The sequence below is a fragment of the Micromonospora sp. NPDC049048 genome, from assembly GCF_043197615.1.
In the GTDB taxonomy this organism is placed as follows: Bacteria; Actinomycetota; Actinomycetes; order Mycobacteriales; family Micromonosporaceae; genus Micromonospora.
Genome location: NZ_JBICTM010000003.1, coordinates 572375 through 628391, shown reverse-complemented (window position 1 = coordinate 628391; position 56017 = coordinate 572375). Strand labels below are relative to the sequence as shown.

At 72.8% G+C, this 56017-nt stretch carries 53 protein-coding genes and 1 tRNA gene (1 of these 54 only partly in view); 22 read left to right on the top strand and 32 right to left on the bottom strand.

What is annotated here, in order from left to right:
* Nucleotides 1-495 carry the 3' portion of an NlpC/P60 family protein gene (locus ACGFIG_RS13480; protein ID WP_393002418.1) on the top strand. It extends 417 nt beyond the left edge of the window, so 495 of the gene's 912 nt are visible here — the last part of the coding sequence; its start codon lies off the left edge, out of view; it ends in the stop codon at nt 493-495.
* Between the two features lie 73 nt (nt 496-568).
* Here the strand turns inward: ACGFIG_RS13480 and ACGFIG_RS13475 are convergent, their stop codons facing one another.
* From ACGFIG_RS13475 to pnuC, 3 genes are all read right to left on the bottom strand, one after another.
* A complete protein-coding gene (locus tag ACGFIG_RS13475; RefSeq protein ID WP_393002416.1) occupies nt 569-1570 on the bottom strand; it encodes a TerC family protein in 1002 nt (333 codons plus the stop codon).
* Between the two features lie 331 nt (nt 1571-1901).
* Complete coding sequence (locus tag ACGFIG_RS13470; protein ID WP_393002414.1) at nt 1902-2951, bottom strand: AAA family ATPase; 1050 nt, start codon at nt 2949-2951, stop codon at nt 1902-1904.
* Between the two features lie 161 nt (nt 2952-3112).
* Nucleotides 3113-3766, bottom strand: coding sequence for a nicotinamide riboside transporter PnuC (gene pnuC / locus ACGFIG_RS13465; RefSeq protein ID WP_393002412.1), 654 nt, complete (start codon nt 3764-3766; stop codon nt 3113-3115).
* A 100-nt stretch (nt 3767-3866) separates the two neighbouring features.
* Here pnuC and ACGFIG_RS13460 point away from each other — a divergent pair, with 100 nt between their 5' ends.
* Both ACGFIG_RS13460 and ACGFIG_RS13455 read left to right on the top strand, forming a co-directional pair.
* A complete protein-coding gene (locus ACGFIG_RS13460) occupies nt 3867-4160 on the top strand; it encodes an antibiotic biosynthesis monooxygenase family protein (RefSeq protein WP_393002410.1) in 294 nt (97 codons plus the stop codon).
* A gap of 135 nt (nt 4161-4295) precedes the next feature.
* Entirely contained in the window at nt 4296-5054 is a 759-nt protein-coding gene (locus ACGFIG_RS13455) for an SDR family oxidoreductase (RefSeq protein WP_393002408.1), read from the top strand.
* Nucleotides 5055-5060: 6 nt separating this feature from the next.
* On the opposite strand, the gene ACGFIG_RS13450 is transcribed toward ACGFIG_RS13455, so the two are convergent.
* On the bottom strand, nt 5061-5924 hold the full coding sequence (locus tag ACGFIG_RS13450) for a helix-turn-helix domain-containing protein (RefSeq protein ID WP_393002406.1): 864 nt from the start codon (nt 5922-5924) through the stop codon (nt 5061-5063).
* Between the two features lie 87 nt (nt 5925-6011).
* Nucleotides 6012-8120, bottom strand: coding sequence for an excinuclease ABC subunit UvrB (gene uvrB / locus ACGFIG_RS13445; RefSeq protein WP_393002404.1), 2109 nt, complete (start codon nt 8118-8120; stop codon nt 6012-6014).
* A gap of 398 nt (nt 8121-8518) precedes the next feature.
* Here uvrB and ACGFIG_RS13440 point away from each other — a divergent pair, with 398 nt between their 5' ends.
* Nucleotides 8519-9862, top strand: coding sequence for a hypothetical protein (locus ACGFIG_RS13440; RefSeq protein ID WP_393002402.1), 1344 nt, complete (start codon nt 8519-8521; stop codon nt 9860-9862).
* Nucleotides 9863-9866: 4 nt separating this feature from the next.
* Here the strand turns inward: ACGFIG_RS13440 and coaE are convergent, their stop codons facing one another.
* Nucleotides 9867-11048: a dephospho-CoA kinase gene (coaE, locus tag ACGFIG_RS13435; RefSeq protein WP_393002400.1), complete on the bottom strand. Its 1182-nt coding sequence runs from the start codon at nt 11046-11048 to the stop codon at nt 9867-9869.
* A 94-nt stretch (nt 11049-11142) separates the two neighbouring features.
* On the opposite strand from coaE, the gene ACGFIG_RS13430 reads away from it, so the two are divergent.
* Both ACGFIG_RS13430 and ACGFIG_RS13425 read left to right on the top strand, forming a co-directional pair.
* Nucleotides 11143-11676 (top strand): PadR family transcriptional regulator, encoded by a 534-nt coding sequence (locus ACGFIG_RS13430; RefSeq protein ID WP_393002398.1) that lies wholly within the window; start codon nt 11143-11145, stop codon nt 11674-11676.
* Nucleotides 11660-12289, top strand: coding sequence for a GyrI-like domain-containing protein (locus ACGFIG_RS13425; RefSeq protein WP_393002396.1), 630 nt, complete (start codon nt 11660-11662; stop codon nt 12287-12289). Before ACGFIG_RS13430 ends, ACGFIG_RS13425 begins: the two co-directional genes overlap by 17 nt.
* Before the next feature lie 159 nt (nt 12290-12448).
* On the opposite strand, the gene rpsA is transcribed toward ACGFIG_RS13425, so the two are convergent.
* Nucleotides 12449-13942, bottom strand: coding sequence for a 30S ribosomal protein S1 (gene rpsA / locus ACGFIG_RS13420; RefSeq protein ID WP_334561457.1), 1494 nt, complete (start codon nt 13940-13942; stop codon nt 12449-12451).
* A gap of 399 nt (nt 13943-14341) precedes the next feature.
* On the opposite strand from rpsA, the gene ACGFIG_RS13415 reads away from it, so the two are divergent.
* The 3 genes from ACGFIG_RS13415 to ACGFIG_RS13405 all read left to right on the top strand — a co-directional run bounded on the left by ACGFIG_RS13415 (nt 14342) and on the right by ACGFIG_RS13405 (nt 15868).
* The gene (locus ACGFIG_RS13415; protein WP_393002394.1) at nt 14342-15145 is read left to right on the top strand and encodes a class I SAM-dependent methyltransferase; all 804 of its coding nucleotides are present in this window, start codon (nt 14342-14344) and stop codon (nt 15143-15145) included.
* 83 nt (nt 15146-15228) lie between these two features.
* Complete coding sequence (locus ACGFIG_RS13410) at nt 15229-15450, top strand: DUF2945 domain-containing protein (protein ID WP_393002392.1); 222 nt, start codon at nt 15229-15231, stop codon at nt 15448-15450.
* Nucleotides 15437-15868, top strand: a complete 432-nt coding sequence (locus ACGFIG_RS13405; protein WP_393002390.1) for a DUF3140 domain-containing protein — start codon at nt 15437-15439, stop codon at nt 15866-15868. The genes ACGFIG_RS13410 and ACGFIG_RS13405 overlap by 14 nt, the downstream gene beginning before the upstream one ends.
* Nucleotides 15869-15917: 49 nt before the next feature.
* Here ACGFIG_RS13405 and polA read toward each other — a convergent pair whose 3' ends face one another.
* From polA to ACGFIG_RS13350, 11 genes are all read right to left on the bottom strand, one after another.
* Nucleotides 15918-18617: a DNA polymerase I gene (gene polA, locus ACGFIG_RS13400; protein ID WP_393002388.1), complete on the bottom strand. Its 2700-nt coding sequence runs from the start codon at nt 18615-18617 to the stop codon at nt 15918-15920.
* Nucleotides 18618-18826: 209 nt separating this feature from the next.
* Nucleotides 18827-19579: an amino acid ABC transporter ATP-binding protein gene (locus tag ACGFIG_RS13395; RefSeq protein WP_393002927.1), complete on the bottom strand. Its 753-nt coding sequence runs from the start codon at nt 19577-19579 to the stop codon at nt 18827-18829.
* A gap of 50 nt (nt 19580-19629) precedes the next feature.
* Entirely contained in the window at nt 19630-20610 is a 981-nt protein-coding gene (locus ACGFIG_RS13390; RefSeq protein ID WP_393002386.1) for an amino acid ABC transporter permease, read from the bottom strand.
* 2 nt (nt 20611-20612) lie between these two features.
* Complete coding sequence (locus tag ACGFIG_RS13385) at nt 20613-21524, bottom strand: ABC transporter substrate-binding protein (protein ID WP_393002384.1); 912 nt, start codon at nt 21522-21524, stop codon at nt 20613-20615.
* Between the two features lie 33 nt (nt 21525-21557).
* Nucleotides 21558-22268 (bottom strand): ABC transporter ATP-binding protein, encoded by a 711-nt coding sequence (locus tag ACGFIG_RS13380; RefSeq protein ID WP_393002382.1) that lies wholly within the window; start codon nt 22266-22268, stop codon nt 21558-21560.
* The gene (locus tag ACGFIG_RS13375) at nt 22258-23103 is read right to left on the bottom strand and encodes an ABC transporter ATP-binding protein (RefSeq protein WP_393002380.1); all 846 of its coding nucleotides are present in this window, start codon (nt 23101-23103) and stop codon (nt 22258-22260) included. The genes ACGFIG_RS13380 and ACGFIG_RS13375 overlap by 11 nt, the downstream gene beginning before the upstream one ends.
* Nucleotides 23096-24205: a branched-chain amino acid ABC transporter permease gene (locus ACGFIG_RS13370; protein ID WP_357563217.1), complete on the bottom strand. Its 1110-nt coding sequence runs from the start codon at nt 24203-24205 to the stop codon at nt 23096-23098. The genes ACGFIG_RS13375 and ACGFIG_RS13370 overlap by 8 nt, the downstream gene beginning before the upstream one ends.
* The gene (locus ACGFIG_RS13365) at nt 24202-25152 is read right to left on the bottom strand and encodes a branched-chain amino acid ABC transporter permease (protein WP_393002378.1); all 951 of its coding nucleotides are present in this window, start codon (nt 25150-25152) and stop codon (nt 24202-24204) included. Before ACGFIG_RS13365 ends, ACGFIG_RS13370 begins: the two co-directional genes overlap by 4 nt.
* 107 nt (nt 25153-25259) lie before the next feature.
* Nucleotides 25260-26414, bottom strand: a complete 1155-nt coding sequence (locus ACGFIG_RS13360) for a branched-chain amino acid ABC transporter substrate-binding protein (RefSeq protein ID WP_393002376.1) — start codon at nt 26412-26414, stop codon at nt 25260-25262.
* A gap of 259 nt (nt 26415-26673) precedes the next feature.
* Nucleotides 26674-27840: a hypothetical protein gene (locus tag ACGFIG_RS13355; RefSeq protein ID WP_393002374.1), complete on the bottom strand. Its 1167-nt coding sequence runs from the start codon at nt 27838-27840 to the stop codon at nt 26674-26676.
* Nucleotides 27841-27921: 81 nt separating this feature from the next.
* Entirely contained in the window at nt 27922-28542 is a 621-nt protein-coding gene (locus ACGFIG_RS13350) for an ANTAR domain-containing response regulator (RefSeq protein WP_393002372.1), read from the bottom strand.
* A gap of 104 nt (nt 28543-28646) precedes the next feature.
* Between ACGFIG_RS13350 and ACGFIG_RS13345 the strand changes: the two genes are divergently transcribed.
* Together ACGFIG_RS13345 and ACGFIG_RS13340 are read left to right on the top strand one after the other, a co-directional pair.
* Nucleotides 28647-28719: transfer RNA gene (locus ACGFIG_RS13345), tRNA-Leu, on the top strand.
* Between the two features lie 35 nt (nt 28720-28754).
* Nucleotides 28755-29504: a helix-turn-helix domain-containing protein gene (locus ACGFIG_RS13340; RefSeq protein ID WP_393002370.1), complete on the top strand. Its 750-nt coding sequence runs from the start codon at nt 28755-28757 to the stop codon at nt 29502-29504.
* Nucleotides 29505-29715: 211 nt separating this feature from the next.
* On the opposite strand, the gene ACGFIG_RS13335 is transcribed toward ACGFIG_RS13340, so the two are convergent.
* On the bottom strand, nt 29716-30894 hold the full coding sequence (locus ACGFIG_RS13335) for a trans-sulfuration enzyme family protein (protein WP_393002368.1): 1179 nt from the start codon (nt 30892-30894) through the stop codon (nt 29716-29718).
* 83 nt (nt 30895-30977) lie between these two features.
* Between ACGFIG_RS13335 and ACGFIG_RS13330 the strand changes: the two genes are divergently transcribed.
* Both ACGFIG_RS13330 and ACGFIG_RS13325 read left to right on the top strand, forming a co-directional pair.
* Nucleotides 30978-31457 (top strand): Lrp/AsnC family transcriptional regulator, encoded by a 480-nt coding sequence (locus ACGFIG_RS13330; RefSeq protein ID WP_393002366.1) that lies wholly within the window; start codon nt 30978-30980, stop codon nt 31455-31457.
* A gap of 67 nt (nt 31458-31524) precedes the next feature.
* Complete coding sequence (locus tag ACGFIG_RS13325; protein WP_393002925.1) at nt 31525-32535, top strand: LLM class flavin-dependent oxidoreductase; 1011 nt, start codon at nt 31525-31527, stop codon at nt 32533-32535.
* A gap of 224 nt (nt 32536-32759) precedes the next feature.
* Here ACGFIG_RS13325 and ACGFIG_RS13320 read toward each other — a convergent pair whose 3' ends face one another.
* Complete coding sequence (locus ACGFIG_RS13320; RefSeq protein ID WP_393002364.1) at nt 32760-35030, bottom strand: cellulose binding domain-containing protein; 2271 nt, start codon at nt 35028-35030, stop codon at nt 32760-32762.
* 361 nt (nt 35031-35391) lie between these two features.
* On the opposite strand from ACGFIG_RS13320, the gene ACGFIG_RS13315 reads away from it, so the two are divergent.
* Complete coding sequence (locus tag ACGFIG_RS13315) at nt 35392-36825, top strand: pyridoxal-dependent decarboxylase (RefSeq protein WP_393002362.1); 1434 nt, start codon at nt 35392-35394, stop codon at nt 36823-36825.
* A gap of 22 nt (nt 36826-36847) precedes the next feature.
* Here the strand turns inward: ACGFIG_RS13315 and ACGFIG_RS13310 are convergent, their stop codons facing one another.
* From ACGFIG_RS13310 to ACGFIG_RS13290, 5 genes are all read right to left on the bottom strand, one after another.
* Nucleotides 36848-37930 (bottom strand): sulfite exporter TauE/SafE family protein, encoded by a 1083-nt coding sequence (locus ACGFIG_RS13310; RefSeq protein ID WP_393002923.1) that lies wholly within the window; start codon nt 37928-37930, stop codon nt 36848-36850.
* 229 nt (nt 37931-38159) lie between these two features.
* Nucleotides 38160-38630: an RrF2 family transcriptional regulator gene (locus ACGFIG_RS13305; RefSeq protein ID WP_393002360.1), complete on the bottom strand. Its 471-nt coding sequence runs from the start codon at nt 38628-38630 to the stop codon at nt 38160-38162.
* A gap of 164 nt (nt 38631-38794) precedes the next feature.
* A complete protein-coding gene (locus tag ACGFIG_RS13300) occupies nt 38795-39679 on the bottom strand; it encodes an acyl-CoA thioesterase (RefSeq protein ID WP_393002358.1) in 885 nt (294 codons plus the stop codon).
* Nucleotides 39676-41124: a pyruvate kinase gene (gene pyk / locus ACGFIG_RS13295; protein ID WP_393002356.1), complete on the bottom strand. Its 1449-nt coding sequence runs from the start codon at nt 41122-41124 to the stop codon at nt 39676-39678. Before pyk ends, ACGFIG_RS13300 begins: the two co-directional genes overlap by 4 nt.
* Nucleotides 41125-41669: 545 nt before the next feature.
* Nucleotides 41670-42035 (bottom strand): YciI family protein, encoded by a 366-nt coding sequence (locus tag ACGFIG_RS13290; RefSeq protein ID WP_393002354.1) that lies wholly within the window; start codon nt 42033-42035, stop codon nt 41670-41672.
* A gap of 373 nt (nt 42036-42408) precedes the next feature.
* Here ACGFIG_RS13290 and ACGFIG_RS13285 point away from each other — a divergent pair, with 373 nt between their 5' ends.
* Both ACGFIG_RS13285 and ACGFIG_RS13280 read left to right on the top strand, forming a co-directional pair.
* Nucleotides 42409-43053, top strand: coding sequence for a hypothetical protein (locus tag ACGFIG_RS13285; protein WP_393002347.1), 645 nt, complete (start codon nt 42409-42411; stop codon nt 43051-43053).
* Nucleotides 43054-43249: 196 nt separating this feature from the next.
* Nucleotides 43250-44122, top strand: coding sequence for an aldo/keto reductase (locus ACGFIG_RS13280; RefSeq protein ID WP_393002345.1), 873 nt, complete (start codon nt 43250-43252; stop codon nt 44120-44122).
* A gap of 48 nt (nt 44123-44170) precedes the next feature.
* Here ACGFIG_RS13280 and ACGFIG_RS13275 read toward each other — a convergent pair whose 3' ends face one another.
* Nucleotides 44171-44959, bottom strand: a complete 789-nt coding sequence (locus ACGFIG_RS13275; RefSeq protein ID WP_393002343.1) for a lipase family alpha/beta hydrolase — start codon at nt 44957-44959, stop codon at nt 44171-44173.
* Between the two features lie 222 nt (nt 44960-45181).
* On the opposite strand from ACGFIG_RS13275, the gene ACGFIG_RS13270 reads away from it, so the two are divergent.
* Entirely contained in the window at nt 45182-46534 is a 1353-nt protein-coding gene (locus tag ACGFIG_RS13270; protein WP_393002341.1) for a pentapeptide repeat-containing protein, read from the top strand.
* 19 nt (nt 46535-46553) lie between these two features.
* Here ACGFIG_RS13270 and ACGFIG_RS13265 read toward each other — a convergent pair whose 3' ends face one another.
* The gene (locus ACGFIG_RS13265) at nt 46554-47003 is read right to left on the bottom strand and encodes an SgcJ/EcaC family oxidoreductase (protein ID WP_393002339.1); all 450 of its coding nucleotides are present in this window, start codon (nt 47001-47003) and stop codon (nt 46554-46556) included.
* Between the two features lie 70 nt (nt 47004-47073).
* On the opposite strand from ACGFIG_RS13265, the gene ACGFIG_RS13260 reads away from it, so the two are divergent.
* The 3 genes from ACGFIG_RS13260 to ACGFIG_RS13250 all read left to right on the top strand — a co-directional run bounded on the left by ACGFIG_RS13260 (nt 47074) and on the right by ACGFIG_RS13250 (nt 48848).
* Nucleotides 47074-47532, top strand: a complete 459-nt coding sequence (locus ACGFIG_RS13260) for a MarR family winged helix-turn-helix transcriptional regulator (protein WP_393002337.1) — start codon at nt 47074-47076, stop codon at nt 47530-47532.
* A gap of 47 nt (nt 47533-47579) precedes the next feature.
* Nucleotides 47580-48008: a nitroreductase family deazaflavin-dependent oxidoreductase gene (locus tag ACGFIG_RS13255; protein ID WP_393002335.1), complete on the top strand. Its 429-nt coding sequence runs from the start codon at nt 47580-47582 to the stop codon at nt 48006-48008.
* A gap of 123 nt (nt 48009-48131) precedes the next feature.
* A complete protein-coding gene (locus ACGFIG_RS13250; RefSeq protein WP_393002333.1) occupies nt 48132-48848 on the top strand; it encodes a class I SAM-dependent methyltransferase in 717 nt (238 codons plus the stop codon).
* A 121-nt stretch (nt 48849-48969) separates the two neighbouring features.
* On the opposite strand, the gene ACGFIG_RS13245 is transcribed toward ACGFIG_RS13250, so the two are convergent.
* Both ACGFIG_RS13245 and ACGFIG_RS13240 read right to left on the bottom strand, forming a co-directional pair.
* The gene (locus ACGFIG_RS13245) at nt 48970-49164 is read right to left on the bottom strand and encodes a DUF397 domain-containing protein (protein ID WP_393002331.1); all 195 of its coding nucleotides are present in this window, start codon (nt 49162-49164) and stop codon (nt 48970-48972) included.
* Nucleotides 49152-49898 carry a Scr1 family TA system antitoxin-like transcriptional regulator gene (locus tag ACGFIG_RS13240; protein WP_393002329.1) on the bottom strand — a complete coding sequence of 249 codons (747 nt, stop codon included), beginning with the start codon at nt 49896-49898 and terminating at the stop codon, nt 49152-49154. Before ACGFIG_RS13240 ends, ACGFIG_RS13245 begins: the two co-directional genes overlap by 13 nt.
* A gap of 262 nt (nt 49899-50160) precedes the next feature.
* Between ACGFIG_RS13240 and ACGFIG_RS13235 the strand changes: the two genes are divergently transcribed.
* Nucleotides 50161-50409: a hypothetical protein gene (locus tag ACGFIG_RS13235; protein ID WP_393002327.1), complete on the top strand. Its 249-nt coding sequence runs from the start codon at nt 50161-50163 to the stop codon at nt 50407-50409.
* Complete coding sequence (locus tag ACGFIG_RS13230; protein ID WP_393002325.1) at nt 50406-50660, top strand: flavin reductase; 255 nt, start codon at nt 50406-50408, stop codon at nt 50658-50660. Before ACGFIG_RS13235 ends, ACGFIG_RS13230 begins: the two co-directional genes overlap by 4 nt.
* Nucleotides 50661-51103: 443 nt before the next feature.
* Here ACGFIG_RS13230 and ACGFIG_RS13225 read toward each other — a convergent pair whose 3' ends face one another.
* The 3 genes from ACGFIG_RS13225 to ACGFIG_RS13215 form a co-directional block, all read right to left on the bottom strand.
* Nucleotides 51104-52117 carry a hypothetical protein gene (locus tag ACGFIG_RS13225; RefSeq protein ID WP_393002323.1) on the bottom strand — a complete coding sequence of 338 codons (1014 nt, stop codon included), beginning with the start codon at nt 52115-52117 and terminating at the stop codon, nt 51104-51106.
* 4 nt (nt 52118-52121) lie between these two features.
* The gene (locus ACGFIG_RS13220) at nt 52122-54674 is read right to left on the bottom strand and encodes an FtsK/SpoIIIE domain-containing protein (RefSeq protein ID WP_393002322.1); all 2553 of its coding nucleotides are present in this window, start codon (nt 54672-54674) and stop codon (nt 52122-52124) included.
* A 184-nt stretch (nt 54675-54858) separates the two neighbouring features.
* Entirely contained in the window at nt 54859-55656 is a 798-nt protein-coding gene (locus ACGFIG_RS13215; RefSeq protein WP_393002320.1) for an SGNH/GDSL hydrolase family protein, read from the bottom strand.
* Between the last annotated feature and the right edge of the window lie 361 nt (nt 55657-56017).

Genomic DNA, 56017 nt, shown 5'->3' with positions numbered 1-56017 from the left:
CGGCTGATCCCGGCCGGTCCGGCGGTCGACGGCTGGCAGCCGGTGCACGCGCCGGGCCACGCCGCGCCGCTCTGGCTGCCCGACGGCGACGCGGTGCCGGTGCCCGCCACACCCCCGTCGGCCGACGAGGTGCTGGCCGTCGCCCAGCGGCTGCTCGACGTCGTCTACATCTGGGGCGGGGTGTCGGCGTACGGCATCGACTGCTCCGGCCTGGTCCACCTGGCCTGGCGGCGGCTCGGCGTGCTGCTGCCCCGCGACGCCAGCGACCAGGCGACGGCGACCAGGCCGGTGCCGCTGGGCGCGGAACGCCCCGGCGACCTCTACTTCTTCGCCCGCCCCGGGCGCCGGATCCACCACATCGGCATCGTCACCGCCGACCCGCGCCCCGGCGACGACCGGCGGATGCTGCACGCCTGCTACCTGCAGCGCCGCGTGCTGGAGGAGCGGCTGCCCGACGAGCGCACCGCCACCCTGGTCGGGGTGCACCGGGTCTGACCCGACGAGCGGCCCCCGTACGACACGCGGAAGGGGCGCTCCCGGCGGGAGCGCCCCTTCCGTCGCGTACGCCTCAGCGGCGGGCGTCGGCCAGCAAGCGCCGCCGGTCGTGGGAGGACTTGACCAGGCTGGCCACGGTCGCCACCCCGAGGGTGCCGACGATGATCGTCAGGGAGAGCCAGATCGGGATGTGCGGGGCCCACGCGACGTTCTCGCCGTCGTTGATGAACGGCAGGGTGTTGCCGGCGAGGGCCTCCAGCACCAGCTTGACGCCGATGAAACCGAGCACCACGGCCAGGCCGTAGCTGAGGTAGATCAGTCGGTTGAGCAGGCCACCGAGCAGGAAGTAGAGCTGCCGCAGGCCCATCAGCGCGAAGACGTTGGCGGTGAAGACCAGGTACGGCTCCTGGGTGATGCCGAAGATCGCCGGAATCGAGTCGAGCGCGAAGATCAAATCGGTGGTGCCGATGGCGATCATGACGATCAGCATCGGCGTGAAGATCCGCTTGCCCTTCACCGTGTGGGTGGTCAGCCTGGCGCCGTCGTAGTCATGGGAGATCGGCAGCGCCTTGCGGCTCCACCGGATCAGCACGTTCTCGGAGAACTCGTCCTCGTCGGGCTCGCCCTGCCGGGCGAGGTTGATCGCCGTGTAGATCAGGAACGCGCCGAAGATGTAGAACACGAAGGAGAACTGGGAGAGCAGCGCCGCGCCGGCCGCGATGAAACCGCCCCGCATCACCAGCGCCAGCACGATGCCGATGAGCAGCACCTTCTGCTGGTACTGCCGGGGCACACCGAAGCGGGCCATGATGATCACGAAGACGAACAGGTTGTCGACCGAGAGGCTGTACTCGGTCAGCCAGCCGGTGTAGAACTGCCCGGCGGCGCTCGCCCCCGAGGCCAGCCAGACGCCGGCGCCGAAGAGCAGAGCCAGCCCGACGTAGAAGCCGACCCAGAGGCTCGACTCACGCACGCTCGGCTCGTGTGGTCGCCGACCGATGATCAGCAGATCCACGAGCAGGATCCCGGTCAGGGCGACGAGGGTCCCAGCCCAGACCAGTCCGGACACGTCCAAGGTTCATTCCTCCGGCAGACACACAGCGACGGGCACACCGTACGCCCTTGGTGGGCGCGGTGTGCCGACGGCGCTGACAGTGGTGACTGTCGGAGGTCTCTTCCGTCACCGCCTCGCAGGCGGTGACCGACGGGGCCGGGTCGCTCGTCCAGGATCGGCGCTCGACCGTGCTGACGACTCCGTCGCGGGGGAATACTCCCCTCCTTGCCCGTCATTGTTGCCCATCGCGGTAAGTGGCCGCAGCCCGGGCGACGGGTGTCCTATCCCACTCGCGGGCATCGATCGAGAAGTCCCGTGACGGGGTACACACCCCGTAGGGCATCCTAGGAGGCTAGGTGCTCTCTGCGGGCGGGAGCATCGGCTCGGCCAACGACCAGCCCGCCGCGAGCATCGCGTCGCAGGCCGCCACCGCCCGGTCCAGCCGCCGCCGGTGCGGGCCCGACAGTTCGACCACCGGCACCCCGCAGCCGGCCAGCTCCGCCCGGAACCGCCCGGTCATCCACGCCCGCAGGTGCTCGCCGTCGCGTAGCCCGTCGTCGTCGAAGGGCACGCCGACGTGGTCGGTCAGCAGGTACAGCGCGGGCCGCCGGGCCGCCGCGCGCACCCGGTCCGAGGTCGAACCCAGGTACCGCTCCTCCCAGACGGCGGTGGCCCGCGCGTCGGTGTCGCAGAACAGCAGCGGGCCGCAGGCGCGCGCCGCGGCGTCCTCCGCCGCCTGCTGCTCCCGGACCACCTCGGCGAAGTCGTCGCGGTCCCAGGCCACGTCGAAGACCGTGGCAGCCGGGTCCCGCTCGCGCAGCCGGGCCAGCTTCCGCGCGGTCAACTCCCGGCCGTACTCCGGGACCCAGCGGGTGCCGTAGTGCGCGGCGAGGGCGGCGGCCATCGTGGTCGTGCCGGTCGACTCCGCGCCGAGCACCACCACCCGCCGGACGAACCACGCCCGCACCGGCGCGCTGAGCAGGTGCCAGTGGCCCCCCGGGTCCGCCCGCACCGCCGTGCCCGACACGGGCACGCCACGCCGCGCCGGGTCCACGCAGACGGACACCGCGCCGAACCGCCGGGCCAGTTCCGCGCCGTACGCCTCCGAGGAGAAGACGGCGTCCACCGGCGCCCCGCCCAGCGCCTCCCGGAACACCGCACAGTGCAGGTCCCACACCGCCGGATCGGCGTAGTCCACGGGGTGGTCGTCGTGGCGGCCGACGAAGCGGACCCACGGGGTGCCCGCGTGCACCTCGCGCAGCCAGTCAAGCCGCAGGGCGAGCGGTATCGACTCCCGGCGCGACGGCGCCACCACCACGGTGACGGCCGCGCAGCGGGCCGCGGCGGCCTCGATCAGCGCGTGGTGACCCGCGTGCGGCGGATAGAACTTACCCACCACCATCGCGTGCCGGAACTCCGGCCGGAGCGGCCCACCGGCCCCCGCCGGCGTACTGTCACCGGCCGGCGCACCGGCCGGCGGGCACCCGTCAGTCGGCGGGCACCCCACGGTCGGCGGGCACCCGCCTGCTCGCGGGCACCCGTCGGTCGGCGCCGGCCCGGCGCTCACGGCGCGGCCGGGACCGGGCCGGGCGGCACCGGGGTCGGGACGGCGCCGCGCCGCAGGTCCGCCCGCCATTCGCGCAGCCCGAGCACGCACAGCCCCAGGAAGATCACGTAGAGGGCGGCGGTGAGGTACAGGCCCTTGTAGGCGTACAGCGGGATGTAGATCAGGTCGGCGGTGATCCACAGCCACCAGCTTTCCACCCGCTTGCGGGTCTGCCCGTACGTGGCCAGCAGCGACAGCGCGGTGGTCAGCGCGTCCGGCAGCGGCACGGTGGAGTCGGTGGCTGCGTCCAGCAGCGCCCAGAGCCCGCCCGTCAGCGCCACGCCCGCCGCCGCCAGCGCCCACCACTCCCGGCGGCCCGTGGGTGTGACGGTGAGCCGGGTACGCCGCTCGCCGCCGTACAGCCACGCCCACCACCCGTACAGGCCCAGGCCGACGTAGACGATCTGGAGGCCGGCGTCGGCGTAGAGCCCGGCCGTCCAGAACAGCACCATCAGCAGCAGCACGTTGGCGATGCCGACCGGCCAGTTGGCGATCCGCTGCCGGGCCACCAGCCAGACGTTGAGCACCCCCGTGCCGAAACCCAGCAGCTCCGCCCAGGTGGTGCCGGTGCCCGCCACGGTGAACGCCGTGCCGGTGAGCCAGTCGATCATGCGCCTCCCCCATCCCGCGCGCCCACCCTAGATCCGCCCGGTCGGCGGGAACAGCCCCCGCGGCGTCCGGCCCCCGAGGGCGACGTGAAAGGCTTCGGGCATGGTGCTTGAGGTCGCGCTCATCGACGTACTGCCGGGCCACGAGGACGAGTTCGCCGCCGCGTACGCCGAGGGGCATCCGGTGCTCGCCGGCACGCCCGGCTGCCGGTCGGTGCGGATGACCCGGGGCGTCGAGTCCCCGAGCCGATTCGTGCTGCTGGTCGAGTGGGACTCGGTCGAGGCGCACAACGACAACTTCCGCGCCACGGAGCGCTTCGCGCAGTGGCGCGCGCTGATCGGCCCGCACTTCGCCAACCCGCCGCTGGTCGAGCACTTCGTGGACGTGCCGGCCTGAACTGTCGTACCCCTGCCCTAGGGTGCGCCGTGCACGCGTCGGCCGCCGGTCCCGACGGGCTCGGGGGCGCCGGGCCCGGCTGCCGCGCGGCGATAACCGCTGGCCCCCGGACACCGGGCCCGGTTGACTGGCCCCATGACGCAACGGGTGGCCCTCGTGACGGGCGTGAGTCGGCGCATCGGCATCGGCGCGGCGGTCGCCCGCACCCTCGCCTCGGACGGCTGGCAGCTGCTGCTCACCGGCCTGCCGGAGTTCGACGACGCCCAGCCCTACGGCGGTGACCCCGAGGGCGTGCCGGCGCTGCTGAGCGAGCTGGGCGGCGCCGCTCACGTCCGCGCCGACCTGCTCGACCCGGCGGCACCCGCCGACCTGGTCGGCGAGGCGCTGCGCCGGCACGGCCGGCTCGACGCGGTGGTCGCCGTGCACGCCTACTGCACCGACACCCCGTTCGGCGCGCTGGACGCGGCCGAGATCGACCGGCATCTGCTGGTCAACGTGCGGGCCACGCTGCTGCTCGCCGAGGCGTTCGCCGAGGCCTTCACCGCCGGCGAGGGCGGCCGGTTGGTGCTCTTCTCCACCGGCCAGCGTCTCGGCCCGATGCCGCAGACCCTCGCCTACGCGGTCAGCAAGGCGGCGGTGGAGAACGCGACCTTCCAGCTCTCGCCGCTGCTGATGCCTCGGGGCATCACCGTGAACTGCGTCCACCCCGGCCCGACGGACACCGGATACGCCTCCCCCGAGGCGTACGCCGAGGTCGCGAAGCTCTTCCCGAGCGGACGCTGGGGCACCCCGCAGGACGCCGCCCGGCTGGTGCGGTTCCTCTGTTCCTCCGACGCCGACTGGATCACGGGCCAGGTGATCGACTCGGAGGGCGGCTTCCGCCGCCACCGGTGATCCGGCTCAGCCGGCGGCGAGGCGGTTCAGCCGCTCGATCGTCTCCTCCGGACCGAGGGCCGCGTCCAACAGCCAGCCCGTCAGCTGCTCGTAGCGGTCGACGTCGGCTGCCGTGACCAGACGCACGTCGGTGGTCAGCGCCTCCAGCATCACGGTGCGCGGATCGGCCGGGTCGGGGAACGAATAGCAGGAGTACGGCGTGAGCGGCTGCGCCCCACCCCGCGCGGCGGTGCCCCGGGGCAGCAGCCGGATCGTCACGTGCGGCAGGGCGGCCAGGTCGACCAGATGCCGCAACTGCTCCCGCCAGACCTGCGGCGGGATGTCGTCGCCGGGTTCGCAGGCCGCCTCGGCGAGCAGCGCCGTGTAGCGGGGCGGGTCCGTCCGCCGCAGCACCTCGTGCCGCACTGCCCGGGCGCGCACGTCGGCGTCCACGTCGAGGGCCTGGTCGAGCAGCCGGCCGGCGGCGATCCGCAGCCGGGCGTACGCCGGGGTCTGGAGCAGCCCCGGCACGACGGCGGGCTGCCAGTCCACGATGCTCGCCGCGCCGGCCTCCAGCTCGGCGTAGGTGCGCTGCCGCTCGCCCATCTCCCCCAGCGCCTTCCACCAGCCCCTGCTGGTGGCGGCGTCGCGGGCGATGACGATGAGCGCGTCGCGCTGCGGCGGCGACACCTCATAGACGTCGAGCAGGTCGAGCACGTCGGCCAGGTCCGGCCGGCTCTGCCCCAGCTCGATACGGGACAGCTTCGAGGTGGAGGCCCAACCCAGCCGGTCACAGACCTGCTCCAGGGTCAGGGTCTCCCGCCGTCGTAGCTGACGCAGCTCGGCGCCCAGCCGGGCGCGACGAATGACCGGACTCGTTGGCAACGGCATCCCCAGCCTCCCCACCGAGGGAGACTACGCAGGACGATCACTGAGCGCAATAGCCCGCTCGCAGAACGCAACTGGGCTGCTCGGCGATCACTTCACCCCGGCCGCGTCCATGCCGCGCAGCTCCTTCTTGAGGTCGGCGACCTCGTCGCGGATCCGGGCGGCCAGCTCGAACTGGAGCTCCCGGGCCGCGGCCAGCATCTGGTCGTTGAGCTCCTGGATGAGCTGGGCCAGCTCGGCGCGGGCCATCCCCTCCCGCGCGGGCGCGGCCCCGCCGGCCCGGCTGCGGCTGCGGGTCTCCTTGACCGGCGACTTCCCCCGGGAGAGCTGCCGCACCGCACCGCCGACCCGGCTGTTCTCGGTGTCCTCCGCCTCGCGGTAGATGTCGTCGAGGATGTCGTGGATCTTCTTGCGCAGCGGCTCGGGGCTGATGCCGTGCGCCTCGTTGTGCGCGATCTGCTTGTCGCGCCGCCGGTTGGTCTCCTCGATCGCCTCGGCCATCGAAGGAGTGATCTTGTCGGCGTACATGTGCACCTGACCGGAGACGTTGCGCGCCGCCCGGCCGATCGTCTGGATCAGCGACCGGCCGCTGCGCAGGAAGCCCTCCTTGTCGGCGTCGAGGATGGCGACCAGCGACACCTCCGGCAGGTCGAGACCCTCCCGCAGCAGGTTGATGCCGACCAGCACGTCGTAGTCGCCCTTGCGCAGCTCCCGCAGCAGCTCCACCCGGCGCAGCGTGTCGACCTCGGAGTGCAGGTAGCGCACCCGGATGCCGTTCTCCAGCAGATAGTCGGACAGGTCCTCGGCCATCTTCTTGGTCAGCGTCGTCACCAGCACCCGCTCGTCGCGCTCGGTGCGCAGCTTGATCTCGTGCATCAGGTCGTCGATCTGGCCCTTGGTGGGCTTGACGACGACCTCCGGGTCGACCAGGCCCGTGGGACGGATCACCTGCTCGACGAACTCGCCCTGGGCCTGCTCCAGCTCCCACGGGCCCGGCGTCGCGGAGAGGAAGACCATCTGCCCGACCCGCTCCAGGAACTCGTCGAAGCGCAGCGGCCGGTTGTCGGCGGCGCTGGGCAGCCGGAAGCCGTGGTCGATCAGCATCCGCTTGCGGGACGCGTCGCCCTCGTACATGCCGCCGATCTGCGGGATGGTCACGTGCGACTCGTCGACGACCGTCAGGAAGTCGTCGGGGAAGTAGTCGAGCAGGCAGTGCGGCGGACTGCCCGGCAGCCGGCCGTCCATGTGCATCGAGTAGTTCTCGATGCCGGAGCAGAACCCGACCTGGCGCATCATCTCGATGTCGTAGGTGGTGCGCATCCGCAGCCGCTGCGCCTCCAGCAGCTTGCCCTGCCGCTCCAGCTCGGCCAGCCGCTCGGCCAGCTCGGCCTCGATGTCGCGGATCGCCCGCTCCATCCGCTCCGGCCCGGCCGCGTAGTGGGTGGCCGGGAAGATCACCAGCCCGTCGACCTCCTTGACCACGTCGCCGGTCAGGGGGTTGAGGTAGTAGAGCTTCTCCACCTCGTCGCCGAAGAGCTCGATCCGCACGGCCAGCTCCTCGTAGGCCGGAATGATCTCCAGCGTGTCGCCGCGGACCCGGAAGGTGCCCCGGTTGAAGGCCATGTCGTTGCGCGTGTACTGGATGTCGACCAGCCGGCGCAGCAGCTGGTCGCGGTCCAGCTCCTGCCCGACCGCGACCCGCACCGCGCGGTCGAGGTATTCCTCCGGGGTGCCCAGCCCGTAGATCGCCGAGACGGTGGCCACCACGATCACGTCGCGTCGGGTGAGCAGCGACATGGTCGCCGAGTGCCGCAGCCGCTCGACCTCCTCGTTGATCGAGGAGTCCTTCTCGATGTAGGTGTCGGTCTGCGGGATGTAGGCCTCGGGCTGGTAGTAGTCGTAGTAGGAGACGAAGTATTCGACGGCGTTGTGCGGCAGCAGCTCGCTGAACTCCTTGGCCAGCTGCGCGCAGAGCGTCTTGTTGGGCGCGAGCACCAGCGTCGGCCGCTGCAACCGCTCGATCAGCCACGCGGTGGTAGCGCTCTTGCCGGTGCCGGTCGCGCCGAGCAGCACCGTGTTGCGGTCACCGCGGCGGACCCGACGCTCCAGGTCGTCGATGGCCGCCGGCTGGTCGCCGGCCGGCTGAAACTCGCTGATGACCTGGAAGCGGCCGTCGAGCCGGGGAATGTCGAGCGCCATGACCACCACGGTACGCCGGAGGTCCGACAGCCCGACGCGACTACGCCCGGTCCGTGATCGGCTTCAATATTCGCATTGTGTGGCGCATCTCACCGGACTACCCTCTCCGTGTAGGCCGCTCGCGGCGGCCGACCGGGCAGGTGGCCAGGCCGTGAGGGCCGGCGCGCCCCCGGCACAGAGGTCGCAGCACCCGGCACGCCCGGCGTGCGCACCCGACGTGGTCGCGCGTGAGGCGCTGACCGGCCGCCGCGAGCGCCCCTGCTCGTCACCCCACGGGGGTGAATCCCGTTCAACCTCCCGTGGAGACCTCCGCCGCCCGGACCGCCCGTCCCGGCCCGACACACCCGCCGCCCGGCACGCCACCGCACGACGACGCCCACACGGGGGGCGTTCCACGGGTGGTGGACGGCCGCCGGCGTACCGTCCTGCTGGTGCTCGCGGCCGTGGCCGTGCTCTCCGCCGCCGCGCTGGTCCTGGGGCTGCTGAGCTGGCAGCCCGACCGGCCCGAGCAGGCGAGGACGCTGACCGGCGACGAACGCGATCGGCTCGCCGCGATGCGGGTCACCAACTACCGCGACCTGCGGGCCGGCGTACGGGTGACGGCGGGCAGCGGCGCGGCGCGTACCGAGCTGGTCGGCTGGGTCGACTGGTCCCGGCCGCTGCTCTACCTCGACGTCGGCGGGCCCGGCGCGGGCGGCGAGCGCGGGCTGCTCCAGGCCACCCCGGCAATCGTCCTGCTGCGTCCCGACCCGGCGGCCGTGCCGACGCCCGCGCCGCCGCCGCTGGTGCCGCCGGCGGATCGCTGGCGGCTGCACGACCCGGCCTCCGGGCAGGGGCTGGCCGCCGTGCTGGACCTGATCTTCCGCCTCGCCGCGGACCGCCCCGACCCGGCGGCCGACGCCGCGCGACGGGTCGGTGGCGCGACGGTCGGGGCGGCACCGGTCGACATCCTCGAGGCGCCGCCGCCCGGCCCCGGCACGTCACCGGACGCGCGCCCGCGCTACTGGCTCGACCGGGACGCCCGGCTGCACCGGCTGGAGACCCGGCTGGCCGGCCTCGGGCCGGTGACCGTACAGCTGAACCGGGCCGACCGGCCCGCGCTGCGGCCCGTCGACGCTCTCGGCGGGCGGGCCGGGCAGCCCCGGGCCCTGACCGCCCCCGAACGGGGCCGGCTGGACCGGCTGCCCGCCCGGCTGCGCGCCCGTGGCGGCGCCGCCGTGGCCCTGACCGCGCCCGTCGGCACCGCCACGAACCTGCGCGGGTCCGGCTGGGTGAGCTGGACCGGGCGGGCGGCCTACGTGGCCGTCGCCGACCTCGGCGTGCCGGAGCGCCGGACGCTGCTGCGGCTGGACGGCAGCGGCGTGAGCCGCGCGGAGGTGCCGGCCGCGACGGTCCCGGGCGGCGTGGAGTCGCCCGGCCGGCCGCCGCTGCCGCCGCCCGCCCGGGGCTGGCGTGCCGACGCGGGGCGCGCGGGCGAGCTGGGCCTGCTGCTCGATGCCGCGTTACGGGCCGCCAGATCGCCCGACGGGCGCGACGCCGCCCGGCGGGTACGCGGCGACACCACCGCCGGCAAGGCCGTCGACGTGATCGAGCTGCGCACGCCCCGGGGGCCGCTGCGCTACTGGATCGACCGGTCCGGCGCGCTGCGCCGCCTGGAGTTGCGTACCCGCGTCGGCGCCTGGGCCCAGCTCGACCTGACCCCCGCCACGGTGCCCCGGCTCGCCCCGGCGCGCGGCCGCTGACCGGTCAGGGCCGCCAGCCCGTTTGCGCCGCCCACTGCTCGGCGCGCAGGTGCTCCTCGTCGAACCACGGGTCCTTCGCGGTGGTCCAGGTGGCGCTGTCCGGGGCGGAGGCGGCCAGCTCCCGCTTCAGCGCCAGGTAGGCGGACCGCTGGTCCGGGTCGGCACGCAGGTGGTCGCGCATCAGCAGCGCGTACCGCCAGCCGGGCGAGTCGGCCGGGCGGACGTGCAGGTGCACGGGTCGGCCCGGGTCGGCGCTGCCGTGCAGCCGCTTCTCCCACCGGCCGCTGCCGGGCGGGCGCGGCTTGTCCCACCACTCGCCGGGCAGGCGCGGGAACCCCGCCGCCGCGAGCCGGTCGGCCAGCGGCCCGTCCGCGTCGGCGAGCGTCGGGACGGTGAGCTGGATGTCGATCACGTCCTTGGCGGCGAGCCCGGGAACCGCGGTCGAGCCGATATGGTCGAGGCGCGGGTCGGCGGGGGCGAGCGCGTGCCGGATCCGGGCGGCCAGCCGCGCGTACTGCTGCGGCCAGGTCGGGTCGGCCTCCGCCAGCACGACGCGGCCCGACGGGACCGCCCGCCGCTCGCGCAGGTTCGCCTCGTAGGGCCGCAGCCGCTCGTCCCACAGCGCGTCGACCGCCGCGTGCAGGTCGGCGAGGCTGCCGTCGTTGGTCAACACCACGTCCGCCGCGGCCCGGCGCCGGGCGTCGTCGGCCTGGACGGCGATCCGCCGCTCGGCCTCCGCGCGGGCCATCCCCCGGTCGCGCTCCAGCCGCGCCAACCGGGTGGCCACCTCCGTCTGCACCACGACCACCAGGTGGTACGTGGCCGCGAGCCCCACCTCCACCAGCAGCGGTACGTCGTTGACCACGATGGCGTCGGGCCCCGCCGCGGCGGCCAGCTCCGCGGAGCGGGCCCGTACGCGGGGATGGGTGATCGCCTCCAGCCGGCGGCGCGCCGTCTCGTCGGCGAACACCAGCGCGCCCAGCGCCGCCCGGTCGAGGGCGCCCGTGGCGTCGAGGACCCGTTCGGAGAAGGCCGCCACGATCTCGGCGAGCCCCTCGGTGCCCGGCGCGACGACCTCCCGGGCGATGCGGTCGGAGTCGATCACCGCCGCACCGCGCTCGGCAAGCCGCCTCGCCACGGCGCTCTTGCCCGATCCGATTCCCCCGGTCAGTCCCACCTTCAGCACGGCACCAGTCAACCGGATCATCCCCGAGCCGCCGGCACCGGGGCACCTCGCCCGGCCTCCGCCGCACACCCTATTCCAGCACTAGAATAGCGGCGTGGAGCTGACCCCCGCCGAGTTGACCGTGCTGGGCCTGCTCGTCGAGCGCGCCCGGCACGGCTACGACCTGGAGCAGGTGATCGAGCAACGCGGCATCCGGCAGTGGTCCGACGTCGGGTTCTCCTCGATCTACTACCTGCTCGGCAAGCTGGAGAAGCGGGGTCTGGTCCACGTCCCCGAGGCGCCCGCCGCCGCGAAGTCCCGCCGCGTCTTCCACGCCACCGCCGAGGGCCGGGAGGTCGCGGCGCGTACGGCGCTGGCCCTCATCGCGCAACCGCAGCCGGTCCGGCATCCGCTCCTCGTCGGCATCGCCAACCTGCCGCTGCTCTCCGACCGCGAGTACGCGACGGCGCTGCGCACCCGGCTGGCGCGGGTCGAGGAGCGCATCGGGTCGGTCCGGGCGGCCCAGCAGGCGCAGGGCCCCCTCCCGCGAGCGGCGCGCGAGGTGTTCTCGTACGCACTGAGCCTCCTGGAGGCGGAAAGGCAGTGGCTCGCCGCCCGAGCCCAGGTGCCCGATGACCCAGAAGACTGACTTCAAGAAGTCCCTCGACGCCTACCGGGCCGAACGGGACCGGTTCCGGATCGTGGAGCTGCCCGACACGCAGTACCTGATGATCGACGGCCACGGCGATCCGAACACCTCGCCGGCGTTCAGCGACGCCGTCGAGACCCTCTACCCGGTGGCCTACAAGATGAAGTTCGCCAGCAGGAACGAGTTGGGGCGCGACTACGTCGTGCCGCCCCTGGAGGGCCTGTGGTGGGCCGACGAGATGGACTCCTTCACCACCGGACGCGACAAGTCACGGTGGCACTGGACGTTGATGATCATGGTGCCGGACTGGGTCGGCCGGGACACGTTCACCGCCGCCGTGACGCAGGCCGGCGCCCGCAACCGCCCGTCGCGTATCGACGACATCCGGCTGGAGACGCTCTCGGAGGGGCGGTGCGTGCAGACGCTGCACGTCGGTTCGTTCGACGACGAAGCCGGGGTGCTGGCGCGGCTGCACCACGAGTTCGTGCCGGGCAACGGGCTGCGGATGGTCGGCCGGCACCACGAGATCTACCTCAGCGACTTCCGCAGGGTCGCACCCGAGCGGCGACGCACCATCCTGAGGCAGCCGGTCGCCGACGCATCGCGCGCCTAGGAACGCGAGCCACGCGCCGCCGGTCGCCGACGCATCGCGCGACTGGGAAGGCGAGCCTCGCGCGACTGGGAAGGCGAGCCTCGCAGCCCAGGAAAGCGGCGGGCCCCGCCCCCGGCGATCTCGCGATCGCGGGGACGGGGCCCGTCGTCGTTCAGCGGGTCACTTGCCGCCGGCGAGCTTCTCCCGCAGAGCGGCGAGCGCCTCGTCGGTGGCCAGGGTGCCGGCCGGCTCCTCGGCCTGGCGGCTCGGGGCCGCGCTGGTCGAGGTGGTGGTGCCACCACCGGTGACGGCCGGAGCCGGGTTGGCAGCGGCCTCGGCGTCGGCGGCCCGGGAGGTCTGCACCTGCTTGGTGTGGGCCTCCCAGCGCTGACGCGCCTCGGCGTACTGGTTCTCCCAGGTCTCGCGCTGCTTGTCGTACCCCTCGAGCCACTCGCCCGTCTCCGGGTCGAAGCCCTCCGGGTAGATGTAGTTGCCCTCGGCGTCGTACGTCGCGGCCATGCCGTAGAGGGTCGGGTCGAAGTGCTCCTCGCCCTCGACGAAGCCCTCGTTGGCCTGCTTGAGCGACAGCGAGATCCGGCGGCGCTCCAGGTCGATGTCGATGACCTTGACCATGACCTCGGAGCCGACCTGGACGACCTGCTCCGGGATCTCCACGTGGCGCTCGGCCAGCTCGGAGATGTGGACCAGGCCCTCGATGCCGTCGTCCACCCGGACGAAGGCGCCGAACGGCACCAGCTTGGTGACCTTACCCGGCACGATCTGCTGGATCGCGTGGGTGCGGGCGAACTGCCGCCACGGGTCCTCCTGCGTCGCCTTCAGCGACAGCGAGACCCGCTCGCGGTCCAGGTCGACGTCCAGGACCTCGACCTCGACCTCCTGGCCCACCTCGACGACCTCGGACGGGTGGTCGATGTGCTTCCAGGACAGCTCGGAGACGTGCACCAGGCCGTCCACGCCGCCCAGGTCGACGAACGCGCCGAAGTTGACGATCGAGGACACGACGCCCTTGCGGACCTGGCCCTTCTGCAGCTTGTTGAGGAACTCGGTGCGCACCTCGGACTGCGTCTGCTCCAGCCAGGCCCGGCGGGACAGGACCACGTTGTTGCGGTTCTTGTCCAGCTCGATGATCTTGGCCTCGAGCTCGCGGCCGACGTACGGCTGCAGGTCACGCACCCGACGCATCTCGACCAGGGAGGCGGGCAGGAAGCCGCGCAGCCCGATGTCGAGGATGAGGCCACCCTTGACCACCTCGATGACCGAGCCGCGGACGACGCCGTCCTCGTCCTTGATCTTCTCGATGGTGCCCCAGGCCCGCTCGTACTGCGCCCGCTTCTTGGAGAGGATCAGACGCCCCTCCTTGTCCTCCTTCTGGAGGACCAGGGCCTCGATGTGGTCACCAACCGAAACGACCTCGGCCGGGTCCACGTCGTGCTTGATCGACAACTCCCGAGAGGGGATGACACCCTCGGTCTTGTAGCCGATGTCGAGCAGGACCTCGTCCCGATCGACCTTGACGACGGTGCCTTCGACAATGTCGCCGTCGTTGAAGTACTTGATGGTCTCGTCGATCGCGGCGAGGAAAGCCTCCTCGGAACCGAGATCGTCGTGGGTGACCCGGGTGGCGCTCGAGGGGGCCTCGATGCTGCTCGTCATGTGGGCGGTTGCTCCGGTCGGATGGTGTGTCACAGCAGGCTGGTGTGTCGCGGTGACCTGTTCGCGCCAGCGGATCCGTCGCCGGGCACACCGAAGAGATCATCGCGTGAGATCATGGATGTGGCTCCGCCAGTGGTCCCGGAGACCGCGCACCTGCTCCCTGCCGAGGCACACGATCCGCGGACGCACCGTCTAGCCTACCCGCTGCATTACCACAGCGTGCAAGGCCTCCCGCTCTCTCGGCACCTCGTGGGCCGAGAAAGCGGAGATATCACCAGGAAGCCGTCTCAGGTGTCGCCTCCGTCACAGGAGCATCAGGGGGAAACCGTAGCGCCGCACGCCGCGCGCCGCACCCCGGGGGTCGGCCGGCCCGGGGCACGACCGGGCTAGCGTGGGCGGGTGGATGACGACAGCCGGGTGACCCGGCGCCGGGTCGGCGACGCCGAGGCCCGCCGGGCGAACCGCCGTTGGTGGGACGCCGACGCCGACGACTACCAGGCCGAGCACGGCCGTTTCCTCGGCGACCTGGACTTCGTCTGGTGCCCCGAGGGCGTGCGGGAGGCCGACGTACGGCTGCTGGGCGACCTGGCCGGGCGGCGGGTGCTGGAGCTGGGCTGCGGGGCCGCCGCCGCCGCGCGCTGGCTCGCCACCCGCGACGCCCGGCCCGTCGCCCTCGACCTGTCCGCCGGGATGCTGCGGCACGCGGCGCAGGCGGCCGCCCGCACCGGCGTACGCGTGCCGCTCGTGCAGGCCGACGCGCTGGCGCTGCCCTTCGCCGACGCCGCCTTCGACACGGCCTGCACGGCGTTCGGCGCGATCCCGTTCGTGGCCGACTCGGCGGCGGTCATGCGCGAGGTGTTCCGGGTGCTGCGCCCCGGCGGCCGGTGGGTCTTCTCGGTGACCCACCCGATGCGATGGATCTTCCTCGACGACCCCGGCCCGGGCGGGCTGACCGCCGTGCACTCGTACTTCGACCGCTCCCCCTACGTCGAACAGGACGAGGCCGGTGAGGCCACCTACGTCGAGCAGCACCGCACGGTCGGCGACCGGGTGCGGGAGATCGTGGGCGCCGGGTTCCGCCTGGTCGACCTGGTGGAGCCGGAGTGGCCCGAGGGGCACGAGGAGATCTGGGGGCAGTGGAGCCCGCTGCGCGGCCGCCTCTTCCCCGGCACCGCCATCTTCGTCGCGGAGAAGCCCGCCTGACCGGTGCGCCGCCCGCCACGACCGGCGGGTCGCGCCGGGTCGCTGAGTCGTTTTCGACCGGCGACCCCGGGTAACCGCCCGGCATGGCCGAGCAGAACGAGTTCCGCAAGGGCGACCACGTCTCCTGGGCCAGCCACAGCGGCCGGGCGTACGGCGTGGTGCGGGAGAAGATCACCGAACGGACGCACGTGCGCGGGCACGCCGTGAACGCGTCCCCGGACGCCCCGCAGTACCGCATCCGCAACGACGACTCGGGACGGGACGTCGCGCACCGACCGGAGGTGCTACGCCGTGAAGAGGGATGACGAGGACCGGGACACCTACCGGGAGTTCACCGAGGCCGTGAACATGAAGCCGGGCGAGCTGTCGAAGTGGCTGGAGACCGACGAGTCGAAGCACGTCGGCTGGCGGAAGAAGGGCACCGGGGGCGGCGAGTCGGTCGGGCACGAGTCCGGCCGGAAGATCATCAACCTGCTGCGCCGCAAGCGCGGCGAGCTCTCCGAGGGCGACTACAAGCACATGCGCAAGGTTGTCGGCTACGTACGCCGGCACATGGCGCAGCGCCCCTCGGGCGACGTCCGCGACACGAAGTGGCGCTGGTCGCTGATGAACTGGGGCCACGACCCCCTGAAGGCCCCGCTGCCGGCCCCCGGCGGCCGGTCCCGCCAGGCCCTGCAACGGCACGGCGCCCCGCCGAAGGAGCGCCGCGGGCCGGGACGGTGAGCCGCCGGCGGCGACTGCCGTGCGCCGGCCCGTGGCGATGACGCGCGCGTCAGTGGTCGGCGCTGTTCCAGTCGCGCCCCTCGCCCACGGAGACCTCCAGCGGCACCGAGAGCGGGTGCGCCGCGCCCATCTCGCGGCGCACCAGCGCCTCCAGGCTCTCCCGCTCGCCCGGGGCGACCTCGAAGACCAGTTCGTCGTGCACCTGCAACAGCATGCGTGAGCGCAGGCCCGCCTCGCGCAGGGCGGTGTCGACGTGCAGCATGGCGACCTTGATGATGTCGGCCGCCGAGCCCTGGATGGGGGCGTTGAGCGCCATCCGCTCGGCCATCTCCCGGCGCTGCCGGTTGTCGCTGACCAGGTCGGGCAGGTAACGCCGGCGGCCCAGGATGGTCGAGGTGTAGCCGTCGTGCCGGGCCCGGGCGACGACCTCCTGGAGGTAGTCGCGTACCCCGCCGAATCCGGCGAAGTAGTCCTCCATCAGCCCGCGCGCCTCCTCGGCGGTGATCCCGAGCTGCTGGGAGAGGCCGAACGCGCTCAGCCCGTACGCCAGGCCGTAGTTCATCGCCTTGATCTTGCGCCGCTGGTCGGCGGTGACCTCGCCGACCGGCACCCCGAAGACCGACGAGGCCGTGGCGGCGTGGAAGTCGGCGCCGGAGTTGAACGCCTCGATGAGCGCGTCGTCCGACGACAGGTGCGCCATGATCCGCATCTCGATCTGGCTGTAGTCGGCGGTGAGCAGGCAGTCGTAGCCCTCCCCCACCACGAAGGCGCGGCGGATACGGCGGCCCTCCTCGGTGCGGATCGGGATGTTCTGCAGGTTGGGCTCGGTGGAGGAGAGCCGGCCGGTGGCCGCCACCGTCTGGTTGAAGGTGGTGTGGATGCGGCCGTCGTCGGAGACCGACTTGAGCAGCCCGTCGACGGTCGTCTTGAGCTTCGCCACGTCCCGGTGACGCAGCAGGTGCGCCAGCACGGGGTGCGGGTTCTGCGCGTACAGCCACTGGAGGGCGTCGGCGTCGGTGGTGTAGCCGGTCTTGATCTTCTTGGTCTTGGGCAGGCCCAGCTCGCCGAAGAGGATCTCCTGCAACTGCTTCGGCGAACCGAGGTTGAACTCCCGGCCGACCGCCGCGTACGCGCCCTGGGCGGCGGCCTTCACCTCGGCGGCGAAGTGCGCCTCCAACTCGGAGAGGTAGTGGGTGTCGGCGGCGATGCCGGTGCGCTCCATGGCGGCGAGCACCCGCATCAGCGGCAGCTCCACCCCGGCCATCAGCCGCGTCGACTGCTCGCCGTCGCGGGACAGCTCGGCGTCGATCGCGTCGGCCAGGTCGAGGGTGGCCCGGGCCTGGAGCATGAGGTTCTGCTCCGCCTCGCCGTCGTTGCCGAGCCCCTCCAGGGTGAGCTGGCCGGTCTCCGGTGCGTCGACCCGCAGCTCGCGGTGCAGGTAGCGCAGGGCCAGGTCGGTCAGGTCGTAGGAGCGCTGGTCGGGGCGGGCCAGGTAGGCGGCGATCTGGGTGTCGCGGAGGATGCCCTCCAGGCTCCAGCCGTGCGCGGCGAACGCCAGCACCGCCGGCTTGCTGTCGTGCAGCACCTTGGGCCGCCCGGCGTCGGCCAGCCAGGCCGCCAGGGCCGCCTCGTCGGTCGCCTCCAGGGTGGCGGGGTCGAACCACGCCGCGGCGCCGTCGGCGGTGGCCAGCGCCAGCCCGGTCACCGAGGCGGTGTGCCGGCGGTTGGGACCCGTGTCGAGCTTCGCCGCCACGCCCACCGGGGTGCCGGCGGGCGCGTGCGTCTCCAGCCAGCCGGCGAGCGAGCCGGGCGCGGTGAGCACCTCGCCGGTCAGGTCGAACCCGGACTCGGCCTCCGGCTCCACCGCCTCCAGGTACTGGTAGAGCCGGTCGCGCAGGATCCGGAACTCGAGGGTGTCGAAGACCTGGTGGACGGCCTCGCGGTCCCACCCCTCCCAGCGCGTGTCCTCGGGGCGCAGCGGCAGCTCCAGGTCGGAGACGAGGCAGTTGATCTCGTAGTTGCGGATCACGTCGGCGAGCCGCTCGCGCAGGCTGTCGCCGGCCTTGCCCTTGATCTCGTCGGCGCGGGCGACGACGCCGTCGACCCCGCCGTAGAGGTTGATCCACTTCGCGGCGGTCTTCGGGCCGACCCCCGGGACGCCGGGCAGGTTGTCGCTGGTCTCGCCGACCAGGGCGGCCAGGTCGCGGTAGCGCTGCGGGGCGACGCCGTACTTCGCCTCGATCGCCGCCGGGTCCATCCGGGCCAGGTCGGAGACGCCCTTGCGCGGGTAGAGCACGGTGACGTTCTCGCCGACGAGCTGGAAGGCGTCCCGGTCGCCGGTGCTGATCAGCACCGACATGCCCTGGTCGCGGGCCTGGCAGGCGAGGGTCGCGATGATGTCGTCGGCCTCGTAGCCCTCCTTCTCCACCACCGGGATGCGCAGGGCGGCGAGGACCTCCTTGACCAGGCTGACCTGGCCCTTGAAGTCGGTCGGGGTCTCGCTGCGGCCGGCCTTGTACTCCGCGTACTTCTCCGTGCGGAAGGAGCGGCGGGAGACGTCGAAGGCGACCACGATGTGCGTCGGCTGCTCGTCGCGCAGCACGTTGATCAGCATGGACGTGAAGCCGTAGACGGCGTTGGTCGGCTGCCCCGTCGTGGTGGAGAAGTTCTCCACCGGCAGGGCGAAGAACGCCCGGTATGCCATGGAATGTCCGTCGACGAGGAGCAGGCGCGGCGTCGTAGCTGTCACGGCAGCGACTCTAGCCGCCCGCTCCGACACTCCGGGACACCGGCACGGGCGCGGCCGACCCGGACGTTGCCGGCACGGGCACGGTCACGACGGCTCGTCGGCACGGACGCGACCGCGACTGACGACACCGGCACGGACGGCGGCCGGCGCGGACGTCACCGGTACGGCTGCCGGCGCGGCCCGGGCGGGGACCGCGCCGGCCGCCCGCCTCAGAGCACCTTGGCCAGGAACGCCTTCGTCCGCTCGTGCCGGGGGTTGGCGATCACCTCGCGGGGCACGCCGGACTCGACCACGACGCCACCGTCCATGAAGACCAGCGAGTCGCCGACCTCGCGGGCGAAGCCGATCTCGTGGGTGACCACGATCATCGTCATGCCGTCGCGGGCCAGGTCCTTCATCACGTCGAGCACCTCGCCGACCAGCTCGGGGTCGAGCGCGCTGGTGGGCTCGTCGAAGAGCATCAGCTTCGGCCGCATCGCCAACGCCCGGGCGATCGCCACCCGCTGCTGCTGCCCGCCGGAGAGCTGGCTGGGGTAGTTGCCGAGCTTGTCGCCCAGCCCCACCCGCTCCAGCAGCGCGGCGGCCCGTTCCCGGGCGGCGGACTTCTTCTCCCGGCCCAGCAGCACGGGCGCCTCGACGACGTTCTCCAGGGCCGTCATGTGCGGGAAGAGGTTGAACCGCTGGAACACCATGCCGATCGCCCGCCGCTGGGCGGCGACGTCGGACTCCCGCATCTCGTGCAGCTTGCCGCCGCGCTCGCGGTAGCCGATCAGGTCGCCGTCCACCCAGATCCGGCCTGCGTTGATCTTCTCCAGGTGGTTGATGCAGCGCAGGAACGTCGACTTGCCGGAGCCGGAAGGGCCCAGCAGGCAGCACACCTCGCCGCTGCGGACCTCCAGGTCGATGCCCTTGAGCACCTCGATCGACCCGAACGACTTGTGCGCCTGCTCGGCCCGGACCATCAGCCCGGGCTGCACCGCCTTGTCAGCCGGTGCCGGCACCGTCAGCTCGGTCATGCGCCGTCCACCTTCCCGGTCGTGCCGCCGCTCTCCGCCGTGATCGCCCGCAGCCTCGTCTTCGCCCGGCCGCTGCGCCCGACGCCCTTGGAGAAGTGCCGCTCCAGGTAGTACTGCCCGACCAGCAGGACGCTGGTCAGCAGCAGGTACCAGATGGTCGCCGCGACCAGCATCGGGAAGACCTGGAAGGTCCGGCTGCCGACGGCTCTGAGCTGGAAGAACAGCTCCATCGAGACCGGCACGAAGGCCACCAGCGAGGTGTCCTTGAGCATGGCGATGGTCTCGTTGCCGGTCGGCGGAACGATCACCCGCATGGCCTGCGGCAGCACGATGCGGCGCAGGATCTGCCCCCGCCGCATGCCCAGCGCCTGGGCGGCCTCGGTCTGGCCCTCGTCGACCGACTGGATGCCGGCCCGGACGATCTCCGCCATGTAGGCGGCCTCGGACAGGCCCAGCGCCAGCATGCCGGCGACGAACCCGGTGAGGATGTCCACCGCGGAGAAGCCGAACAGCCGCGCCTCGAAGTCGTCGACCCCGAACAGGGCGCCGATCTGCCGGTCGAAGGGCAGCCCGAACTCGATGCGCGCCCAGAGGATGCCCAGGTTGCCGAAGAGGATCGCCAGCACCAGCCGGGGCACCGCCCGGAAGAACCAGGTGTACGCCCAGGCGACGCCACGCAGGACCGGGTTCTCCGACAGCCGCATGATGGCGATGACGATGCCCAGCCCGATGCCGATCACCATGGCGGTCACCAGCAGCGCGATGCTGCCGCGTACCCCCTCGATGATCGGCGGACGGAACATCTCGTCGATCATGAACGACCAGTTGAACGCCTTGTTCGTCACCAGCAGGTGCACGAACATGGCCACCAGCACCCCGATCACGCCGACGGCGACCCACCGCCCGGGATGCCGCACGGGCACGGCGCGGATGGGTTCCGGCCGTGCCCGTTCGGGTGTGTCAGTTTTGACCGACATGGTCAGCTGGTCGGGTTCAGCGCCGGGGTCGTGATGGCACCGCCCTCGACGCCCCACTTCTTGAGCGCGCCCTCGTACGTGCCGTCGGCGATGACCGCCGCGACGGCCTCCTTGAGCACCTCGGCGAACGCGGCCTGGTCCTTCTTCACCGCGTAGCCGTACGGGGCCGACTCGTAGATGTCGCCGAGCAGCTCCAGCTGGCCGCTGCTCTGCTTCACCGCGTACGCGCCGACCGGGGAGTCGGCCAGCATGGCGTCGTCCTTGCCGCTGACCACGGCGGCGGTGGCGTCGCTCTGCGCCTGGTACTGGTCGATGGTGATCGCCGGCTTGCCGGCGTCGGTGCACTTCTTCGACCGGGCGGTGATGTCGTCGAGCTGCACGGTGCCGACCTGCACGGCGATCTTCTTGCCGCAGGCGTCGTTCGGGTCGACCTTGGCCGGGTTGCCCGACTTGGTCGCCCACTGGGTGCCGGCGGAGAAGTAGCTGACCATGTTGACGGTCTTCATCCGCTCGGCGTTGATGGTGAACGACGAGACGCCGACCTCGTACTTGCCCGAGTCGACGCCCGGCAGGATCGCGTCGAACGGCGCCGACTCGTACTCGGCCTTGAGGCCGAGCTTCTGCGCGACCGCGTTGAACAGCTCGATGTCGAAGCCGACGACCGTCTTGCCGTCGGCGTCGAGGAACTCCGCCGGGGCGTACGTCGAGTCGGTGCCGACCTTGATCACGCCGTCGGCCTTGATGGCGTCGGGCACCTTCGCGGCCAGCGCCGAGTCGGCGGCGGCGGTGACGCTGGGGCCGGCGCCGGGCTGCTCGGTGCTCTCCTTCTCGCCGCAGCCGGCCAGCGAGAGGGCCAGCAGCGCGGCGCCGGTGACGCCGAGGGCGGCCCGGCGGCCACCACTGATGAGGAACATGGGGTACTCCTTGCGATGAGGGGTGACGGTCGGTCAGGCCACGCCGAGGTAGGCCTCTTTGACCGCCGGGTCGTGCAGCAGTTCGGCGCCGGTGCCGCTCTTGACGATCCGGCCGGTCTCCAGCACGTACGCCCGGTGGGCCCGGGCCAGCGCCTGCTGGGCGTTCTGCTCGACCAGCAGGACGGTGGTGCCCTGTTGGTTGATCTCGACGATGATGTCGAAGATCTGCTGGATCAGCATCGGCGCCAGACCCATCGAGGGCTCGTCGAGCAGCAGCAGCTTCGGCCGGCTCATCAGCGCCCGCCCGACGGCCAGCATCTGCTGCTCGCCGCCGGAGAGCGTGCCGCCCTGCTGCTTGCGCCGCTCGGCCAGGCGCGGGAAGAGCCCCAGCACCCGGTCGAGGTCCTGGGCGATGCCGGCCCGGTCACGCCGCGTGTACGCGCCCATGTCCAGGTTCTCCAGCACCGTCATGCCCGGGAAGATCCCCCGGCCCTCGGGTGCCTGGCACAGCCCGCGGCGGACCCGCAGGTCCGCCCGGAGCTTGGTGATGTCCTCACCGTCGAACCGGATGCTGCCGCTGGCGACCGGCCGGATCCCGGAGATCGCCCGCATCGTCGTCGACTTGCCGGCGCCGTTGGCACCGATCAGGGCGACGATCTCACCCTCGTCCACCGTCAGGCTGATGCCGTGCAGCGCCTGGATCCGCCCGTAGAGCAGGCTCACATCGTCGATCTCAAGCAGCATCGTCCGGCACCCCCAGGTACGCCGCGATCACCTTCGGGTTGTCCCGCACCTCGGCGGGCAGCCCCTCGGCGATCTTCTTTCCGAACTCCAGCACCACGATCCGGTCGGTGACGCCCATGACCAGGCGCATGTCGTGCTCGATGAGCAGCACGGTCACCCCGGTGTCCCGGATCTGCCGGATGAGCTGGAGCAGTTCCTCCTTCTCGGCCGGGTTGAAGCCGGCGGCCGGCTCGTCCAGGCAGAGCAGCACGGGGTCGGTGGCCAGCGCGCGGGCGATCTCGAGGCGCCGCTGCTCACCGTAGGAGAGGTTGCGGGCGAACTCGTGCATCCGCTTGCGGATGCCGACGAACTCCAGCAGGCGCTCGGCCTTCTCCCGACTCGCGCGCTCCTCCTTCCAGTACCGCGGCAGGCGGAACAGCGCGGAGATGACGCTCGTCTTGTTGTGCGCGTCCGTGCCCACCAGGACGTTCTCCAGCGCCGTCATCTCCGGGAAGAGGCGGATGTTCTGGAACGTCCGCGCCATGCCCATCTTGGTGATGTGGTGCCGCTTCTTGCCGCTGATCTTCTGGCCACGGAACCGGATCTGCCCCTCGCTGGGCTGGTAGATGCCGGTCATGGCGTTGAAGCAGGTCGTCTTGCCGGCGCCGTTCGGGCCGATCAGACCGAGGATCTCCCCCTTGTAGAGGGTGAAGTCCACCTCGTTCAGAGCCACCACGCCGCCGAAGCGCAGCGTGACGTTGTCGACCTCCAGCAGCGGCTCCCGGGTGGGCACCGCCTCCACGGCCGGCGCCCCGGCCTGCGCCGGAACGGCCGGCGTCTGCTCGGTGTCACTCACCGACGGTCACCTCCTTGCGGCGATCCTTGAACTCCGCCGCACGTCGTCGGTTGGGGATCAGACCCTCCGGCCGGAAGATCATCATGACCACCAGCACCAGGCCGAAGAACAGGAACCGGTACTCGTACAGCTCGACGCCGAACAGCTCGATGCCGCGGAACCGCTCGATCATGTACGCCACCAGGCCGCCACCGACGATCGCGCCGACGATGTTGCCGGAGCCACCGAAGATGACCGCGGCCAGGATGATGATCGAGTTCAGCAGCTCGAAGTTCTGCGAGTTGACGAAGTTCTGTTTACCGGCGAACAACGCGCCGGCCAGGCCGGCGATCGCGGCACCGGCGGCGAACGCCCACAGCTTGAACTTGAACGTCGGCACGCCCATGAGCTGCGCGGCGTCCTCGTCCTCCCGGATGGAGATCCAGGCGCGCCCGACCCGGCTGTGCGTCAGGTTCCGCACCCCGATGACCACCAGGATGATCACCGTGAGCACCAGCCAGTAGTACGGCCGGGCGTCGAGCACGCCGAAGACCGGCTTGCCGTCGGCGTACTGGCCGGGCGGGTGCGGGATCTGGTTGAAGCCCCGCTGCCCCTTGAGGAACTCCGAGCTGACCGCGCCGATCCGGATCATCTCGGCGAAGCCGAGCGTCACCAGCGCCAGGTAGTCGCCCCGCAGCCGCAGGGTCGGCGTACCGAGCATCACGCCGGAGACCATCGTCAGGGCGATCGCCACCGGCACCGCCAGCAGCCACGGCCACAGCGTCTTGAGGTCGCTGCTCGGCGAGGTCAGCACCGCCACGGTGTACGCGCCGACGGCGAAGAAGCCGAAGTAGCCGAGGTCGAGCAGGCCGGCGAAGCCGACCACGATGTTCAGACCGACGGCCAGCAGCACGTAGATCGAGACGGTGAACATCACCTGCGTGAAGTTCGCACCGGGGGTCGGGATCGGCCCGAGGTACTGGTAGAACTCCTTGTTCGGCAGGGCGTAGAAGAACACGATCACCGCGGCCAGCAGCGCCCAGCGCACCCAACGCGGCGCGCCGCGCCACCGTTCGCCGGCAGCCTCGCGGCCGGAGCGCACCTTCTCCAAGACGGTCGTCATGCCCGTGCCCTCCCCAGCGACTCACCCAGCAGACCGGTCGGCCGGAACATCAGCAGCACCACCAGCAGCGCGAAGGCCGCGAAGTCCTTCCACTGCGTGCCGAACAGGCCGGAGGCGTAGTTCTCGACCACGCCGAGCAGCAGGCCGCCGAGGAGCGCACCGCGCAGGTTGCCGATGCCGCCGAGCACCGCCGCGGTGAACGCCTTGAGGCCGAGCAGGAAGCCGACGCTGTAGGTGAGGGTCTGGATCCGTACGTCATAGAGCAGGCCGGCGACGCCGGCCATGCTGCCGCCGGCGATGAAGACCATGAGGATGATCCGGTCCTTGTTCACGCCCATCAGCGCGGCGGTGTTGGCGTCCTGGGCGACCGCCCGGATGCCGCGACCGACCCGGCTGCGGTTGATGAACAGGTCCAGCGCGATCATCATCGCCAGCGCCGCACCGATGGTCAGCAGCTGGACGGCGTCGATCGGCACGCCGGCGATCTCGAACAGCGGCTTGGAGCTGACCAGCTGGGGGGCGCCCTCGGGGCGGCGGCGCGTCCAGATGCCGAACGCCTCGGAGATCGCGATGGACGCACCGATGGCGGTGATCAGGAAGGCCAGCGGCGGCGCGTTGCGCTTACGCAGCGGCCGGTACGCCACCCGCTCGATCACCGTCGCCGTGCCGGCGGAGGCGATCGCCGCGACGATCATCGCCACCAGCAGGTAGAACATGATCGAGCCGATGCCGCTGACCTGCGAGTTCTGGTCGAGCCCGAAACCGTTCCAGGTCCAGATCGCGGCGAACGCGCCGGCGATGAAGACCTCGGAGTGGGCGAAGTTGATGAGTTTCAGCACGCCGTATACCAGCGTGTAGCCCAGCGCGACCAGGGCGTAGATCGCACCCTGCGTCAGGCCGGTCGTGGTGAGTTCTCCGAAGTTGGAGAACAGTCCGTCGAAGTTCAAGGGAGGGACGCTCCATCAGGGTCTGGAGAGAAAAATGGGGTGCGGCCGGGAGCGAGCTCCCGGCCGCACCCGCGATCACTACTCAATCGCTGTGGCAGCGACCGGCGTCAGGACTTCGGGATCTCCTGGTCCGGAACGACCTTGCCGCCGACGACCTTGAAGGCCCAGACCTTGACCTGCGCCGGGTCGAGCTCGCCGCCCTCGACGAACTTGTAGCTCGCCGCGACGCCCTCGCCGCTGTAGCCCTTCACGAACTCCAGCAGACCCTCACGGGTGGTCTTGCCAGCCTTGATGCCGGCGAGCAGGATGTTCGCCGCGTCGTAGGCCGTGTCGCTGTAGGTGCCCGGGTCGGCACCGTTGAGCGCCTTGTACTCCTCGACGAAGGTGCCCCGCGCCTCGGCGGCCGGCTGGCACGGGCAGGTGAGGATGGTGCCCTCGGCCGCCGCCGCACCCGCGGAGGTGATGTACGCGGCGTCGTTCACGCCGTCGCCGGCGATCAGCGGAGCGGTGACCCCGGCAGCGGTGAGCTGCTTACGGATCAGGCCGGCCTCCTGGTAGTAGCCGCCGAAGAAGATCGCCTTGACGTTCGCGGCCTTGACCTTGGTGACCACCGCCGAGAACTCGACCTGCTTGCCCTCGCCCTGGACCTTGTCCGAGCCGACGACCGCCGGGCCGAGCAGCTTCTTGACCTCGTCGGCCAGGCCGGCGCCGTACGCGGACTGGTCGTCGATGACGAAGACCTTGTCGGCCTTCAGCACGTTCTTGATGTAGTTGCCGGCCGCCGGGCCCTGGCTGAAGTCGTTGCCGACCGCGCGGAAGAAGGTCTTCCAGCCCTGCTCCGAGAGGCTCGGGCGGGTCGCGGAGGGGGTGATGGTGACGAGGCCGGCCTCGTTGAAGAGCGGACCGGCGGCCTCCGACTCACCCGAGTAGGCGGGGCCGACGATGCCGAGGATCTTCGCGTCGTCGATGGCCTTCTGCGCCAGCTGCGGGGCCTGGTCCGGGCTGCCCTGCGAGTCCAGCGGGACCAGCTCGACCTTGCAGTCGGCGTTCTCCTTGTTGTACTTGTCGACCGCCAGCTTGACGCCGTTGTTCTCGTTGATGCCCAGCGCCGCCGACGGACCGGTCAGCGCGCCGAAGAACGCGATCTTGTTGCCACAGGCGTCTCCGGACGCCGTGTCGTCGCTGCTGGAGCATGCCGTGCCGCCGGCGACGAGCGCCAGCATGGCGACCCCACCGATAACGCGCGCGAGCTTCTGCCTCAAGGCCCGAACCCTCCTCCGTCCAATGGTCCGAACCACCCGCTGCCGATTGGCCCTTGCGGGGGCGGACGAACCAGACCGTCGTCGCCGGTCTGGGGCCGGACGCTATCCCACCTTTCAGCTGTGACGAAAGCCCCAGGGGAGCGGGTTGATCGAACCGTTACACGGCGTGGCGGATCCGAAACGATCGCTGTAAGAACCGTCGGCGGCGCAAGCCCTCCGCCTTCGTTTCGTCGGTAACGGCCCGAACCTCGTCCGCCCCCTACCGATCGATGGCCGAAAACACGACTGACCAGGCACGGGACGTCCCACCGTCGTCGGACACCAACAGCAGTCGATCACCCTGCGAGGCGACCGCCACGGCGGTGTTCCCCCCATCCGGCACAGTGGCAGGCATGACCATCAGTCGCCATGAATCCCCCGAATCGGCAGAGAGCCACAGTCCGTGACCACCACCGTCCCCGGTCACCGCCACCAACTCACGCCCGGCCGGCACCAGGGCGTCGACTGAGGAGACCCCGGGCCCGGGCGCGCCGAAGCCGCCGACCCGGCGCCACTCGTCGCCCACCAGCCGCCAGGCCCCGAACCCGTCGCGTACCGGACCGACCGTCACCACCGCACCGTCGACCGACGCCACCCGCTGCGCCTGGCCCCGCCCGTCCGGCACCGGCAGCGCCACCCGCCGCCAGGCCCGCCCGTCAGCCGAACTCCAGGCCAGGGGCGCCAGCGCCGTCGCGCCGGGCGGCAGTACCGCCCCCACCACCCACCAGCCCGACGGCACGGCCACCGCGTCGTACGCGACCGTCCGGCCGCGCCCGTCGCCGGCCAGCTCCGCGACGCCCTCCCGGATCGTGAACCGCTCGCCGTCCGTCGACGCCCAGACCGCCGCCCCGTCGACCCGCGCCCCCGCGATCAGCCAGCCGGCCGGGCCCGCCGCCAGCCGCGCCACGCTCACCGCGCGCGGGCCGGCGTACAGCTCGAAGTGCGCGGGCGCCTCCCGCAACTGGCCGCCCGCCGACAGTGACCAGGTGCCCGTGCGCGGGTTGCCGTGCGCGCCGCCGTTCTTCGCCCCGAGCGCCGCCAGCCGCCCGTCCCGGCACGCCGCCGCGTAGAGCACGTGCTGGCGGCCGTAGTGGCTCGACGGGGAGACCGGCAGCGCCGTCCACGACACGCCGTCCGCGCTGCGCCAGGCCGCCGGCCGGGTCTCCCCCGCCGCGTCGGCCAGCCCGCCGACCACGTACCACGCGCCGGCGCAGGCCACGGCGTCGCGCAACAGGAGCCGGCCGGGGGCGCCGGGCGGCGCCGGCAGGGTCAGCGACTGCCACTGTGGGCGCAGCGGCTCGTCGGCCGGCTCCGCCGGGGCCCGGTCACAGCCGGCCAGCAGCACCGCGAGGACACCGAGCACCGCCACCAGCCGCCGGGTCCACATGGATCAGATGTTATCGATCAACCGGTCCCGCGAGGAGCCCTCGCGACGCTTCCGGGCGTGTCGCGCCGCCCCGGTGCCGCCTCAGGAGGTGGGCTGGGCGACCTCGCCGCCGGCGGTCTCGGCGAGGATCCGCTCGGCGACCTCCTTCATGGTCATCCGGTGGTCCATCGCCGTGCGCTGGATCCACTTGAACGCCTGCGGCTCGCTCATCCCGTACGTCGTCATCAGCGCGCCCTTGGCGCGCTCGACCGTCTTGCGGATCTCCAGCCGGTCGGTCAGCCCCGCGACCTCCGCCTCCAGGGCGGCGACCTCCGCGTAGCGCGACAGCGCGATCTCCACCGCCGGGACCAGGTCGCTCTTCTGGAAGGGCTTCACGAGGTACGCCATCGCGCCGGCCGCCCGGGCCCGCTCCACCAGGTCACGCTGGCTGAACGCGGTCAGGATGATCACCGGGGCGATCCGGGCGCCCGCGATCCGCTCGGCGGCGGCCAGACCGTCCATGATCGGCATCTTGATGTCGAGGATGACCAGGTCCGGCTTGAGCTCCTCGGCCAGCCGGACGGCGGTCTCCCCGTCACCGGCCTCGCCGACGACCTCGTACCCCTCCTCGACGAGCATCTCCGCGAGGTCCAGCCGGATGAGCGCCTCGTCCTCGGCGATCAGAACGCGCCTGCGCTCGACGTCCGTCTGCGTCTCGGCCACGAGCCACTCCCACCAGTCTTTGCTCGACACCCGCGATGCCGGGTGTCGCCGCCCTTAGCGTAGTGGGTAACCTATGTGGCGCCGCCACAGCATTGGGCGACGACGTCCCCGTATTCCAATGGCAGAGAAGCGGAGCTCAAACCTCCGACAGTGTGGGTTCGAATCCCACCGGGGACACCGGAACTGTCGTACGGGCGTACGAGACTCGTCCTGTGCACGCACCGGAGATACGCGCCCGAGCCCTCAGGGTCCACCTCGGCGGCGCAACCATCGCCGAGGCCGCCCGGGCCGTCGGTCTTTCCTACCGCACCGTCTGGGAGTGGTGCCGCGAGCGGCCGCAACCGCTGGTTCGAGGCACGGCAGAGCGCTGTTTCCGCTGCCGTCGCGACGACGGATATCCGACAGACCCACCGGCCTACAGCTACCTGTTGGGCCTCTACCTGGGTGACGGGTACCTGGTCACCAGCGCGCGGGTGCCGGTCTTGAGGATCTCCTGCGGCGACGCGTGGCCCGGGTTGATCGACGCCTGCGACTCCGCCATGCGTGCGGTGCTGGCGACCAAGGTCCAGCGCGTTGCACAACAGGGCTGCGTGAGTGTGCGGAGCTACGGCAAACACTGGCCGTGCCTGTTCCCGCAGCACGGTCCCGGCAAGAAGCACGAGCGTCAGATCGCCCTCGCCGATTGGCAGAGGAGGATCGTCACCGCCCACCCCGGGGCCTTCCTGCGGGGTCTGTTCCACTCCGACGGCTGCCGGTTCAGCAATCGGGTGACAGTGCGCGGCAAGGGCTACGTCTACCCGCGCTACATGTTCACCAACGAGTCGGCCGACATCATGAGCCTCTGCCAGTGGGCGTTGGACCTGCTCGGCATCGCCTGGCGGATGAACCGCCGCAACTCCCTCTCCGTGGCGCGCCGGGACGCCGTCGCCGCCCTCGATCGCCACGTCGGCCCGAAGTCCTGACCATGCTGCCCGGTCGGCTCCCACGGGTGGAACGCCACGGGTGTCACCGGGGCTCGTTGGCACCCGTGGCGTTCCACCCCCGTGCGCCACGCCGCCCGTGGCGGGGTGACTCGCGGCAACGGGGCGACCGACTCGCGGCGGCGAGGGCGGGCGACGGCGTTGGCGCAGGTAGCCGAGTTCAGCAGGGGCCGGGCGACGACGTCGGTGCGGGTCAGCCGAGTTCGGCGAGGGCCTGGGCCAGGTCGGCGCGCAGGTCCTCGGGGTCCTCCAGGCCCACGGAGACGCGCAGCAGGCCCCCGCACGGCTTGGCCTCCCCCTCGACGGGCCGGTGGGTCAGCGAGGCCGGGTGCTGGATGAGGGTGTCGACGCCGCCCAGCGACACCGCGTGGGTGATCAGCCGGCAGGCGTTCGCGACGGTGGCCGCGGCGGGGGCGCCGCCGCGTACCTCGAAGGCCAGGAGGCTGCCGGGGCCGCTCATCTGCCGTCCGACGAGCCCGGCGGGGTCACGCAGCGACGGGTGGTGCACCGCCGCGACGGCGGGGTGGGCGGCGAGCCAGGCGGCGAGTTTCTCGGCGCCGGCCTGCTGGGCGCGGACCCGCACCGGCAGGGTCTGCAGGCCGCGGTGCAGCAGGTACGCGCCGAGGGGGTGCAGGACCGCGCCGGTGAGCGCGCGCACCTGGCGCAGTCGGGCGGCCCAGTCGGCGTCGCAGGCGACCGCGCCGGCGAGGACGTCGCCGTGTCCGCCGATGCTCTTGGTGGCGCTGTGCAGCACGAGCGCGGCGCCGTGCCGGGTGGGCTGCTGGAGCACGGGCGTGGCGACGGTGTTGTCGACGAGCAGCGGCACGTCGCCGGCGGCCCGGGCGAGGGCGGCGATGTCGACGAGGTCGAGGGTGGGGTTGGCCGGGGTCTCGGCGATCACCAGGGCGGTGTCGGGCCGGACGGCGGCGGCGACCTCGTCCGCGCGGGCCCAGGTGACGGTGGTGCCGAGCAGTCCGGTGGCGAGCACGTGGTCGGTGCCGCCGTAGAGGGGGCGGACGGCGACGAGGTGCCGCTTTCCGTCCCGGGTGGCGGCGAGCAGGGTGGCCGTGAGGGCGGCCATGCCGCTGGCGAAGGCGACGGCGTCGGTGGTGCCTTCGAGGTCGGCGAGGGCGGTCTCGAAGCGGGCCACGGTGGGGTTCCAGAGGCGCTGGTAGACGGCGCTGCCGCCGGCGGGGAGGGTGCCTCCGGTCGCGAGGGCCTCGTACGCGTCGCCGCCCGCGTCGACGGACGGGAGCGGGTTGGTGGTGGAGAAGTCGATCGGCGGCACGTGGACGCCAAGGGCGGCGAGGTCGTCGCGGCCGGCGTGCACGGCTCTGGTATCCACGGTCGTCATGCGGGAAGGATCGAACATAGCGCCGACCAAGGGCAATAGTTTCGAAGATGATTCGGTGATTGCCGTTGAAGATGCGAGTTGATTCGGTGGATGATGCCTCCATGCCCCTTGCGACGAACGATGTGCGGCGGTTCGCCGACCTGGACGACACCGACCGCGCGATCCTGTCGGAGTTGGCCGCCGACGGCCGGCTGCCGAACAACGCCCTCGCCGAGCGGGTCGGCGTGGCCCCCTCGACGTGCCTGACCCGCACCCGCGCCCTGCGGGAGAGCGGGGCGATCCGCGGGTTCCACGCGGAGGTGGACCCGGCGGCGGTCGGGCTGCCGTTGCAGGCGCTGGTGTCGGTGCGGTTGACCGCGCACGAGCGGGCGGCGGTGGACGCGTTCCGGGCCCGGTCGGTGCGCCTGCCCGGCGTGGTGGCGGTGTTCCACGTGGCGGGCGCGGAGGACTACGTGCTGCACGTACGGGCGGCGTCGGCGGACGCGCTGCGGGACTTCGTGCTGGACCACCTGGCCGTGGACCCGGCGGTGCTGCACACCCAGACGAGCCTGATCTTCGAGCAGGCGCGCGGCATGGGCTGAGCGCCGGCAGGCGTGAGCCTGGTTGCGCCGGGGAACAAACCCGAGGCGGGCGGGGTTGGCCAACCGTGTGATCACCGTACCGCTGTCTGTCCTTGATCTTGCCCCCGTCGCGGCCGGCGCCACCGCCGGCGCGGCGCTGCGGCACACCACCGAGCTGGCCCGGCGCACGGAGGAGCTCGGGTACCGCCGGTTCTGGGTGGCGGAGCACCACAACATGCCGGCGATCGCGAGTTCCGCCCCGGCGGTGCTGCTCGCGCACCTGGCGGCGCACACGTCGACGATCCGGCTGGGTTCGGGCGGGGTGATGCTGCCCAACCATGCGCCGCTGGTGGTGGCCGAGCAGTTCGGCACGCTGGAGGCGCTGCACCCGGGCCGCATCGACCTGGGCATCGGCCGCGCCCCGGGCACCGACCAGGTGACCGCGCTGGCGCTGCGCCGGACGATGGAGGGGCTGTCGGCGGAGGGCTTCCCCCGGGAACTGGCGGACCTGATGAACTACTTCAGCGGCGAGCGGCCGGGGCCGATCACGGCCACCCCGGGCCTCGGCGAGCAGCCGGCGGTCTGGCTGCTCGGCTCCAGCGGGTTCAGCGCCCAGCTGGCCGGGCTGCTGGGCCTGCCGTTCTCCTTCGCGCACCACTTCAGCTCGCAGAACACGCTGCCCGCGCTGGCGCTGTACCGGCAGCACTTCCGGCCGTCGAAGTGGCTCGACGAGCCGTACGCGATGGTGGCCGTCAACGCGGTCTGCGCCGACACCGACGAGCGGGCGGAGTGGCTGGCGGGGCCGGCTGCGCTGTCGTTCCTGCGGTTGCGCTCGGGTCGGCCGGAGCCCCTGTCGACGCCGGACGAGGCGGCGGCGTACCCGTACACGGAGGCCGAGCGCGAGTTCGTCCGGCAGCGCCGCGACGGGCAGGCGACGGGCTCGCCCGAGACCGTACGGCGGCAGCTCGGCGAGTTGCTGGCGCGTACGGGCGCGGACGAGTTGATGCTGACCACGCTGGTGTACGACGTGGCCGACCGGGTGCGCTCGTACGAGTTGATCGCCGAACAGGTGGCCGGTGGCCTGCGCCGCGAGCGCTGAAACACGATCTTCACGTCGGCGTCACCGGGGCGACGCGTGGCCCGCCTAGTTTTGTCCTCGGTGGTGGTACGGCATTCCCGGTCGGGACGGGTCGGGGATGCCGCGGTGTGGGGCACCGGGCCGGAGCTGTGCGGATTCCGCGGCTGCGGCCCGGTGCCTGTTTTCACCCAACGGCCCGGTGCCTGTCTTCACCGGAGCAGCAGCACCGGTCGGCCGGTCCCGGGTCAGCGCAGGTGGATGTTGGGCGTCGGCGGGGCGGCCATGCCGTCGCCGAGGAAGAACCCGGGGTGCGGGGGCTGGTTGTAGGCGGTGTTCTGCCAGGCGACCGCGACCCGGTACTGCGGGTCGTGCATGAGCGTGTGGATCCTGGTGCCGGTGGGCGTGGGCGTGCTGTAGATCCGCAGGGCGCGGCTGTCGCTGGTGCGCCAGACGACCTCCTCCCGCCAGTCGCCGAACAGGTCGGCGGAGAGCGCCGGGGTCGACTTGGTGCCGTTGTTCGCCGCCACGTCGCTGCCGGTCAGCAGGCGGGTGTCGCCGCCGGTGCCGTACTTGTCGACGCGGGTGGCGTCGAGCAGTTCCCGGACGGGGTCGCCGTCCCACCAGACGAGGAAGTTCGCCGAGGACGGCCTGCGCCCGACGACGGCTCCGGTGCTGCTGTAGAGGTCCGTCATGTGGGTGCCGGCGCCCCAGAACTCGGCACCGGGACTGCCGGCGTGGACGTCGGCGGCGACGGCCCGGCCGGGGCCCTCGGCGCCCCCGTTGTTCGGCCGCTGCCAGAGGACCTGCCCGGTGCGGGCGTCGTGCAGGTCGGCCGCCGGCTGGTTGCCGGACTCGTGGATCGTGAAGACCTCCAGGCCGGTCCGGCCGGGGACGAGGTCGCCGACGTGCAGGGCGTCGCCGTGGCCGAACCCGGTGGCGTACATCAGGCGGCCGTCGTCGTTGATGGTGGCGGAGCCGTACACGATCTCCTGCCGGCCGTCGGCGTCGACGTCGGCGACGGAGAGGTTGTGGTTGCCCTGGCCGGCGGCGGCGCCGTTGCCGGAGGCGTTGGAGTCGAAGGTCCACCGCTTGCGCAGGGTGCCGTCGCGGAAGTCCCAGGCCGCCACGACCGCCCGCGTGTAGTAGCCGCGGGCCATCACCAGGGAGGGGCGCTGCCCGTCGAGGTAGGCGGTGGCGGCGAGGAAGCGGTCCACCCGGTTGCCGTAGCTGTCACCCCAGGAGGAGACCGTGCCGCGCGGCGGGTCGTAGTCGACGGTGGAGAGGATCGCGCCGGTACGTCCGTCGAACATGGTCAGGTACTCGGGGCCGGCGAGGACGTACCCGCTGGAGTTGCGGTGGTCGGCGGTGGCGGAGCCGATGACCTGGCCGGTGCCGGAGCGGGTGCCGTCGGCGGTCTTCATGGCCACCTCGGCGCGGCCGTCGCCGTCGTAGTCGTACACCTGGAACTGGGTGTAGTGGGCCCCGGCGCGGATGTTGCGGCCCAGGTCGATCCGCCACAACCGGGTGCCGGTGAGGGTGTACGCGTCGACGTACACGTTGCCGGTGTAGCCGGACTGGGAGTTGTCCTTGGCGTTCGACGGCTCCCACTTGACCACGAACTCGTAGTCGCCGTCGCCGTCGAGGTCGCCCACGGAGGCGTCGTTGGCGGAGTACGTGTAGCTCTCGCCGCTGGGCGTGCTCGCGCCGGGCGGCACCTGCAACGGCACGTCGAGATGGCCGGCGGGGAACTGGAGCGCGACCGGGGACGCCGCCTGCTCGACGCCGCCGACCACGGCGCGCACGGTGTAGGTGGCGTCCGCCGCCGCGCCGCTGTCGAGGTGGTTGGTGGCGCCGGTGATCGGGCTGGCGTTGACCCTGGTCGCGCCGCGGTAGAGGTTGAAGGCGACCCCGGCGGTCTCGGTGCCGAGCAGCCGCCAGGAGACCAGGTTGCCGGAGCCGGAGCGGACGCTGACCAGCCCCCGGTCGAGGCTCTCCATCTGCACCGCCCCGGGCGGCGGCGTCGTGGGCGGCGGCGTCGTGGGCGGCGGCGTGGGCGGCGGCGGCGTGGTGGGCGCGGGGGTGCTCGGCGGCGGGGTGCTCGGGCTGCCGGTGCAGGCGGTGCCGTTGAGGGCGAAGCCGGTCGGCGACGGGTTGCTGCCGCTCCACGAGCCGTTGAAGCCGAAGGCGGTGCTCGCGCCGGTGGCGATCACCGCGTTGTGGTCGACGTTGCGGGCGGTCACCTGGGCGCCGGACTGGGTGATGACGGCGTTCCACGCCTGGGTGACCTGCTGGCCGGCGGTGTGCGACCAGGTGAGCGTCCAGCCGTTCACCGGGTCACCCAGGTTGGTCACGGTGACGTCGGCGCCGAAGCCGCCGGGCCACTGGTTGGTGATCCGATGCTCGACGCGGCAACCGGCGGCGGCCGCCGCGGCGGTGAGGGTGGGCAGCGTACCGGCGACGAGTGCGGCCGCGGCGCCCGCGGCGAGCAGCGCGACGCGGCGGGGAGTGACGGGCATGGGGGTGTCCTCCGGGGAGGTCGGGCGCGCGGCGACCGTCACCGTCGGCCTGCCCGGGCCGGCGGGAGGACACGCCGCGCTCGCGGCGGTGGTCCGAGGCCGTCGATCCGGCATCGGTGTCGACGCCGCCGGTCCGGTGCCGGCACCCCGACGCCGGTACTGCCGCGTCGGCAGTGGCGTCGGTCTTCCGGCGGGACGGCGACAAGGGGTGGCTCCGCGCACCTGTGATGCTAGGGCAAGCGCTTTCTGGGGACAATCCGTCCTCCCCGCGGCCCTGCACCCCTGCCTCGGGTGTCCCCCGTGCCGGGGCTGGCCAGGCACTTCCCTTGCCCCGGGCCCGGATTCTTGATCCACTCAGGGCGTGGCTGAGCACATGACCCCGGACGAGTTCCGCCGCGCCGGGTACGCCGTGGTGGACTGGATCGCCGACTACTGGACGACGCTGGAGCGACGGCCGGTGACCTCGCAGGACCCGCCCGGGACGGTGGCCGCCCGGCTGCCGGCCGGCCCGCCGGAGCACGGCGAACCGGTGGAAGCCGTCCTCGCCGACCTGGACACCCTGATCACCCCCGGGCTGACCCACTGGCAGCACCCGGGCTTCTTCGGCTACTTCCCGGCCAACACCTCGGGGCCCAGCGTGCTCGGCGACCTCGTCAGCTCCGGGCTGGGCGTACAGGGGATGCTCTGGGCCACCGGCCCGGCGTGCACCGAGCTGGAGACGGTGCTGCTGGACTGGCTCGCCGACCTGCTGGACCTGCCGAAGCGGTTCCGCTCCGGCTCCGGGGGCGGCGGGGTGATCCAGGACTCGGCGTCGTCGGCCACGCTGGTGGCGACCCTGGTCGCGCTGCACCGGGCCGGCGGCGGCCGGTGGCGCGAGGTCGGCGTCGACCGCCGCTACCGCGCCTACGCCTCGACCCAGGGCCACTCGTCCATCGAGAAGGCCGCCCGGATCGCCGGGCTGGGCGCCGACGGCGTACGGCCGGTCGAGGTCGATCCGCAGACGCAGGCGATGTCCCAGGCGGCGCTGCGCGCGGCGATCGAGGCGGACGTGGCCGCCGGAGTCGTACCGGCGATCGTGGTGGCCACCGTCGGCACCACCTCCACGACCGCCATCGACCCGCTGCCGGAGATCGGCGCGATCTGCGCCGAGTACGGGATCTTCCTGCACGTCGACGCCGCGTACGCGGGGGCGGCGGCGGTCTGCCCCGAGCTGCGGTTCGGCCACGCCGGCCTGGAGTACGCCGACTCGTACTGCTTCGACCCGCACAAGTGGCTGCTGACCGGCTTCGACTGCGACGCGTTCTGGGTGGCCGACTCGGCGGAGCTGATCGAGGCGCTGAGCGTACTGCCGGAGTATCTGCGCAACGCCGCCACCGAGTCCGGCGCGGTGATCGACTACCGGGACTGGCAGGTGCCGCTGGGCCGCCGGTTCCGGGCGTTGAAGCTCTGGTTCGTGCTGCGCTGGTACGGCGTCGAGGGGCTGCGGGCGCACATCCGCTCCGGCGTGGCGCTCGCCGCCCGGTTCGCCGACCGGGTACGCGCCGACGACCGGTTCGCGCTGGTGGGGGCGCACCCGTACTCGCTGGTGTGCTTCCGGTTGGAGGCGGACGACGACGTCAACGCGGAACTGCTGGCCCGGGTGAACGCCACGGGCCGGGTGCATCTGACGCACACCCGGGTCAACGGCCGGTACACGCTGCGGCTGGCGGTCGGCTCCCCGCAGACCACCGAGGTCCACGTCGACGAGGCGTGGACCCTGCTCACCGACGCCGCGACCGCCCTGCTCCCCCGCTGACGGCCCCGCCGGGGGCGGAACGTCAGCGGCTGCCAGCGCCTCCTGAGGTAACGGCCGCCGGGGTCGGGAGACGGTCGTCGGCCGGGGCACCCGGCGCGGAAACGGCCACCGAGCCCGGCACCCCGTTTACCTCCGTGGGAACGACCGCCGCGACCGGCGACCCGTCGACCTCCACCACACCCGGTGCGGAGACGGCCGTCGAGGTCCGGGGGCCGGCTGCGAGGGCGGTCGCGGCGATCTCACGCTGACGGCGGGTGCGGAGCAGTGCCCGGACGGCCAGCGCGAGCGCGGCGGCCCAGGCGACGGCCAGCAGGGCGTAGACAGCCGGCCGGGCCGGGCCGCCCAGGTCGGCCGAGCGCATCAGCGTACGGGCGTTGGTCAGCACGATCACGCCGCCGATCGTCGCGCCGAGCAGCTGGGCGGGAACGATACGCACGAGCCAGGCGGCGATCGGTGCGGCGATCAGGCCGCCGACGAGCAGCGCGGCCACCATGGGCAGCAGGAAGCCCTCGGAGCCGAGGCCGATCAGGAAGCCGAGGCTGGCCGCGCCGGCGACCACGAATTCGGAGGTGTCCACCGATCCGATCACCTTGCGCGGCTCCATCCGCCCGCTGACCAGCAGGGCCGGCGTGGCGACCGGGCCCCACCCGCCGCCGCCGGTGGCGTCGACGAAGCCGGCGACCAGGCCGAGCGGGCCGAGGAAGCGGCTGCGCAGCCGGCCGCCGCGCCGGTCGGTACGCAGCGGCCGGGAGAAGCGCACCAGCAGGTACGCGCCGAGGGTGAACAGGATGCCGGCCATCCACGGGGCGGCCGACTCGGTGGAGATCGCGCTGAGGAAGGTCGCACCGGCGAACGCGCCCACGGCTCCGGGGAGCGCGATCCGGGAGACGACCCGCCAGTCGACGTTGCCGAACCGCCAGTGCGACACCCCGGCGGCGAGCGTGGTGCCGATCTCGGCCAGGTGCACGGACGCCGAGGCGGCGGCCGGCGCGACCCCGACGAGCAGCAGCAACGTCGAGGAGGTCAGCCCGTACGCCATGCCGAGCGCGCCGTCGACGAGTTGCGCGGCGAGCCCGACCAGCGCGAGGACCAGCAGCTTGCGCACGAGCGCCCCCTGACTTTTCGGCATCTCCTATCGACTTGGTCGACAATGCGGCACGAAGCAGGCCCCGGTCAAGCAGCCAACCGGTCAGTGAGACGACAGGACCCCTCCGACCGCCGCCACCCGGCAGCGCAGCCAGGCCCCGCCGAAGCCGACCGGGCGGTGACCGACGTCGGGCTTGACCAAGGGCGGTACCGGGGCGCGGCTCAGATCAGTCGCGAACCGGTACAGGTCAGGTCCAGGCGCGCGGGTCGGCGGCCAGCTCGACGACCCGACCCGGGAGCGTGCCGGCGGCGACGTCGGCGACGGTGACCAGTTCCAGGATCTCGCGCTCGCTGGCCCGCAGCGCGATCCAGACCTCCTGGAGGGCCCGGGCGGCCCCGTGGTAGCCGAGTTCCTCGGGCCGCTGCCCGCGTACGTGGGCGAGTGGACCGTCGATCACCCGGATCACCTCGGCCAGCGAGATCTCCCCGGCCGGCCGGGCCAGCCAGTAGCCGCCCTCCGGGCCGCGCTGGGCCTGCACGATGCCGCCCCGGCGCAGTTGCAGCAGGATGCTCTCCAGGAACTTCGGCGGGATCTCCTGGGCACGAGCGATCTGGTCGGCGGTCACGGGCCGGCTTCGCCCGGGCCCGGAGTCGCCGGTCACCGAGGCGAGCTCGGCGACCGCGCGGAGGGCGTAGTCGACCCGGGCGGAGAGACGCATACGGCAAGGTTAGACGCCGGGCCACCCCACCCGGACGATCACCCCTCGACCGATCGGCCAGCGGCGATGCGTCGGCGACCTGGGATGGCACACCGCCGGAGCGGGCGGCGTTGAGCGCCTGACGGACCGCGAGGCCGGCGGTGACGCCGCGACGGCCCCGGCGGTCAGTCGCCGACGCGGCGCAGCAGCCCCTCCTGCACGACGCTGGCGATGTGCCGGCCGTCGGTGGTGAACATCCGACCGGTGGCGAGCCCGCGCGCGCCGGAGGCCGACGGGCTCCAGCAGTCGTAGAGGAACCAGTCGTCGGCGCGGAACGGCCGGTGGAACCACAGCGCGTGGTCGAGGCTGGCCCCGACCACCCCGCCCGGGCCCCAGACCTCACCGTGCATCGAGAGCACCGAGTCGAGCAGCGTCAGGTCGGAGGCGTACGCCAGCGCGCAGGCGTGCAGCAGCGGATCGTCGGGCAGCTTGCCGTCGAAGCGCATCCAGACCCGCTGGTGCGGCTCGGCGGGGCGGTCGCCGGGGCGTACCCAGCCGGGCTCGCCGACGTAGCGGACGTCGATCGGGCGCGGGATCTGCGCCCAGATGCCGAGCCGCTCGGGGTAGCGGGCGAGCCGCTCGGCCATCGTCGGGACCTCGTCCGGCCCCGGCACGTCGGGCGGGTTGGGGGCCTGGTGGTCCAGGCCCTCCTCCGTCCGCTGGAACGACGCCGACATGAAGAAGATCGGCTTGTCGTGCTGGAGCGCCACCGAGCGGCGTACCGAGAACGAGCGGCCGTCGCGGACGTTCTCCACCTCGTACACGATCGGCTCGGCGGGGTCGCCCGGGCGGACGAAGTAGCCGTGCAGGGAGTGCACGAAGCGGGCCGGGTCGACGGTGCGTCCGGCGGCCACCAGCGCCTGGCCCGCGACCTGGCCGCCGTACACCCGCTGGGGACCGACCGGGGGGCTCATCCCCCGGAAGGTCATCCCGCCGGTGTGCTCCAGGTCGAGCACCTCCAGGAGCTGGTCGACCGCCGCCTGGCCGACCGCGACGCCCGCGCCGCTCACTGCAAGGCCCGCGCCGACGCGGCGTCGACCAACGACCCGAGCTGGTGTACGCGCAGCGTGTTGGTCGAGCCCGGGGTGCCGGGCGGGCTGCCGGCGACGATCACCACGTAGTCGCCGGGATTGGCCCGGTCGAGCCCGAGCAGCGCCTGGTCGACCTGGCGGAACATGTCGTCGGTGTGCTCGACGAACGGCATCAGGAACGTCTCCACGCCCCAGGAGAGGGCGAGCTGGTTGCGCACCTCGGGCACGGGGGTGAAGGCGAGCAGCGGCAGGTCGCAGTGCAGCCGCGACAGCCGCCGCACGGTGTCGCCGGTCTGCGAGAAGGCGACGAGTGCCTTCGCGCCGATGGCCCGGGAGATCGAGGACGCGGCGACGGTGAGCGCGCCGCCGTGCGTACGCGGGTCGTGTTGCAGGCGCGGCACGCCGATCGAGCCGGACTCGGTGGTGGTGACGATCTTCGCCATGGTGCTGACCGTGAGCACCGGGTACTTGCCGACGCTGGTCTCGCCCGAGAGCATCACCGCGTCCGCGCCGTCGAGCACGGCGTTGGCCACGTCGGAGGCCTCGGCGCGGGTCGGCCGGGAGTTCTCGATCATCGAGTCGAGCATCTGGGTGGCCACGATGACCGGCTTGGCGTTCTCCCGGCAGAGCTGCACGGCGCGCTTCTGCACCAGCGGCACCTGGTCCAGCGGCAGTTCCACGCCGAGGTCGCCGCGGGCGACCATGATGCCGTCGAAGGCCAGCACGATCTGCTCCAGGCAGTCGACGGCCTCGGGCTTCTCCACCTTGGCCAGCACCGGCCGGTGCACGCCCTCCTCGGCCATGATGCCGTGCACCAGCTTGATGTCGTCCGCGGAGCGGACGAAGGAGAGCGCGATCAGGTCCACGCCGAGGCCGAGCGCGAAACGCAGGTCCTCGGCGTCCTTCTCGGACATCGCCGGCACGCTGACCGCCACGTTCGGCAGCGAGACGCCCTTGTTGTTGGAGACCGGGCCGCCCTCGGTGACCAGGCAGCGGATGTCGTTGCCGGTGACGTCGGTGACCTCGACGGCGACCCGCCCGTCGTCGATCAGCAGCCGGTCGCCGGGCTTGACCTCCTGCGGAAGCTTGCGGTAGGTGCAGGACACCCGGTCCTTGGTGCCGAGGACGTCGTCGCCGGTGATGACGACGGAGTCGCCCGTGCGCCACTCGTGCGGGCCGTCGGCGAAGCGGCCGAGCCGGATCTTCGGGCCCTGCAGGTCGGCGAGCACGGCCACCGGCCGGCCGGCGGCCTCCGCCGCCTCGCGGACCAGCCGGTACACCGCCTCGTGATCCTCGTGGCTGCCGTGGCTGAAGTTGAGCCTCGCCACGTTCATGCCGGCCTCGACGAGGCCCCGGATGCGCTCCGGAGACGAGGTCGCAGGGCCAAGAGTGCAGACGATCTTCGCGCGGCGTGTCACGCCCATCAGGCTAGTCTCTCCTCCGGGTCTGGCTGTGGGCCGACCCCTTGCGGACTGCGGAAATTGTCCAACGACGCGCGGCATGGGCGCAGCCGGCGGGCGGAACCCACGCCGGAACGTCGAGGCGGCGGGCATCGGCGACCGCGCGCCGGAATCGTACGCCCCCGGCGCCACCGGACATCCGGGCGCTCCCCGCCCTTCCGCCCGACCCCGGCACCGCCCCCCGCCGGACACCCGCACCGCCCCCGCGAGGCACCCGCACCGCCTGCGCCGCGCGCATTGCGGGGGCTCGTGGCGCGACCCACGAGAGCCCCACTTCCTGCGCTGGCGACGCGAGCGGGATGATCAGGACGCCATGGACCTTACCCGGCGGTTTCAGGGTCCATGGCGGCCTGATCACGGTTGAGTCGGGTGTTCCCGAGTGGGCACGGTGCCTCGTGGCCAGCGGTCGGCGCACCGCCGCGCAGGCGGCCTGCGGCGGAGCTGTCCGGTTCGGGGGCGCGACCGCGCGCGCCGGGGGCGGCCGCCTGTCGTACCGGCCGGTGGGCGGTTCAGCTCTGCGTCTTGATCAGCGGAAAGTCCAACGAGCCCTCGGGGCAGAGGAAGGTCATCACGTCCACCCGGTAGAGCCCCGCCTGCACGGCCGGGTCGGCCTCCATCACGCTGCGTACGTCGTCGACCGAGCCGGTGCGGGCGAGACCGAAACCGATCGGCGGGTCCGGCTCGCGGGCCGGGCCGTCCACCGAACCGGCGACCAGGATGATGCCGCGCCGTTGCAGGGCCTGCATGTGCGCGAGGTGCTCGGCCTGCAACCGTTGCACCGTCTCCGCCGGCAGCGCCCGCCCGGCCGCGCCGGGATACAGCACGATGCACTCGTACGTGTCGAGCGCGAAGTCGACCTGCGGCACTCCCGTCATGGCGTTCCCTCCCGCGCCGCACACGGCGACATGCGCTCGTTCGACCAACGGGTGGGCTCCCGTGGTCGACGTCCAGCCGGCACGGCCAGCGTCGCACGGGCAGCCGGCCGGCACGGCTGCTCCGGGCAACTTCGTCCGCCCCCCGGCCCGGCTGCGGCCCGGTCGCGCCGTTTGCGCAGGTTCACCCCGGGAACCGCCGCCGACGACAGCGGCGCGAGTTCCACCAACTGCGACGTCGCGAGAACAACGAGACGGACTTCACCTACCCACCGCTGAGATGCACGTCAGCGGGAGCGATCTCATGCCGCCCGCCCCCGTCGCGCACTCGCCACTCAGGTGGGTCGCTGTCCCACCCCCGTCCTACGCTGCCGCCGTGGGTACGAGCTATCAGACGATCCTGGCCTCGGGCGGGCTGACGGAGATCCGCAGGGTGCTGACCGACGTCGGCACCGAGGCGTACGTGACGCAGGTCGGCGAGCGCCGGTGGGCCGTCGTCCCGCGCGAGGAGGAGGACAGCGGCTACGCCGAGGTCGACGACCTGGCGCAGCTGATCACCCTGCTCACGCGCGAGCCGGCGGTCACCTTCAACGTCTTCGACTCCGACGTCATGGCGGCCACCCTGCACGTCGACGGCCACGAGGCGCACTGCTACCTCTCCGACCGGGGCTGGGTGACGGAGTTCTGGGACGACGACGACAACGAGGTCCTCGCCGGCTTCGACGGCACGCTCTACCCGCTGGACGCCCCGCCGCCGCCCGGCCCGAGCGGGGACGACCCGGCCGTGTTCGCGCCGCTGGGGGTCGGCAGGGTCGACGTCGCCGCGCTCGGCGCGGCCCTGCGCGGGGAGGTGCCGCTCGACGACGCGCCCCGGCTGTTCGCCGAGTGCCGGCACCGGGCGATCCTCGACGCGCTGGGGCTGGACCCGTGCCCGCTGACCCGGCCCTTCCGGCACACCCACCTCGACCACGTGCCGGCCCCGGTGCACGTGCGGCCCGGGGGTGACCATCGGCAGGGGTGACGCGGCCCGGGAGTTTCGACCGGGGTGACCGCCGGCAGGGGTGACCTGGCCCGGGAGCCTCGACCGGGGTGACCATCGGCAGGGGTGACCCTGGTCTCGATCGAGCGGGATGATGGTGCGGGCGACGATCGGCGGGAAAGCCCAGTGGTGGCTGGACCAGCCGCGAACACCGACGGACAGGATGGGGAATCCACGCATGACGAGCGACGCCGGCAAGCAGCCCGCGAAGGCCTCGGGGACGTACCGGATCGGGGGTGACCTCCAGGTCGACCGGCTCGGCTACGGGGCGATGCAGCTCACCGGCCCCGGTGTGTGGGGCGACCCGAAGGACCCGGCCGAGGCCGTACGGGTGCTGCGCCGGGCCTACGAGCTGGGCGTGACGTTCATCGACACGGCCGACTCCTACGGGCCCTTCGTCAGCGAGCTGCTGATCCGGGAGGCGCTGCACCCGTACGCCGACGACCTGGTCATCGCGACCAAGGCCGGCCTGACCCGCTCCGGCCCCGGCGACTGGCGGCCGGTGGGGCGCCCGGAATATCTGCGCCAGCAGTGCGAGCTGAGCCTGCGGCACCTCGGCCTGGACTGCATCCCGCTCTACCAGCTGCACCGCATCGACCGGCGGGTGCCGCTCGCCGACCAGCTCGGGGAGCTGGCGCTACTGCGGCAGGAGGGCAAGATCCGGCACGTCGGCCTGTCCGAGGTGACCGTCGAGCAGATCGAGGAGGCCCGGGGCATCGTCCCGATCGTCTCGGTGCAGAACCTCTACAACCTGGCGGACCGCGGCGCGGAGGCCGTCCTGGAGCACTGCGAGCGCAACGACCTCGCGTTCATCCCCTGGTTCCCGATCGCCACCGGCAACCTGGCCCGGCCGGGTGGCCCGCTGGACGCGATCAGCACCGAGCACGGCGCGACGCCGGCCCAGCTCGCCCTCGCCTGGCTGCTGCGCCGGTCGCCGGTGATGCTGCCGATCCCGGGCACGTCGTCGGTGGCGCACCTGGAGGAGAACGTGGCCGCCGCCGAGGTGCGGCTCACCGACGACGAGTACGCGGCCCTGGCCAAGGCCGCCTGACGCGGTGCGGGGACGGGCGGCGCCGGGCCGCCCGTCCCGTCCCGTGCGCTACACGGCGAGGCAGTCGGGGTTGATCGTCTCCCCGCGCAGCGCCTGCCGCACGACCGTGTACGTGGTGCCGTCCAGCACGAGACCGAGGTGACCGACCACGCGCAGCGGGCACGCGGACTGGATCAGCACGTTGGCGGCGCCGTCGGCCAGCGTGGCGTTGTCGACGGGGCGGACCAGTTCGTCCTGCCACGAGCGGACGGTGGTCCAGCGCACCGCCCCGGGGGTGTCGTCGCCGGCGTTGAGTTCGGTGAGGAAGTCCGAGCCGATGGACATCTGCCGGCAGGCGACGACTCCGGCGCAGTTGTTGAGCCCGACGACGTTCAGGATGTTGGCCAGGTAGGTGCCCTGCTGAGGGCTGCCGAGGCTGACGTAGCGCCCGACGGCTTCCGTGCCGCCGAGGAACTTGATGTACCAGCGGGAGACCAGCCCACCCTCGGAGTGGCCGACGACGTCCACCCGGGACGCCCCGGTGGCCGCCCGGATCCGGTCCACGAAGCCGGAGAAGTCGCGGGCGGAGTCGCGGATGTCGCCGAAGCCGAGGCCCGGCAGTTGGTAGATGAAGACCTGGTGACCGTCGGCGCGTAGCCGCGCGGCGATCGGCTCGTACGCGATGGAGATGCCGGTCAGGCCTCCGACGACGATGACGGGATTGCCGGCGTTGGCGGTGTTCGTGGTGGCGGCGGCCGTGGCGGCGCGGTCGGGGGCGGCCGTGGCGGCGCTGGCCGGCACGAGCAGCGCGGCGAGGGCGGCGGCGGCAGCGGTGACGACGATCTTTCGGAGCAGCATGGCTGCACCTCCGGCGGGAGGTACCCCGGGGGCCCGGGGACGGCGGGTGGGAGCCGATCGATCGTGCGACGATGATGCCGAGAGACATTTATATTCGTCAATAGCAAGTTACGAGACGGTAACCACTTGTCGCGCCGAGGGCACAAACCGGCAATCCGGCGGCCACCGTCCACCAGGGACGGTGCCCCACGTCGGCCCCGGCGCGGTGGCATGCTGTGACCCGTGCGCCCGACACCGCCCCGCGAAGAGCCGCTGCGGGTGATGCCGTGGTGGCTGGTGCTCGTCGGCCTACTGGTCGCCGCGCTGCTCGGCTGGCTGGTCCTCGACTGGCTGCTCGGCGAGGCCGACCGCGCCGCCCAGCCCGACACCCGCGCGACGCTGCGCATCGACGCCATCCGCACCGGCCTGACCGTGGTCGCCGGCACCGGCGGCGGGCTCGCGCTGCTGCTCGCCGCCCGGCGACAGTGGATCGGCGAGCGCGCCCAACGGCACCAGGAGGCCGTCGCCGCGCAGGACCAGGCGCACCGGGAACGGGTGCAGGCGCACGCGGAGGCGGTCGCCGAGGCCGGTCAGCGCCACCAGGAGCGGCAGGCCGAGGCGGCCGAGCACGACGCCGCCGAGCGCCGGCTGACCGAGCTGTACACCGGCGCGGTCGAACTGCTCGGCAACGACAACGCCGCCGTACGCCTCGGTGGTCTGCACGCTCTGGAGCGGCTCGGGCAGGACAACCCGGCGCAGCGCGAGACGATCGTGGCGGTGCTCTGCGCGTACCTGCGGATGCCGCCGCCCGAGGACGACGCGCGCGAGGCGGAGGTGCGCCGTACGGCGCAGCGGGTCCTGACACGGCACCTGCGCGCGGGCGACGACGCCTTCTGGCCCGGGGTCAGGCTCGACCTGACCGGCGCCCGGCTCGACGGGTTCGACGCGGCCGGCTGCACGCTGGACGACGCGGACCTCACCGGCGCGGTCTGCACCGGCACCACCAGCCTGGCCGGCGCGACCGCGCACGGGCGGCTGCGGCTGGGCGCGAGCTTCGCCGACCTCGTCTGCGACGAGCTGCGCGGCGACGCCGAGATCGTCCTCGACCACGCCGACGTCACCGGCCGGGTCAGCTTCGAGGGGGCCGAGCTGGCGGGCGGCATGTCGTGCCGGCGGGCCACCCTCGCCCGGGCCTCGTTCCGGGGTGCCACGTTCCACCGGACGGCGAGCTTCGACGCGACCCGCTTCTCCGACAGCGCGACCTTCCGCGACGCGGTCTTCCTGAGCGGGGTCTCGATGGACCATGCCACGTTCACGGGCTACGCCGGGTTCCGGCAGGCCCGCTTCGCGGACATGGCCCTGTTCCGGTGGACCGAGTTCGGCGACCAGACCTGGTTCGAGTGGGCCCACTTCGAGGGCGTGGCGAACTTCGGCCGGGCCCGTTTCCTCGGCCCGGTCACCTTCGACAGCGCGAGGTTCGCCCGGGACCCGCTGGTCGACCAGGCGCGGGCGACCGCCGCCGCCACGCACGTCTGGCCCAGGGGCACCGCCGTCGGCCGGCTCGACGACGACTGGCTGCTGCTCGCCGACGGCTGACGCGCGGTCGTCGCACGGGTCAGGTGGCGGACCTGGTCATCAGGCGTCCCATGAGGGTCTTCGCCCACGGGTGGTATCGCGTGTTCTGGAACGCCGCCACGATCCAGTCGTCTCCGTCGCGACGCAGGACCGCCGTGTTCGTCGAGAGGCGCTTTCTCGACGGGGTGCTCCGGCCCCGCTGCCAGCGCATGATGATGCCGCCGCGCTGCACCACGATCGCCGTCGCGGGGTCGGGGAAGCGGATCGCGCGCTCCACGACGGCGAGCCGGGAGCCGCGCATGATGCCGTCGAACAGAGGCTGGTGACCTGCGGCGATCTCCTCCCGGCCGGTCATCACGGTGCCGTCGAACGCCACGTAGGTCGCCTCCGGCGCGTGCAGGGCGGCGTACGCGTCGGCGTCGCCGGCCTGCCAGCAGGCCTCAAGCCTGGTCAAGGTGTCCAGGACACCGGCGTGTGCGGTGGTGGTCATCGCGGCCCTCCTGATTTACTTAGCTGGATCGTAGTAATTACTACGCTGAATCTAAGTATTGGCGGGCGGAGTGTCAACCAAGAGTGAGCACGTCGGACGAAACCTGGGCCGCGACCTCAGCGGCGCGGTCGTGCTGTTCCACCAGGCCGTCGCGGCGCGCCTGGGGCTGTCGGCGGGCGACCTGAAGACGCTTGAGCTGATCACGACCGACGGGCCGTTCAGCGCGAGCGAGCTGGCCCGGCGCACCGGGCTGACCGCCGCGGGGATCACCAGCGTCGTCGCGCGGCTCGCGGCCGGCGGCTATGTCGTACGGGAGACCGACCCCGGCGACCGGCGGCGGGCAATCATCCGCGCCGCCGACGCCGAGCGTCCCGAGCTGGCCAAGGCGTTCGCCGGGCTCGGCCAGGCACTCGGCGGCGTCATCGCCGAATACGACCCGGCCGAACAGGCGGCGATCGTGAGCTACCTGCGCCGCACGATCGACATCCTGCGCGAGCAGACGATCCGGCTCGGCTCCGAGTCCGACTGACCCGTCGACGCCCCACCGGACCCCGCCGGACCGGATACGCTGCCGTGATGGCGGAGACCATTGAGGACAGCCCGGTCGAGTGGGTGGCCAGCCACGTGCGCCGCTACCTGGAGACCGACGGCGCCGACGGCGGGAAGTACCACGGCTACGACGCCTTGCTGATCACCACGCGGGGGCGCCGCTCGGGCACGCTGCGGCGCACCGCGCTCCTGTACGGCCGCGACGGGGACCGGTACCTGCTGGTGGCGTCGAACGGCGGCGCGGCGCGGCACCCGAACTGGTACCTGAACCTGTGCGCCGACCCGCAGGTGGAGGTGCAGGTCGGGGCCGAGAAGTTCCGGGGCACGGCGCGTACCGCGAGCGCCGAGGAGCGGCCCCGGCTGTGGCAGGCGATGACCGAGGTCTTCCCGACCTACGCCCGCTACCAGGGGGAGACCGACCGGGAGATCCCCGTCGTCATCGTCGAGCGCGCCTGACCGCCCCGGCCAGCAGCTACGGCGAAGGCCCCCTGGCCCACGCGCACGAGCCGGGTGCCCGCTTGCCGCGCCCACGCGGTCGCGCAGGAACGCATCCTCGCCTCTCACGGGAATGGGGTCACGGTGCCAACAGGTGACTACGACAGCTTCGCGAACGCCTATTCGGCGGAGAACGGGTCCAACCTCTTCAACGCGTACTACGAGCGACCTGAGATGCTCCGGCTCGCCGGCGACGTACGGGGTCGCCGGATCCTCGACGCGGGGTGCGGTTCCGGCCCGTTGTCAGCTGAGCTGCGCGCCAGGGGAGCCGTGGTCACCGGCTTCGACGTGAGTGCGGCCATGGTCGGCCTGGCCCGCCAGAGGCTGGGTGAGGACGCCGACCTGCGCGTGGCGGACCTGGGCGCGCCACTGCCGTTCGCAGACGCCGAGTTCGATGACGTCGTCGCGTCCCTGGTCCTGCACTACCTGGAGGACTGGTCCGGTCCCCTCGCCGAGCTGCGTCGCGTGCTGAAGCCAGGCGGTCGCCTGATCATCTCGGTCATCCATCCCACCGTCTATGCGATCGCGTACCCCAAGGCCGACTACTTCGCGCTGACGAAGTACTCCGAGGACTACGTCATGGACGGCCGGACCGTGTGGCTGACCTACTGGCACCGGCCGCTGCACGCCATCGCAGGTGCTTTCGCTGCCGCCGGGTTCCGCATCACGACGATCAGCGAGCCGCCCCCTTCGCCGGACACTCCCGCCGAGCTGCTTCCACCCGACATGAGCTCCGGGTCCTTCATCTGTTTCCTCTTCTTCGTCCTCGAATCCGCCCAGAACCCGTCCTGTCGATCATAAAGCCAGCTGACGGCGGCGACGAGGACGGTGCGGGCCAGCGTTCGCCACGACGCACCACCAGCACATCGCCGGAGAGCAACCACTACACGATCGGCGGGACGCGCCCCAGGCGAGCCGGCCGTCAGGCGAGGTCGGTGAGTCGGGCGACGAAGGCCCGCCAGGCGGTCGGCGTGAAGACCAGCGCGGGACCGGCCGGGTCCTTCGAATCCCGTACGCCGACGACGCCGAGCAGATTGTCGGCCACCTCGACGCAGTCACCACCGTTGGAGCTGCTACGGGTGCTCTTGCGCCAGACGGCGCCGGTCAGGTCAGCCATGATCTAGCCTCAAGAAAGTCGATGGTCTGGCGACGCGGAAGTGCTACCGAACGCAGCGTATCCCAGATGGACCAAAGGTCGCCGGTATCGTTCGTCAGCCTGCCAGCCGCCTGGTCATCGAGGTAGGCGACGTCGCCGTCCTCTGTGGTCGCGATGACGAACGGTCCCGCCTGTCCCGCATGCAGGCCGGCGTCCAGCGGCAGCACGTGCAGGAGGATGTTGGGCCGCTGAGCCATCTTGACCAGGTGATCCAGCTGCGGATGCATGATCTCCGGCGCTCCTCGGCGAAGGGCGAACTCGTCGAGAACGGCGATGAAGAGAGGCGGCTTGCGCCGTTCGAGGACCGCCTTCTGCCGACGCAGTCGGGTCTCGACGTACTCGGTCACCTCGTCCGGCCCGAGTAGTCCACTGGCGAGAACCGCTGACGCGTATTCGGGCGTCTGCAACAGTCCCGGGATGACCGCTATCTGAAACGACCGCAGTGCTGTCGCCTGAAGCTCCGTCTCCACCCATGGCCGCAGCCACGCCGGCTCACGACGTTTCAAAACGTCCGGCCAAAGATCCTCGACCTCGCGTCCGAGGGCGGCAGCAGCCGCCACGCGGTGACGCGGATGAGGTACCCGTCCCGGCGTGACCCAGCGCGCAACCGTCTTCGGATCCACACCGACCTGCTCAGCAAGGCTCTCGACGGTCTGGCCGGAGTCGGCTATGGCCACCCTCAACGCCTGGTTCATGCCCGCCTCCAACAGGACGTCCTCAACGTCTATGGAATCTATATCTACAGGGTGTAGCCGTCCACATTCGGCGAGCGATGGTTTGCGCAGGCGGCAAGGGATCAGCAGGGAGCCACTCACTCGCCGCCCACCCTTGATTAAGGAGGCGTCTGTGCCCGTGCCGAGGCCCGCGAATGGCGTCCCGGCGTCGCGCTGGGCGACGCGTCCAGCCGCCGCGACGCCCAGCACCCGCGAGGACGGGACGCCCCGGGTCCGCCCAGGCGTGTACCTGCTGACGCGCGAGGCGTCCCCGCAGTTCACGAAGCCGATCACCGTACGGGTGATCCGCGAACGGACCGACCTGATCACCTACCACGGCTGGACGTGGATCGAGGTATATCAGCTCGATGCGCGGGGCGAGGCGGTCGAGCAACGCGAGTTGTACGTGCGGCCCGACGGGATGCGCCCCGCGCAGGCACCGTCGGCCGAGCCGCGCACTCCGGCCCGGCGGAACGCGGGGACCAGCCGGTGAGCGCGCCGCTCCGTGACCACGTACCGTCCCGCCCGACGTGGCGCTGCCGGGCCTGCGGGATCGCCTGGCCGTGTTCGCCGGCGAAGCTGCGTCTCCTCGCGAAGTACCGGGGCGACATGCCGGGACTCATGGTCCACCTCGTGGAGCTGCGGGAGGAAGCCGCCGCGCAGCTCGCCCAGCAGGACGCCGGCACGCAGTCGACGGATCTGCACAGGCGCTTCACGGACTGGGTGCCAGCCTGCTCCCACTGACACCACACCTACCCCACGCGACAGTGCCCGGGCGGCGCGTCCCCCGGCCGCCCGACGCGCCCCCACCCGTCGACACCCGCCGAGAAGACCCGACAGGAAGACCCATGGAAGCCTCCCGCACGACGACGGCCACGAGTGGAACACCATGGCTGTCTCCCGGCCCTGGTGACACCCCTGGTGTTCCACCGGCCACGTCTCGCCGCCGGCGTCGTCGGGGGCGCGGATGGTGAGCATGGCGGTCGTCGCGCGTCCGGGCTGGAGGGTGGTCTCAGGACCTCAAGGACGCCGACGACCGCCTCTTCGCGCATCCGCCGCAAACGCTGACCTGTTGGTCGACGAGCCGTACCCTGCCCGGAGGTGCGCCAACTGGTCAGGAACGCCAGCGTCCGAACCGATCCGTGCACGCCGGTGAGCTGCGCGGCGCGACCCGGCCAGCCTTGCAGTCAGCGCAGGACGCGGAAGAGCAGCAGGAATGCCACGTAGGCGACCGGCACGGCGGCGAAGCAGATCAGGAAGCCGAGGTGCACGTAGCGGGGTGGGGTGCCGGCGACCATGGCCGGCCTCCCCCAGCGACCGAGCACCAGGTAACCGGCGAAGAAGGAGAGCGCCGGCAGCCCCGCGCAGATCCACGCGCCGAGGGTGAAGCCGTCGACCAGCCCGACGCCGGAGGCGAGCACCATGATCATCATGAGGATCGCGCCCACGGCCGCGCAGCCCGCGTAGACCGCGAGCGCCCGGGCCACCGGCGACCAGGCCGGCAGCAGCGCCGGCCGCTGCGCGAGCAGCTCGGTCTGCTGCCCGTGCCGGTCGGACTCGTCGGCGTAGCGGCGGGCCAACTCCAGCTCGACGGCCGGATCGGCCTCCGCCGGGCGCGGGGCCGGCACCCCACCCGCCGCCGGGCTCGCCGCCGTCGGCAGCGCCAGCCTCGACTCCCCCACCCCACCCTGGGGGTACGCCCCGACATCCGGCCGCCCCGGCGCGCCGGCTGCGCCGGCGTACTCCCGGTCCCCCGATCCGGCACCGGCGAACGTGGCGCTCCCGGGACCACCGTCGCCGGCGGAGGGGGCACCTGCGTGCGACCCGACGCCGTGCGGCGCAGCCACCTGTCGCCCGCTTACGTGCGACCCGGCCCCGTGCGGCCCGGCCCCGTGGGGCGCGCTCGCGGGCGGCGGTGGCGCGGATGGCGGCCCAGCGGACGGCGTGGACGGCACGGACGGCGCGGGTGCCGTGGATGGTGCGGGCACAGGGCCGGCGGGCACGCTGGACGCCGGGATGCCGATGGCCTGGCCGAGCTGGTCGAGGCGCTGCCCCTGGGCGTTGAGCCGGCGCTGGAGGTAGTCGGCGGCGGCGTGCAGGTTGCGCCGGCGGTCGGCGTCGGCGGCGGCACCGCGCTCGCCGGCCCGCCGCCGCTCGGCGAGTTGCCGGGCCAGCGCCGCGTACTCCTCGAAGGTGGACACCGCCTCAGTCCTCCCCCTCCGGGCCGTGCCCGTCGCGGGCGAACGGCACGATGAGCCGGGTGCGCTGGTCGTGCCGGTCGACCAGGAGCGCCCGGTCGGGCCGGGGCGCGTACGCGAGGTCGTGCACGCCGAGGTGCAGCCCCAGCTCCGCGCCGGGCACGTTCAGCGCGACCAGGCAGGCGACGTCGTCGCGGTTGTGGGCGCCGCCGAGGTCGTCGGCGAGGCGGCGCAACCCGCGCCACCAGCCGAGCAGGTGCACCCCCTGGCCGGGCCCCTGGCGCAGCACGGTGCGCAGGTCGTCGTGACCGGAGCGGAAGGTCTCCGCGTCGGTGGCGGCGAGCACCCCGCTGGCGGCGTCGACGCCGAAGACCACGAGATAGGTACGGCCGGCAGGCGGCTCGGCGGGTGTCGACGGCGCGGCGGCGAGGGCGCCGAGGTGCCGGCGCAGCCCGACCGCGTCGAGGCGGTCCACCGGGTGGCCGGCGGCGGCCAGGATCGCGGCGGTGTCGTCGGCGGCGGGCTCGGCTGCGGTGACCAGCGGGGCGAGCAGGAAGCGGGCGCCGCCCGGGGCGTGCTGCCGGGCGAGGCTCAGGGTGGCCGCGCGCAGCACCTCCGCGCCGGTGACCGAGGTGCCGACGACGGCCAGGTGCCGGCCGGGGGACGCGTCCATCATGAACAGCGCGGAGGTGCCCTCGACGTCGACCGTACGCCCCACGAGGGCCAGCGGCCGACGCCCGCCGGGACGCAGTCCGGCGAAGGTCGGGTCGTCCTCGACGTGGGCGGCCTCGTAGCCCCGGAAGACCGACGGGGGGCGCGCGCCCGCCGGTCGGGCCTGCCACAGCTCGTGGCGCAGCCCCGCCAACTCCTTCGCGGCGGCGTGCGCGTCGGGGAAGCGGACGGTCGTGTCGGCGCCGACCGCGCCGGCCGCCGTGTTGAGCACGGCCGAGCCGACCGGCAGGGTCTGGGCGGCCTCGTTCAGCGGGTCGAGCACCCCGCCGCCACCGGGCAGCGCCACCCGCAGCGCGAACTGGCCGAAGATCGCCTCGGCCCGGCCGTAGAGCGCCTCGACGCCGGTCATGCTCTGGCTGGCGAGGACCAGGTGCACGCCGTACGAGCGGCCCTTGCGGGCCAGTTCCTCCAGCAGGTCGACGGACTCGCGGGCGAGCGCGTCGTTGCCGGCGAGGAGCACGTGGAACTCGTCGATCACCGCCACGATGCGGGGCACCGGGGTGTCGCGGGGCAGGTCGGCGAGCTTGGTGACGCCGTGCCGTTTGAGGGTGGTGGCCCGCCGCGACAGCTCCCGGCGCAGCTCGCGCAGTACGGCCACGCCGTACTCCCGGTCGGACTCGATGCCGACCGCCCGCGCGTGCGGCAGCCAGGACGGGTCGCGGGGCGTGGGGACGAACTCGGTGAAGCTCACCCCCTCCTTGAAGTCGAGCAGGTAGAGCTGGAGTTCGGCCGGCGAGTAGCGGGCGGCCAGCCCGTAGAGGACGTCGAGCAGGAAGACGGTCTTGCCGGCGCCGGTGCGCCCGCCGACGAGCCAGTGCGGGGTGGCGTCGTCGAAGGCGACGGTGACGCGGTCGCGGCCGGCCCGGCCGACCACGGTGCGCAGCCCGTTGCCGGCCGACTCGGCCCAGCGCCGCTCGGGCAGCAGCTCGACGAAGCCGACCGCGTCGCTGCGCCGGGCGGCGGCGCCGAGGTGCGCGGCGAGGGCCGCCACCGACGCCGCCGGCGGATCGCCGTCGAGCACGACGGGGGCCGCCAGTCCGCTGCCGTCGTGGCTGAACGGGGCCCCGGGCGGGTCGCCGACGTGGGCGTACCGCTCGGTCAACCGGATGGTGGTGGTGGCGCCGAGCTGCGGTGCCGGCTCCGTCGACGCGGCGGTGGGCCGGCCCGCGACCAGCACGCAGACGGCGGCGGCCGGCCCGGCGTGGGTGAGCGCGGCGAGCCGGGCCGCCTCGCGCGGCGGCGGCGCCGACGCGGCGACGACCAGCAGCAGTTCCTGCTCGGGGCGGTCGGCGTGCCGGGCGGCGCGGGCGTGCTGCTCGGCGGCGTCGAGCAGGGCGGTCACCTCGGCCTCGCCGGTGGCCGGCGGGTCGAGCACGCCGGCGTCGACGAGCGGGCGCAGCGGCCCGAAGGTGGCGCCGAGCGCGGCGGTGTCGATCCCGGCGACCCGGACGCCGCCGGTCGGGGCGGTGGCGAGCAGCCGCAGCACGAGCGCCCGCAGCAGGCCGGCCACCCGGGGGTCGCGGGCGTCCGCGTCGACGGCGAGGTGGTGACCACCACCCAGCGGTACGAGGACGGGGAAGGAACCGTCGGGAGTGGACGCCTCGCCGACGCGCACGGGTACGGGCGCGGCGGTCACGGGGGTGGCCCCGGGGGTCGGGGTGCCGAGCGCGCCGCCGAGTGCCGCGAGCCGCGTGACCAGCTCGGCTGCGCCGGCCGGGGTGGCCCGGGGCACCTGCCCGGCGAGCGCCCGGCGGGCGGTGTCGAGGTGTGCCCGGGCCGCCCGGTGCGCCGCGACCGCCTGCCCGTACGCCGACGCGAGCCTGCCCACTTTCCGCTCCCGTCGCCGTCTCCCCGCCTGGTCCCCAAGGACCCTAACGGACACCGTCGACACCCGGACAGTGGCGAGCCGGGCGCGTCGGACGAACCGCTCTGCCTCACCGGCGCGGGTGCGAGGACGGGCACCTTCCTGTCCAGAAACGACAAGGAAGGTGCCCGTCCTGGTGGGCGGTGCGTCAGCCGGTGACGGCGGTCAGCGCCGGCAGGTAGCCGTGGCGGTAGCCGTCGGCGTCGGGGTGGTACGCCTCGATGACGCCGCTGATGTCGTTGATCCACGGGTCGGCAGCGCAGACCCCGTGCCCGGCGAAGTACGGCCGGGTGTCGACGAACGTGGCTCCGGCCGCGCCGGCCCGGCCGGAGATGACGGTGGCGAGCACGTCGGCGGCCTCGTTGAGGATGGTCCGCTTGTAGGTGCTCATCGCCAGCAGCCCGCAGGAGCCGGTCTCGAACAGGCGCGGGTAGCCGAGCACGATCAGCCGCGCGTTCGGGGCCCGGTTCCGGATGGCCGAGTACGTGGCGTCGAGCCGGCCCGGCAGCGTCGCGGTGGCGAACGCCTTGGCCTCGTTGACGGCGTTGGTGCAGTTGGAGGTGCTGCCGAAGCGGCAGCTGGTGATCACGTCGACGAAGCCGGCGTCGTTGCCGCCGATGGTGATGGTGACCAGGGTGGTGCTGGTGCTCAGCGAGCTGACCTGGTTGTTGATCACGTCGGAGGTGACGGCCCCGCCGCAGGCGGCGAACTGGAAGCTGCTGACCGCGTTGGCGGCGGCCCACAGCGGTGCGTACGACTTCTGGCTGCGCAGGCAGCTGGAGAGGTCGTACGGGCCGGCGCCGACGCCGGAGGAGTAGGAGTCGCCGAGGGCCACGTAGTTGACGGCGGCGGCCTGGGCGGTGCCGGGGGCGAGCACCGCGCCGAGGGCGGCGGTGCACAGGGCGACCAGCGCGGCGAGGGCGCGGGCCAGCGGGCGGTGGGGCATGCGGGACCTCCACGGGACAGGGGCGGTGGAGCCGGTGACCGCGCGCGTGGCCAGGGCGGAGTGCTTGTTACCAGGCGGTAAATGGTATCGAAATATCTCGATTCATGGAAGCACAGCGCCGGTACGGCCACGGCCTCGCGGCGGCACGGGGGTACCGCCCCGACATGCCGGAGTGTCGTCCACATGAGGCCCAGCAGAAGCAGGGAGAGTCGCGCCGGCGTGGGGGGGGGGGGGGGCGGGGGCCCCCCCCCCCCCCCCGGGGGGGGGCCCCCCCCCCGCGGGGGGGGGGGGGGGGGGCCCCCCGCCGGGGGGGGGGGGGGCCCCCCGCCGGGGGGCGGGGGGGGGCGGGCCGGGGGCGGGG

Bases quoted from the DNA above. Each gene is read 5' to 3' on its own strand.
- ACGFIG_RS13470 (WP_393002414.1), bottom strand. From the start codon at position 2,951: ATGGTGGTGGGTAAGTTCTATCCGCCGCACGCGGGTCACCACGCGCTG.
- pnuC (WP_393002412.1), bottom strand. From the start codon at position 3,766: ATGATCGACTGGCTCACCGGCACGGCGTTCACCGTGGCGGGCACCGGC.
- ACGFIG_RS13460 (WP_393002410.1), top strand. From the start codon at position 3,867: ATGGTGCTTGAGGTCGCGCTCATCGACGTACTGCCGGGCCACGAGGAC.
- ACGFIG_RS13455 (WP_393002408.1), top strand. From the start codon at position 4,296: ATGACGCAACGGGTGGCCCTCGTGACGGGCGTGAGTCGGCGCATCGGC.
- ACGFIG_RS13450 (WP_393002406.1), bottom strand. From the start codon at position 5,924: ATGCCGTTGCCAACGAGTCCGGTCATTCGTCGCGCCCGGCTGGGCGCC.
- uvrB (WP_393002404.1), bottom strand. From the start codon at position 8,120: ATGGCGCTCGACATTCCCCGGCTCGACGGCCGCTTCCAGGTCATCAGC.
- ACGFIG_RS13425 (WP_393002396.1), top strand. From the start codon at position 11,660: ATGACCCAGAAGACTGACTTCAAGAAGTCCCTCGACGCCTACCGGGCC.
- rpsA (WP_334561457.1), bottom strand. From the start codon at position 13,942: ATGACGAGCAGCATCGAGGCCCCCTCGAGCGCCACCCGGGTCACCCAC.
- ACGFIG_RS13410 (WP_393002392.1), top strand. From the start codon at position 15,229: ATGGCCGAGCAGAACGAGTTCCGCAAGGGCGACCACGTCTCCTGGGCC.
- ACGFIG_RS13395 (WP_393002927.1), bottom strand. From the start codon at position 19,579: ATGGTCCGGGCCGAGCAGGCGCACAAGTCGTTCGGGTCGATCGAGGTG.
- ACGFIG_RS13390 (WP_393002386.1), bottom strand. From the start codon at position 20,610: ATGTCGGTCAAAACTGACACACCCGAACGGGCACGGCCGGAACCCATC.
- ACGFIG_RS13385 (WP_393002384.1), bottom strand. From the start codon at position 21,524: ATGTTCCTCATCAGTGGTGGCCGCCGGGCCGCCCTCGGCGTCACCGGC.
- ACGFIG_RS13380 (WP_393002382.1), bottom strand. From the start codon at position 22,268: ATGCTGCTTGAGATCGACGATGTGAGCCTGCTCTACGGGCGGATCCAG.
- ACGFIG_RS13370 (WP_357563217.1), bottom strand. From the start codon at position 24,205: ATGACGACCGTCTTGGAGAAGGTGCGCTCCGGCCGCGAGGCTGCCGGC.
- ACGFIG_RS13355 (WP_393002374.1), bottom strand. From the start codon at position 27,840: ATGTGGACCCGGCGGCTGGTGGCGGTGCTCGGTGTCCTCGCGGTGCTG.
- ACGFIG_RS13335 (WP_393002368.1), bottom strand. From the start codon at position 30,894: ATGTTCGATCCTTCCCGCATGACGACCGTGGATACCAGAGCCGTGCAC.
- ACGFIG_RS13330 (WP_393002366.1), top strand. From the start codon at position 30,978: ATGCCCCTTGCGACGAACGATGTGCGGCGGTTCGCCGACCTGGACGAC.
- ACGFIG_RS13320 (WP_393002364.1), bottom strand. From the start codon at position 35,030: ATGCCCGTCACTCCCCGCCGCGTCGCGCTGCTCGCCGCGGGCGCCGCG.
- ACGFIG_RS13305 (WP_393002360.1), bottom strand. From the start codon at position 38,630: ATGCGTCTCTCCGCCCGGGTCGACTACGCCCTCCGCGCGGTCGCCGAG.
- pyk (WP_393002356.1), bottom strand. From the start codon at position 41,124: ATGGGCGTGACACGCCGCGCGAAGATCGTCTGCACTCTTGGCCCTGCG.
- ACGFIG_RS13290 (WP_393002354.1), bottom strand. From the start codon at position 42,035: ATGACGGGAGTGCCGCAGGTCGACTTCGCGCTCGACACGTACGAGTGC.
- ACGFIG_RS13280 (WP_393002345.1), top strand. From the start codon at position 43,250: ATGACGAGCGACGCCGGCAAGCAGCCCGCGAAGGCCTCGGGGACGTAC.
- ACGFIG_RS13275 (WP_393002343.1), bottom strand. From the start codon at position 44,959: ATGCTGCTCCGAAAGATCGTCGTCACCGCTGCCGCCGCCGCCCTCGCC.
- ACGFIG_RS13265 (WP_393002339.1), bottom strand. From the start codon at position 47,003: ATGACCACCACCGCACACGCCGGTGTCCTGGACACCTTGACCAGGCTT.
- ACGFIG_RS13255 (WP_393002335.1), top strand. From the start codon at position 47,580: ATGGCGGAGACCATTGAGGACAGCCCGGTCGAGTGGGTGGCCAGCCAC.
- ACGFIG_RS13245 (WP_393002331.1), bottom strand. From the start codon at position 49,164: ATGGCTGACCTGACCGGCGCCGTCTGGCGCAAGAGCACCCGTAGCAGC.
- ACGFIG_RS13240 (WP_393002329.1), bottom strand. From the start codon at position 49,898: ATGAACCAGGCGTTGAGGGTGGCCATAGCCGACTCCGGCCAGACCGTC.
- ACGFIG_RS13215 (WP_393002320.1), bottom strand. From the start codon at position 55,656: ATGCCCCACCGCCCGCTGGCCCGCGCCCTCGCCGCGCTGGTCGCCCTG.